46 protein-coding genes and 1 other RNA gene (2 of these 47 running past the window's edge) are annotated in these 57,671 nt (G+C 67.4%); 31 read left to right on the plus strand and 16 right to left on the minus strand.

Annotated features, from left to right (window positions below):
- The 5 genes from betT to ABQY74_RS04145 form a co-directional block, all read right to left on the minus strand.
- A protein-coding gene (betT, locus tag ABQY74_RS04125; RefSeq protein WP_349794191.1) for a choline BCCT transporter BetT crosses the window boundary here: on the minus strand, nucleotides 1-1,866 show its 5' portion. The gene continues 114 nt to the left of window position 1, outside the view; 1,866 of the gene's 1,980 nt are visible here — the first part of the coding sequence; its start codon is at nucleotides 1,864-1,866; its stop codon lies off the left edge, out of view.
- A 136-nt stretch (nucleotides 1,867-2,002) separates the two neighbouring features.
- Nucleotides 2,003-2,740: an endonuclease/exonuclease/phosphatase family protein gene (locus tag ABQY74_RS04130; RefSeq protein ID WP_024940789.1), complete on the minus strand. Its 738-nt coding sequence runs from the start codon at nucleotides 2,738-2,740 to the stop codon at nucleotides 2,003-2,005.
- 49 nt (nucleotides 2,741-2,789) lie between these two features.
- Nucleotides 2,790-3,605: a thiol:disulfide interchange protein DsbA/DsbL gene (locus ABQY74_RS04135; RefSeq protein ID WP_016902612.1), complete on the minus strand. Its 816-nt coding sequence runs from the start codon at nucleotides 3,603-3,605 to the stop codon at nucleotides 2,790-2,792.
- A 91-nt stretch (nucleotides 3,606-3,696) separates the two neighbouring features.
- On the minus strand, nucleotides 3,697-4,347 hold the full coding sequence (locus ABQY74_RS04140; protein ID WP_024939456.1) for a thiol:disulfide interchange protein DsbA/DsbL: 651 nt from the start codon (nucleotides 4,345-4,347) through the stop codon (nucleotides 3,697-3,699).
- 96 nt (nucleotides 4,348-4,443) lie between these two features.
- On the minus strand, nucleotides 4,444-5,241 hold the full coding sequence (locus ABQY74_RS04145) for a c-type cytochrome (protein WP_024939455.1): 798 nt from the start codon (nucleotides 5,239-5,241) through the stop codon (nucleotides 4,444-4,446).
- A 144-nt stretch (nucleotides 5,242-5,385) separates the two neighbouring features.
- On the opposite strand from ABQY74_RS04145, the gene yihA reads away from it, so the two are divergent.
- Nucleotides 5,386-6,009 (plus strand): ribosome biogenesis GTP-binding protein YihA/YsxC, encoded by a 624-nt coding sequence (yihA, locus tag ABQY74_RS04150; RefSeq protein WP_024939454.1) that lies wholly within the window; start codon nucleotides 5,386-5,388, stop codon nucleotides 6,007-6,009.
- A 71-nt stretch (nucleotides 6,010-6,080) separates the two neighbouring features.
- On the opposite strand, the gene ABQY74_RS04155 is transcribed toward yihA, so the two are convergent.
- Nucleotides 6,081-7,058, minus strand: a complete 978-nt coding sequence (locus ABQY74_RS04155) for an MBL fold metallo-hydrolase (protein WP_349794192.1) — start codon at nucleotides 7,056-7,058, stop codon at nucleotides 6,081-6,083.
- A 104-nt stretch (nucleotides 7,059-7,162) separates the two neighbouring features.
- Nucleotides 7,163-7,999, minus strand: a complete 837-nt coding sequence (locus ABQY74_RS04160) for a helix-turn-helix transcriptional regulator (RefSeq protein ID WP_102254812.1) — start codon at nucleotides 7,997-7,999, stop codon at nucleotides 7,163-7,165.
- A gap of 291 nt (nucleotides 8,000-8,290) precedes the next feature.
- On the opposite strand from ABQY74_RS04160, the gene ABQY74_RS04165 reads away from it, so the two are divergent.
- Entirely contained in the window at nucleotides 8,291-9,655 is a 1,365-nt protein-coding gene (locus ABQY74_RS04165; RefSeq protein ID WP_349794193.1) for a glutamate--cysteine ligase, read from the plus strand.
- A 122-nt stretch (nucleotides 9,656-9,777) separates the two neighbouring features.
- Here the strand turns inward: ABQY74_RS04165 and ABQY74_RS04170 are convergent, their stop codons facing one another.
- Entirely contained in the window at nucleotides 9,778-11,301 is a 1,524-nt protein-coding gene (locus ABQY74_RS04170; protein WP_102583913.1) for an ATP-binding protein, read from the minus strand.
- Entirely contained in the window at nucleotides 11,298-12,017 is a 720-nt protein-coding gene (locus ABQY74_RS04175; protein WP_087962308.1) for a response regulator, read from the minus strand. The genes ABQY74_RS04170 and ABQY74_RS04175 overlap by 4 nt, the downstream gene beginning before the upstream one ends.
- A 137-nt stretch (nucleotides 12,018-12,154) precedes the next feature.
- Here ABQY74_RS04175 and ABQY74_RS04180 point away from each other — a divergent pair, with 137 nt between their 5' ends.
- The 6 genes from ABQY74_RS04180 (at nucleotide 12,155) to fghA (ending at nucleotide 21,249) form a co-directional block, all read left to right on the plus strand.
- Complete coding sequence (locus ABQY74_RS04180) at nucleotides 12,155-13,255, plus strand: glycosyltransferase (protein WP_039523515.1); 1,101 nt, start codon at nucleotides 12,155-12,157, stop codon at nucleotides 13,253-13,255.
- Between the two features lie 1,157 nt (nucleotides 13,256-14,412).
- A complete protein-coding gene (locus ABQY74_RS04185) occupies nucleotides 14,413-17,988 on the plus strand; it encodes a PAS domain S-box protein (protein ID WP_349794195.1) in 3,576 nt (1,191 codons plus the stop codon).
- A 279-nt stretch (nucleotides 17,989-18,267) separates the two neighbouring features.
- Entirely contained in the window at nucleotides 18,268-18,543 is a 276-nt protein-coding gene (gene frmR / locus ABQY74_RS04190) for a formaldehyde-responsive transcriptional repressor FrmR (RefSeq protein ID WP_016902624.1), read from the plus strand.
- Nucleotides 18,544-18,606: 63 nt separating this feature from the next.
- Nucleotides 18,607-19,716 (plus strand): S-(hydroxymethyl)glutathione dehydrogenase/class III alcohol dehydrogenase, encoded by a 1,110-nt coding sequence (locus ABQY74_RS04195; RefSeq protein WP_016902625.1) that lies wholly within the window; start codon nucleotides 18,607-18,609, stop codon nucleotides 19,714-19,716.
- Nucleotides 19,717-19,784: 68 nt separating this feature from the next.
- Nucleotides 19,785-20,360, plus strand: a complete 576-nt coding sequence (gfa, locus tag ABQY74_RS04200) for an S-(hydroxymethyl)glutathione synthase (protein ID WP_102255721.1) — start codon at nucleotides 19,785-19,787, stop codon at nucleotides 20,358-20,360.
- Between the two features lie 58 nt (nucleotides 20,361-20,418).
- Entirely contained in the window at nucleotides 20,419-21,249 is an 831-nt protein-coding gene (fghA, locus tag ABQY74_RS04205) for an S-formylglutathione hydrolase (RefSeq protein WP_024939445.1), read from the plus strand.
- 614 nt (nucleotides 21,250-21,863) lie between these two features.
- Here the strand turns inward: fghA and ABQY74_RS04210 are convergent.
- Complete coding sequence (locus ABQY74_RS04210) at nucleotides 21,864-23,273, minus strand: PLP-dependent aminotransferase family protein (RefSeq protein ID WP_349794197.1); 1,410 nt, start codon at nucleotides 23,271-23,273, stop codon at nucleotides 21,864-21,866.
- A 130-nt stretch (nucleotides 23,274-23,403) separates the two neighbouring features.
- On the opposite strand from ABQY74_RS04210, the gene ABQY74_RS04215 reads away from it, so the two are divergent.
- Nucleotides 23,404-24,195, plus strand: coding sequence for a PhzF family phenazine biosynthesis protein (locus ABQY74_RS04215; protein WP_024939443.1), 792 nt, complete (start codon nucleotides 23,404-23,406; stop codon nucleotides 24,193-24,195).
- Entirely contained in the window at nucleotides 24,192-25,118 is a 927-nt protein-coding gene (locus ABQY74_RS04220; RefSeq protein ID WP_024939442.1) for a DMT family transporter, read from the plus strand. The genes ABQY74_RS04215 and ABQY74_RS04220 overlap by 4 nt, the downstream gene beginning before the upstream one ends.
- Nucleotides 25,119-25,158: 40 nt before the next feature.
- On the opposite strand, the gene ABQY74_RS04225 is transcribed toward ABQY74_RS04220, so the two are convergent.
- Nucleotides 25,159-25,497 carry a hypothetical protein gene (locus ABQY74_RS04225; RefSeq protein WP_039509881.1) on the minus strand — a complete coding sequence of 113 codons (339 nt, stop codon included), beginning with the start codon at nucleotides 25,495-25,497 and terminating at the stop codon, nucleotides 25,159-25,161.
- Between the two features lie 1,207 nt (nucleotides 25,498-26,704).
- Here ABQY74_RS04225 and ABQY74_RS04230 point away from each other — a divergent pair.
- The 7 genes from ABQY74_RS04230 to ABQY74_RS04260 all read left to right on the plus strand — a co-directional run bounded on the left by ABQY74_RS04230 (nucleotide 26,705) and on the right by ABQY74_RS04260 (nucleotide 37,033).
- Nucleotides 26,705-26,797: a potassium-transporting ATPase subunit F gene (locus tag ABQY74_RS04230; protein WP_006452907.1), complete on the plus strand. Its 93-nt coding sequence runs from the start codon at nucleotides 26,705-26,707 to the stop codon at nucleotides 26,795-26,797.
- A 15-nt stretch (nucleotides 26,798-26,812) separates the two neighbouring features.
- Nucleotides 26,813-28,627, plus strand: coding sequence for a potassium-transporting ATPase subunit KdpA (gene kdpA, locus ABQY74_RS04235; protein WP_104575591.1), 1,815 nt, complete (start codon nucleotides 26,813-26,815; stop codon nucleotides 28,625-28,627).
- A gap of 11 nt (nucleotides 28,628-28,638) precedes the next feature.
- Nucleotides 28,639-30,687, plus strand: a complete 2,049-nt coding sequence (gene kdpB / locus ABQY74_RS04240) for a potassium-transporting ATPase subunit KdpB (protein ID WP_039515790.1) — start codon at nucleotides 28,639-28,641, stop codon at nucleotides 30,685-30,687.
- Between the two features lie 3 nt (nucleotides 30,688-30,690).
- The gene (gene kdpC, locus ABQY74_RS04245) at nucleotides 30,691-31,344 is read left to right on the plus strand and encodes a potassium-transporting ATPase subunit KdpC (RefSeq protein ID WP_104575593.1); all 654 of its coding nucleotides are present in this window, start codon (nucleotides 30,691-30,693) and stop codon (nucleotides 31,342-31,344) included.
- Between the two features lie 62 nt (nucleotides 31,345-31,406).
- Nucleotides 31,407-34,067 carry a sensor histidine kinase KdpD gene (locus ABQY74_RS04250; RefSeq protein ID WP_104575595.1) on the plus strand — a complete coding sequence of 887 codons (2,661 nt, stop codon included), beginning with the start codon at nucleotides 31,407-31,409 and terminating at the stop codon, nucleotides 34,065-34,067.
- Entirely contained in the window at nucleotides 34,057-34,773 is a 717-nt protein-coding gene (locus tag ABQY74_RS04255) for a response regulator (protein WP_016903095.1), read from the plus strand. Before ABQY74_RS04250 ends, ABQY74_RS04255 begins: the two co-directional genes overlap by 11 nt.
- A 289-nt stretch (nucleotides 34,774-35,062) precedes the next feature.
- The gene (locus ABQY74_RS04260; RefSeq protein WP_104575664.1) at nucleotides 35,063-37,033 is read left to right on the plus strand and encodes a S9 family peptidase; all 1,971 of its coding nucleotides are present in this window, start codon (nucleotides 35,063-35,065) and stop codon (nucleotides 37,031-37,033) included.
- Nucleotides 37,034-37,224: 191 nt separating this feature from the next.
- On the opposite strand, the gene ABQY74_RS04265 is transcribed toward ABQY74_RS04260, so the two are convergent.
- Genes ABQY74_RS04265 through ABQY74_RS04280 form a run of 4 tightly spaced genes read right to left on the minus strand, consistent with a single transcriptional unit; the run spans nucleotide 37,225 to nucleotide 41,270 of the window.
- Nucleotides 37,225-38,613, minus strand: coding sequence for an FAD-binding oxidoreductase (locus ABQY74_RS04265; RefSeq protein WP_039530715.1), 1,389 nt, complete (start codon nucleotides 38,611-38,613; stop codon nucleotides 37,225-37,227).
- Nucleotides 38,610-39,149, minus strand: a complete 540-nt coding sequence (locus tag ABQY74_RS04270; RefSeq protein WP_349794201.1) for a metal-dependent hydrolase — start codon at nucleotides 39,147-39,149, stop codon at nucleotides 38,610-38,612. Before ABQY74_RS04270 ends, ABQY74_RS04265 begins: the two co-directional genes overlap by 4 nt.
- Before the next feature lie 17 nt (nucleotides 39,150-39,166).
- On the minus strand, nucleotides 39,167-39,535 hold the full coding sequence (locus ABQY74_RS04275) for a YraN family protein (protein WP_039530708.1): 369 nt from the start codon (nucleotides 39,533-39,535) through the stop codon (nucleotides 39,167-39,169).
- A gap of 4 nt (nucleotides 39,536-39,539) precedes the next feature.
- Entirely contained in the window at nucleotides 39,540-41,270 is a 1,731-nt protein-coding gene (locus tag ABQY74_RS04280) for a penicillin-binding protein activator (protein WP_039530705.1), read from the minus strand.
- Between the two features lie 82 nt (nucleotides 41,271-41,352).
- Between ABQY74_RS04280 and rsmI the strand changes: the two genes are divergently transcribed.
- Nucleotides 41,353-42,174 carry a 16S rRNA (cytidine(1402)-2'-O)-methyltransferase gene (rsmI, locus tag ABQY74_RS04285; protein WP_349794204.1) on the plus strand — a complete coding sequence of 274 codons (822 nt, stop codon included), beginning with the start codon at nucleotides 41,353-41,355 and terminating at the stop codon, nucleotides 42,172-42,174.
- A gap of 163 nt (nucleotides 42,175-42,337) precedes the next feature.
- Nucleotides 42,338-42,765, plus strand: an RNA gene (rnpB, locus tag ABQY74_RS04290) — RNase P RNA component class A.
- Between the two features lie 309 nt (nucleotides 42,766-43,074).
- On the opposite strand, the gene ABQY74_RS04295 is transcribed toward rnpB, so the two are convergent.
- On the minus strand, nucleotides 43,075-43,848 hold the full coding sequence (locus tag ABQY74_RS04295; protein WP_039530702.1) for an NRDE family protein: 774 nt from the start codon (nucleotides 43,846-43,848) through the stop codon (nucleotides 43,075-43,077).
- Nucleotides 43,849-44,162: 314 nt separating this feature from the next.
- Here ABQY74_RS04295 and mraZ point away from each other — a divergent pair, with 314 nt between their 5' ends.
- From mraZ to ABQY74_RS04355, 12 genes are all read left to right on the plus strand, one after another.
- The gene (gene mraZ / locus ABQY74_RS04300; RefSeq protein WP_016903087.1) at nucleotides 44,163-44,618 is read left to right on the plus strand and encodes a division/cell wall cluster transcriptional repressor MraZ; all 456 of its coding nucleotides are present in this window, start codon (nucleotides 44,163-44,165) and stop codon (nucleotides 44,616-44,618) included.
- A gap of 14 nt (nucleotides 44,619-44,632) precedes the next feature.
- Nucleotides 44,633-45,676 (plus strand): 16S rRNA (cytosine(1402)-N(4))-methyltransferase RsmH, encoded by a 1,044-nt coding sequence (gene rsmH, locus ABQY74_RS04305; RefSeq protein WP_184230811.1) that lies wholly within the window; start codon nucleotides 44,633-44,635, stop codon nucleotides 45,674-45,676.
- A complete protein-coding gene (gene ftsL / locus ABQY74_RS04310) occupies nucleotides 45,673-45,936 on the plus strand; it encodes a cell division protein FtsL (protein WP_005991913.1) in 264 nt (87 codons plus the stop codon). The genes rsmH and ftsL overlap by 4 nt, the downstream gene beginning before the upstream one ends.
- A 67-nt stretch (nucleotides 45,937-46,003) precedes the next feature.
- Nucleotides 46,004-47,872: a penicillin-binding protein 2 gene (locus tag ABQY74_RS04315; protein ID WP_016903085.1), complete on the plus strand. Its 1,869-nt coding sequence runs from the start codon at nucleotides 46,004-46,006 to the stop codon at nucleotides 47,870-47,872.
- A gap of 8 nt (nucleotides 47,873-47,880) precedes the next feature.
- Entirely contained in the window at nucleotides 47,881-49,356 is a 1,476-nt protein-coding gene (locus ABQY74_RS04320) for a UDP-N-acetylmuramoyl-L-alanyl-D-glutamate--2,6-diaminopimelate ligase (protein WP_349794244.1), read from the plus strand.
- Nucleotides 49,353-50,846, plus strand: a complete 1,494-nt coding sequence (gene murF / locus ABQY74_RS04325; RefSeq protein ID WP_349794206.1) for a UDP-N-acetylmuramoyl-tripeptide--D-alanyl-D-alanine ligase — start codon at nucleotides 49,353-49,355, stop codon at nucleotides 50,844-50,846. The genes ABQY74_RS04320 and murF overlap by 4 nt, the downstream gene beginning before the upstream one ends.
- Nucleotides 50,836-51,921, plus strand: a complete 1,086-nt coding sequence (gene mraY, locus ABQY74_RS04330; protein WP_016903082.1) for a phospho-N-acetylmuramoyl-pentapeptide-transferase — start codon at nucleotides 50,836-50,838, stop codon at nucleotides 51,919-51,921. The genes murF and mraY overlap by 11 nt, the downstream gene beginning before the upstream one ends.
- Nucleotides 51,921-53,300, plus strand: a complete 1,380-nt coding sequence (gene ftsW / locus ABQY74_RS04335; RefSeq protein WP_104560695.1) for a putative lipid II flippase FtsW — start codon at nucleotides 51,921-51,923, stop codon at nucleotides 53,298-53,300. Before mraY ends, ftsW begins: the two co-directional genes overlap by 1 nt.
- Complete coding sequence (murG, locus tag ABQY74_RS04340; RefSeq protein ID WP_349794208.1) at nucleotides 53,297-54,595, plus strand: undecaprenyldiphospho-muramoylpentapeptide beta-N-acetylglucosaminyltransferase; 1,299 nt, start codon at nucleotides 53,297-53,299, stop codon at nucleotides 54,593-54,595. Before ftsW ends, murG begins: the two co-directional genes overlap by 4 nt.
- Nucleotides 54,592-56,025, plus strand: coding sequence for a UDP-N-acetylmuramate--L-alanine ligase (gene murC, locus ABQY74_RS04345; RefSeq protein ID WP_016902185.1), 1,434 nt, complete (start codon nucleotides 54,592-54,594; stop codon nucleotides 56,023-56,025). The genes murG and murC overlap by 4 nt, the downstream gene beginning before the upstream one ends.
- Complete coding sequence (locus ABQY74_RS04350) at nucleotides 56,022-56,978, plus strand: D-alanine--D-alanine ligase (protein ID WP_184230134.1); 957 nt, start codon at nucleotides 56,022-56,024, stop codon at nucleotides 56,976-56,978. The genes murC and ABQY74_RS04350 overlap by 4 nt, the downstream gene beginning before the upstream one ends.
- 112 nt (nucleotides 56,979-57,090) lie before the next feature.
- Nucleotides 57,091-57,671: the 5' portion of a cell division protein FtsQ/DivIB gene (locus ABQY74_RS04355; protein WP_039530677.1), read on the plus strand. Its footprint extends 256 nt past the window's final position; only the first 581 of its 837 coding nucleotides appear in the window; its start codon is at nucleotides 57,091-57,093; its stop codon lies beyond the right edge, outside the window.

Raw genomic sequence — 57,671 nt, forward strand, 5'->3', positions numbered from 1 at the left:
ATACACTTCGGCGCGGTAATAGCGTTGGTTGCGCAGGCGTTGCGCGGCGAAAGACGGCGTCAGGTAGCCGCGCATCACCACTTGGTAGCGGAAACCCTGCTGCTCGCCGTGGTCGACGCTGATTTCCATGTCGTCGTCGTCCAGCCGGCTGCTGACCTGCCAGCCTTCTTCCTGCAGCTGCGCGGTGACCGCTTCGATCGCCGGGCGCACCTGGTCGTGCATGAAGCGATAGACCTCATCGCGCGCCGGGAAATGCATCGCCTGGCCCAGGCGCTGACGCCAGCCGCGGTGATGCCGCGATTGCCCGATCAGCGGGCTGGGGCTGTAGAGCTGCGCACGCTTGCGTTGCGATTCTTCGCTGAGCGCGCGCGACAAGCCCCAGGCCATCAGCAGCAACACCGCAGAGAACGGCAGCGAGGCCAGCACCACGGCCGATTTCAATGCGTCCATGCTGCCGGCCAGCAGCAGGCCGCCGGTCACCACCGCGGTGAGCACACCCCAGAACACGCGCAGCCAGCGCGGGCCATCGTCGTGCGGCTCGCCGCCGTGCGAGGACAGCGTGGACAACACCACCGTGCCGGAATCGGCGGAGGTGACGAAGAACACGAAGCTGATCGCCACCGTCACCGTAATCACCGTGCGGCTCCACGGATAGCCCTGCAACAGCGAATACAGCACCGTCTGCGGCGCATCGATGGCCTGCTGCGCCAGCACGCCCTGGCCGTGATGCAGCAGCTGGTCCAGCGCGCTGTTGCCGAAGATCGACAGCCACGCCAGGGTGAAACCGAGCGGTATCAGCAACACGCCGAGCACGAATTCGCGAATGGTGCGGCCGCGCGAAATGCGCGCGATGAACAGGCCCACGAATGGCGCCCAGCCGATCCACCACGCCCAGTAGAACACCGTCCAGTTGCCGAGCCACTCGCTGCGGCCGCCGTAGGCATACACATCGAAACTCTTGTTGACTACGCTGCCCAGGTAGTCGCCCAGGTTCTGGATCAGCGCGTTGAGCAGATACTGCGTGGGACCGGCGAACAGCATGAACAGCAGCAGCGCGATCGCCAGCAGCATGTTGATGTCCGACATCCAGCGCACGCCTTTCTCGACGCCGGACACCGCCACCACGATCGCCGCGCCCATCATCGCCACGATCAGCGCGACCTGCACCCAATGGGTGTGCGGCACATCCATCAAGGTGCTCAGGCCGGCGTTGAGATGCAGCACGCCAAAGCCCATGTCCGCGCCCAGGCCGAACACGGTGGCCACGATGCCCAGCGCATCCACCGTATAGCCGATCGGCCCGTTGATGCGCTTGCCGATCAGCGGATACAGCGCCGAGCGCAGGGCCAGCGGCAGGTTGTGGCGGAATGCGAAATACGCCAGCGCCATCGCTGCCAGCGCGAACACGCCCCAGCCATGCAGCCCCCAATGCAGGAACAGCAACTGCATCGCCTGCCGGGCAGAGGCTTCACCGCTGCCGGTGCCGCCCTGCGGCGGTTGCAGATAATGGGTGAGTGGTTCGGAGACGCAGAAGAAGAACAGCGTGATGCTGATGCCTGCGGCGAACAACATGCCGGCCCAGGACAGATAGCTGAATTCCGGTTCGTCGTGATCGGCGCCGAGCTTGATGTTGCCGTAGCTGGACAAGGCCACGCCAAGCACGAACACCAGATACACCGTCATCGCCAGCAGGTAGTACCAGCCGACATTGCGCGAGGCCCAGGTCTGCGCGTCCAGCAGCACGCGGCCCGCTTCAAGCGGAAACAACGACACCAACAACGCAAACGTACACACCACGGTTGCCGCCAGCACGAACACCGGGCGCAGGGTGCGCACCGGCAACAGCTGCGGCTCAACCGCACTCATGCCGACACACTCATATGACGCGTATCACGTGCTGTGCTCCCAACGAAAAACCGCCTGCGTTATCGCACAGGCGGTGTCGAGGGGGTGTCATCGGTCGAGTCCGCCAGTGCGAACCCGTAGCCACTTTGCACGGTGGCTAGCGCAGCAGCTGCAGCGGCACGCGGATATCCATGCCCACCGCAAGATGGTCGGAGAACGCTGCGGGAATCGCTTCGATATGCTCGATGGTCAGGCTGTCGCTGACCAGGATATGGTCGATCGCCCGGTCCGGACGCCAGCTCGGAAACGTATGCACTTCGCAGCTCGGCGGCTGCAGCCGTGTGTGCCGGTACAGCGCCTGCATTTCCGGCCGGTCGGCCATGCAGTTGAAATCGCCCATCAACATCGCGTTGGGATGCTCGGACAACAACTCGGCGATGAAGGCCAGCTGCGCCATGCGCGAATTGGCGCCCAGCGACAGATGCGCCACTGCCACCGCCAGGCCTTCGCGCCCCTGCCCGAACTTGGCCAGCAGGATGCCGCGCCCGCCGATCCGGCCGGGCAGGGCGTGGTCCTGCACTTCCAGCGGTTCCAGCTTGCTGAGCAGGCCATTGGCGCTGGAGGCGACCCCGCCCATGCGGCGGTTGGGCTGGTGGCTCCAGTAATGGAAGCCGGCGCGCTCGGCCAGATAGTGGGTCTGGTTGGTGAAGCCCGAGCGCAGGCTGCCCGGGTCGGCCTCCTGCAGGCCGACGATGTCGCGCTCGCCGGCCAGCTTGGCGATGCTGTCCAGGCTGGTGCGCTTGCTGCCCAGCGGCAACGCATGCGACCAGCTGCGCGTGACGTAATCGCTGTAACGGCGGGTGCTGGAGCCGGCCTGGATATTGGCCGTCAGCACCCGCAGGGTGCGCGAATCCGAAGCGTTCACAGGGCGGCGATCGACAGGATCACTTGGCCAGCGTGGCGCGTTCGCGCGCAATCAGGTGATCGGCGATGCGCAGCATGTCCGGGAAGCTCTGGCCCTTGACCAGGTACTTGCCGTTGACGATCAGCGACGGGGTGCCGGTGAGCTTGCTGCGGGTGGCGAACTGCTTGGCGCGGTTGGTCTTGGCCGACACGCCGAAGCTGCTCATGGTGTCGATGAAGGTCTTCTGGTCCACGCCGTACTTGGCGTAGAACGCGGCGATGTCCTGCACCGAATCCTTGCCGCGCTCGCCCTTGAGGGTCTGCTCGGTGTGGATGGCCTTGTACAGCGCTTCGTGGGTCTTTTCCTGCACGCCCAGGGTTTCGGCGGCGTAGAACGCACGGCCGTAGTCGTCCCACGGGCCGCCGAACATCGCCGGCACGTAGACGAAGTGCACGTCCGACGGCAGGCCGGCCTTCCACGGCCCGATCAGCGGCTGGAACGCGTTGCAGGCGGGGCAGACATAGCCGAAGACCTCGGCCACTTCGATCTTGCCGGCGGCCTGCTGGTACGGCTGGCCGCCTTCGATATCCAGATAGTCGGTGCCGGCGACCGGCTCGGGGCCGTTCGGCGCGCGCGGTGCGGCGCTGGGGGCGGCGGCTGGCGGGGTGCTGGCGCTCTCGCCAACTGCAGGCGGTGCGGCGGGGTCGGCGGCCGGCGTGGCAGCGGCCGGAGCAGGCGCCGTTTCGGCAGCCGGCGTGGTGGCGGCAGGTGCGGTATCGGACGAGCCGTCCTGGGCCTTGCAGGCGACCAGGATCGGCAGCAGCGCCATCAGCGTCAGGGCGAAGCGGGTCTTCATCGGATTGGATCTCCAGCGTGGGGCGAGGAAAGGGCCGGGCGGCCGCGGGGCGCATGATGCCACGGGCGGCCGTCGGTGGCGGTTACGCGGTTCAGCGCTTGGCAGGCGCAGCGTGTTCGCGGGCGATCAGGTAGTCCGCCACGCGCAGCATGTCCGGGTAGTTGCGCGCGCCGATCAGATAGCGCCCGTTGACGATGATCGCCGGGGTGCCGGGCAGCTTGCTGCGCTTGGCGAACTCGCGCGCGGCATCGAGCCTGGCATCGACCGCCTGGCTCTTGTAGGTCTCGATGAAGCGCTGCTGCGGCACGCCGTAGCCGGCATAGAAGGCGGCCAGTTCCTCCGGGGCGACGTTCTGGGTCGGCACGGTCTGCTTCTCGTGGATCGCCTCGAACATGGCGCGATGGCTGCGCTTGGCCACGCCCAGGATGTCGGCGGCGAAGTAGGCACGCGCGAAGGCATCCCAGAACCCGCCGAAGGCCGCCGGCACCGGGGTGAAGCGCACATACGACGGCTGCTTAGCCACCCAGGCCTCCAGGGTCGGCTCGAAGTGCGCGCAGTGCGGGCAGGTGTAGCCGAACACCTCGACCACTTCCACCTTGCCGGCCAGCGGCGCGTACGGCTGGCCGCCGTCGATGACGATGTAGTCGTCGCCCTCGACCGGCGGGGCGTTCTTGTCGGCGGCACAGGCCGCCAGCGGCATCAACAGCAACAACAGCAGGGACAGGCGGGAAAACAGATTCATGCAGGCTCCGTGGGGTGGGAAGGGGGAGGACGGGAAACGACGACGCCGGTCGCGGGACCGGCGTCGTGACACGCTGTGGCGGTTGCGGCGGTCAGCTCATGAGCGTGCGGGCGTTGCTGCGGGCAGTTGCGCGGCGGCGGCATCGTCGGCGCGGTCGTGCAGACCCTGCAGATAGCTGGCCAGCGCCTGGATCTCCTGCTCGGTCAGCGGGTGCGCCACCTGCGCCATGATATTGAACAGCGCCGGGTTGCGCTCCTGGGTGGTGCCGGCCTGGTATTCCTTCAGGCGCCGCGCCACGTACTCGGCATGCTGGCCGCCCAGGCGCGGATACGCAGGGCCCGGATTGCCGCTGCCGGACGGGCCATGGCAGGCCATGCAGGCCGGCACGCCGCGCGCGACATCGCCGCTGCGGTAGAGCTTTTCGCCGACTTGGTAGAACTTCAGGCCCTGGTACGGCCCCTCGTTGACCACCGCATCGTCGGCCACCCCGGCAGCGGCTTTTTGCGTGGCGAAGTAGGCGCCCAGGTCGCGCATGTCCTGCGCGGTGAGGTCCTTGACGAACGGCACCATCACCGCCGACATGCCGGTATTGCGCTCGCCGCTGGCGATCAAGGCGACCTGGTGCGCCACGTAGCGCTCGGTCTGGCCGGCGATGCGCGGGTACATGGCCACCGCCGGATTGCCGTCCGGGCCATGGCAGGCCGCGCAGGCCGCGGCCTTGGTCTGGCCAGCCTTGGCATCGCCCCAGGTGGTCTTGGACAGGTCCACCTCCAGCGGGGCAATGCGCACCGGCGGCGGATCGGGGATCGGCGTGACCGCCGACTGCGCAAACGCCACGGCGGCGATGACCGGCACGGCGAGGGCTGCGAGGACTAGCACACGAGCATGGCGCATCAGCTAAAGCTCCGTATGGACCCGGCCCGCGCGCGTTGGGTGCTGGCTGTGGCAGGCGTGCTTCGATTATCGACACGCCTTTGCGCCAGGGTCAACGAACAGTGCAGCAAAACCGTCAGGCCCCGAACGTGCGATCCTAGGGAGATGTCGCTCCTTATCGAACAAGCCCGCTACCACCTGTCCGCCCATAACGCCCGGCAATTGCCCGACGATGGCGGCTACGAGGTCGCCTTCGCCGGCCGCTCCAACGCCGGAAAATCCAGCGCGCTCAATGCGCTGACCCGCCAGAACGCACTGGCGCGCGTGTCCAAGACCCCCGGCCGCACCCAGCAGCTGGTGTTCTTCCAGATCCAGCCCGAGCGCTATCTGGTGGATCTGCCCGGTTACGGCTACGCCAAGGTGCCGCAGGACCTGCAGGCGCACTGGCAGGCCTTCATCGACCGCTATTTCCGCACCCGCGAAGCCTTGCGCGGGCTGGTGGTGGTGATGGACATCCGCCATCCGCTCAAGGATTACGACCTGCAGATGCTCGGTTATGCGGCCGAGCGCGGCCTGCCCGCGCACGGTTTGCTGACCAAGGCCGACAAGCTCGGCCGTGGCCAGCAGATGCAGACGCTGCAGAAGGTCAAGAAGGAAGTGACCTCGCGCTTTGGCGACAGCGTGACCGTGCAGACCTACTCCGGCGAGTCGCGCCAGGGCGTGGACGAGTTGCGCGGCATCGTCGGCGGCTGGCTGGGCCTGGACGTCGCGGCGCCTGCCGCGGAGTGAGCCGAGGCGGGCCTGGCGCATGACGCCTGGCCCTTCAGACCATCAGGACGGCGAGCCAGGGCTCGCCGTTTTCATTGCGGCACGGCGCCGAATTCGGTCGGCACCCAGGCGAACGCCTTGCCCTCGCGGCGCACATGACCCAGGCCCGGGAACGGCAGATGCGCGCCGGCCACCCACCAGCGGCCGTCGGCGGCCTGCGCCAGCAGACGACGCCGTGAGGCGATCGCCTTGCTGCGATCGCTGTCGGCCTCGAACGAGGCGTCCGGCCGGGCAAACTGCACGGCGTGGTAGTGCAGCACATCGCCCCACACCAGCACGGTGTTGCCGGTGCCGCCGTCGAAGCGATAGGAGACGTGGCCGGGCGTGTGGCCCTGGCTGTCCAGCGCGGTGATGCCGGCCGGCAATGCGCTGATGCCGGGCTGGAAGCGGCGCAGCCGACCCTGGGCCTGATACGGCGCCACCGCCGCGCGTGCCAGCGGGAAGGCGAACTGCAGCATCGGCACGGCACCGGCCTCCGAGGCCGGGTCCAGCCAGTACGCGGCATCGGCCTCGGACAGCCACACCGTGGCGTTGGGAAAGGCCGGCCTGCCCTGCGCATCGAGCAGGCCGCACAGGTGGTCCGGATGCGCGTGGGTGAGCAGTACATCGTCGACCTGGGCGGGGTCGTAACCGGCGGCGCGCAGGTTGCTCAGCACCTGACCCAGGCCGGGCCCCAGGCACTGCGCGGTGCCGGTATCGACCAGGCTGAGGTGGCTGCCGTCCTGGATCAGATAGGCGTTGACTGCCGTCTGCAGCCCCTTGCCGTCTTCGGGCACGTAGCCCTGCGCGAGCAGGCGGTCGCGCTCTGCCGGGGCCACATTGGACAGCTGTTGCCGCGTCAACGCCACGCTGCCGTCGAACAAGGCGGTGACGCGCAGCGTGCCGATGTGCTGCAGATAGAAGCCGGGGACCTGTGCGTGGGTGGATGCGGGCGCAGCGGCGTGCGCCAGCGTGGCGCTTGCGGCGAGCAACAGCGGCGCCAGCGGACGCAGCGCGGAAAAAACAGACATGAGCAACTCCAGGACAGGCGGCAACCGCCGCGGTGTCGCCATGCTGGCCGCGGCGACCTGCGCGATTCGCTCATTGCGCTGCGCGAAGCGCTCGCGTCGGCGATCTAGCGGCTATTGCCGATGCTGGCCGGATCCAGCCCGTAGCGCTGCTGGAAGCGCTGACTGAAGCTGCGGGTAGAGCGATAGCCGGCCCGCGCGGCCACGGTCTTGAGCGGCCAGCGCGTGCTGTAGAGCAAGGCCATGGCGTGCGCCAGCCGCGCGTCGGTGATCAGTTCGCGCAGCGAGCGGTGTTCGGCAGCCAGATGCCGGCGCAAGGTGGCGCCGCTGATGCCCAGACTGTCTTCGATATCGCGCGAGCGCCACGCCCGCTGCGGTTGCGCGGTGATCAGCGTACGCACCTGCTCGGCAACGCTTGGCGCCGGCGGCAGCAACAGGCCGCCGTGGCCGCGGCGGCAGAGGGTGACGACCAGTGCGGCCAGCGCCAGGCGTGCTTCGGTATATAGGCCGTGCTGCAGCGCATCGCGCCATTGCCGCAGCGTCAGCGCGAAATCGATCGCCGGCAGTTGTGCGATGTCGGCGCCGGCCTCGGGCAGCGGCTCGTTCCACAATGCGCGTGCAGCGGCCAGCGCCTCTTCGCAGAGGGGGACCACCACGCTCAGGTAGAGCCCGGTCTGCGGGTCGGGCGTGTTGATCACATCGATGCGGCAACGGCGCGTCACCAGGAACAGGTCGCCCGGCACGAACTGCAGCGATTGGGTCGCGCTGCGCACCTGCTTGCGGCCCTGCAGCACAATTGCGAACTGCGCCTGGGTCAGATCCACCGAGCGCGCCCCGTGTTCGCGCCGCGCACTCACGCAGGCAAACCCCTCGGCGCGCTCGCAGTGCAGCAGGCTGGCCATCTGCGCGAGCAGGGCGTCGGTGGGTGTGGGCGCAACAGTCATGGCCGGGCGATGCTACAGGATCGCGGCTGCGCGGCTGAGGACGATCAAACGCCGTGCATCCGCGCCTGCGGGAATTAGCAGGGGTCCAGTTTCAGCCTGGACGGTTGCGACCCACTGCGCCTCCGTCACGCCCGGCCTCGGCTACCGCGGCCACGCCGTGCGCATGGATGGAAATCTCAGGCCCGGTCGATGGCAGCAATTCTTTCCATGCCCTGCGGTTATAGTGCGGGCCTTGCGGTGGCAGGGGAGGACCCCCACATCGTTCCCCTAAATTTTCCTGCGAGCCTGCCCTTGTCGAGTCCCAGCCACGTTGCCGAAACGCCGATCACCGAACGCGCGGAGCTGGTCCAGGTGCTGGCCTCCGGCGAGAAGCCCAGCGCTGACTGGCGGATCGGCACCGAGCACGAAAAGTTCGGCTTCCAGCTCGACGACCTGCGCGCGCCCACGTTCGAAGGTGAGCGCGGCATCCAGGCGCTGCTGACCGGGTTGACCCGCTTCGGCTGGGAGCCGGTGCAGGAAAACGGCCACACCATCGCGCTGCTGCGCGACGGCGCCTCGGTGACGCTGGAGCCGGCCGGCCAGCTGGAACTGTCGGGTGCGGCGGTGGAAACCCTGCATCACACCTGCGTGGAAACCGGCACCCATCTGGACGAAGTGGCGCAGGTGGCCGGTGAGTTGCAGCTGGGGTTCCTAGGCATGGGCTTCCAGCCGAAGTGGCGACGCGATGAAATGCCGTGGATGCCCAAGGGCCGCTACCAGATCATGAAGAACTACATGCCCAAGGTCGGCTCGCTCGGCCTGGACATGATGACCCGCACCTGCACGGTGCAGGTCAACCTGGATTACGCCACCGAAGCGGACATGGTGAAGAAGTTCCGCGTGTCGCTGGCGTTGCAGCCGATCGCCACCGCGTTGTTCGCCGATTCGCCGTTCACCGAAGGCAAGCCGAACGGCTACCTGAGCTACCGCTCGCACATCTGGACCGATACCGACGCCGACCGCACCGGCATGCTGGACTTCGTGTTCGAGGACGGCTTCGGCTACGAGCGCTATGTCGATTATCTGCTCGATGTGCCGATGTATTTCTCCTACCGCGACGGCGTCTACGTCGATGCCAGCGGGCAGAGCTTCCGCGACTTCATGCAAGGCAAGTTGCCGGCACTGCCGGGCGCGCTGCCGACGCTGCGCGACTGGTCGGACCACATGACCACCGCATTCCCGGAAGTGCGCCTGAAGAAGTACCTGGAAATGCGCGGCGCCGACGCCGGCCCGTGGGACCGCCTGTGCGCGCTGTCGGCGTTCTGGGTCGGGCTGCTGTACGACGACACCGCGCTGGATGCGGCCTGGGATCTGGTCAAGGATTTCAGCACCACCGAGCGCCACGCGCTGCGCGACGGCGTGCCCAAGCATGCACTCGGCCTGCCGTTCCGCAATGGCACGGTGCGCGATTTGGCAGTGGAAGCGGTCAAGATCGCCCGCGAGGGCCTGCTTCGGCGTGCGCGCCTGAATGCCGACGGTCAGGACGAAACCGGCTTTGTGGATGTGATCGCCGAGATCGCCGAGAGCGGCGTGACTGCTGCCGAGCGCAAGCTGGCGCTGTATCACGGCGCATGGAATGGCGACATCGATCGCGTGTTCCGCGAGTTTGCGTACTGATCGCAACAGTGGTCGCGCGGCTGATCCGGCGCGTGGAGCGTTGCTTGCAGGCGTGAATTCTCGGATGTGCGCCGGCCGGCATCGCCGAGCTCGCGGGCGGGATAACGTGCTCCAATCCGGCCTTAGCGCCGCTCCGGCATGCACGGCAGGCGCACCGTCACCCGCAGGCCGCCACCTGCTGCACGGTTGTCCAGGCGCAGGTCGCCGCCGTGCGCGAGCACGATGCTGTGCGCCACCGACAAGCCCAGCCCGATGCCGCCGGTATCGCGATTGCGCGAGGACTCGCCACGCACGAACGGCAACAGCAGCTGTTCGCGCTGGGTCGGGTCGATGCCGGGGCCGTCGTCATCGATCCACAGCACACCGTCTTCGCCGTCGCGCTGCAGTTGCAGGCGCGCGCGCTTGCCGTATTTCAGCGCGTTCTCCAGCAGGTTCATCACTGCGCGCCGCAAGGCCAGCGGATCGCCATCCAGGGTGATCGCCGGGCCGGGCAGCAGTTCGGCATCGGCGCCGATGTCGGTGGCGTTGTCGACCACGCTTTCCACCAGCAGGCGCAGATCCAGCGGCGCGCGTTTGCCGCGGTGGCGATCGTTCTGGATGAAATCCAGCGCGGCGGAAATCATCGCCTTCATCTCGTCGATGTCGGCCAGCGCCTTGTCGCGCAATGGCGGCTGCAGGCCGTCCAGGCGGAACGACAGGCGCGCCAGCGGCGTGCGCAGGTCGTGCGCGATCGCCGCCACCATGTGGGTGCGTTCGTTGATCAGGCGGTTCAGGCGGGCCTGCATCGCATTGAACGAATCGGCCGCGCGCACGATCTCCGGCGGGCCGCTGCGTTGCAGTGCTGCAGCATCCGGGTTGCGGCCCAGCCGGTCGGCGGCTTCGGCAAAGCGCTTGATCGGTGCCGACAGCGCACGCGAGAACCACCACGCCAGCGGCACGTTGGCCAGCAGGCCGGCCAGGAACAGCAGCACCACATGGGTCTTGAACTCTGCCGACAGCCGCCGCGGTGGCGATTCGACCGTGCGCCAGCGGCCATCGGGCTGTTGCAGCGCGGCGGTGAAGCCGTCCAGCAAGGGCACGCCGGGGGTCAGGCGCTCGCTTTCCCAGGCGCCGGGGCTGTCGTCCGGACGCAGCCCATTGCCGAACGGCGGGGCACCAGGGTGGCGATCGCGCGGCCAGTCGCCTGGCGCCGGCGGCGAACGCTGCAAGGCCTCGTGGCGATCGCCGGCGGGACCGGCATCGCCATCATCGGCCCCGAATGCCTGCGCTTGGCCGGGCATGCGCGGCGGTGGAGACATGCCGATGCGCGGGCCCTGGCGATCGTCGGCGCTGCGGTAGAAGCGCACGCGCTGCTCGGGGACATCCAGCCAATGGGCCAGCAGCATTTCGGCGAACCCGTCGCGCACCTGGCCTGCCGGCGGCAGCGGGGCCTGGGCCGATTCGTGCACCGTCAGGGTCTGGGTGCCGGCCGGCATGCGCGTGGACAGCAGCGCCACCACCTCCGGCGGATGCACCGGCGGCTCGTAGACCGGGGTGCGCATCACCAGCAGGGCGATGCCGACCGCCTGGGCGGTGAGCAGTGCCACCGCCAGCAGCACGAAGGTACGGGCAAAGATCGACAGCCCGCGACGTGCCGGTTTACTCACAGACGCGAAACGCCCGGCAGCAGCATGTAACCCTCGTTGCGCACGGTGCGGATCAACTCGGTATGCACGCGCTCGTTGATCTTGCGGCGCAGGCGGCTGATCTGGCTGTCGATGGCGCGGTCGTAGACGTCGGTGTCGCGGCCACGGGCGTAGTCCAGCAACTGGTCGCGGCTGAGCACCCGCTGCGGATGCTCGACGAAGGTACGCAGCAGCGCGAACTCGCCGTCGGACAGGTTGATGAAGATGCCGGTGGGGTCACGCAGGTCGCGCCGCACCACGTCCAGCCGCCAACCGGCGAACTCGTAGACATTGCCACGGTGGTCGGCCTGCTCGCTGCTGGCCTGGCTGCGGCGCAGCAGGGCGCGTACCCGCGCCAGTAGTTCGCGCGGATTGCAGGGTTTGGCCAGGTAATCGTCGGCGCCCACTTCCAGGCCGATGATGCGGTCGGTGTCGTTGCCCAGCGCGCTGAGCATGATGACCGCAGGTGAACCGCGCTCGCTGGCCAGCGCCCGCGCCGCGCTCAGGCCGTCTTCTCCAGGCATCATCACGTCGAGTACGATGAGGTCCGGGCGGCGCTGGGCGATACTCTTGCGCATCTCCGCCACGTTTTCGGCAACGTCCACCTGGTAGCCGTGGGCGCTGAGGAACTCGCCGATCAGCTTGCGCAGGTCCGGGTCGTCGTCGACCACAAGAACGCAGGGTTGTTGCATGTCCATGGAGATCATCGTCGGTGGCGCGGAGCTTGGCCCGCGCAGGGTGGTGGCTACCGGATACATGGTGCTCGCAGTTGCAGGGCTGGAGCACGTATCATAATGACTGAATTTGTCAACCTTTGGCACACGTGTGACGCAACATGACAGAACGGGACATCGCGCAGGAAACCGGGCCATCGACACTGTGCCGCAGCAATGGCGAGTGTACGCATGACAAGGCGTTTCCGATGATGCGGGTGATCAGCCGCGACAACGGCGTGGGCCTGACCCGGGACATGGTGCTGATGGCGCAGACGCTGCGTGCTGGCGGCATACCGGTGCAGGAGGTGGGTTTCACCAGTCAGCGGCTGCACGACACTGCGCGCGAAGCCCGTCTGTGGGCCAGTCGCGCGCTGTTCGGGCGGGTGCCGGTACAGATCTTTTCCGAGCGCGTGTATGCGCGCTGCCTGCCGCTGGGCCAGACCAACCTGCTGGTGCCCAATCCCGAATGGTTGCTGCCCAAGTGGCTGCCGCGGCTGCCGCAGTTCGACGCGGTGCTGTGCAAGACCCATCACGCGGAGCGGATTTTCCGCAGTCTGGGCTGCACCACGCGGTTCATCGGCTTCACCAGCCCGGATCGCTACGACATGCAGGTCGCGCGCCAACGTGCGTTCTTCCATCTGGCGGGGCGCAGTACCGCCAAGGGGACCCGCGTGCTGCTGGAGACATGGCAACGGCACCCGGAGTGGCCGCTGCTGACGGTGGTGCAAAGCCCGCGTACGGCTGGCAAGCCGGTGGTGGCGCCGAACATCGACCACCGCGTCCGCTATGTCGATGACGCCGAACTGCGCCGCCTGCAGAACGCGCACCTGTTCCATCTGTGTCCATCCGAGGCCGAGGGCTTCGGGCATTACCTGATGGAAGCGCTGAGCGTGGGCGCGGTGACCCTGGCCACCGACGGTGAACCGATGAACGAACTGGTCAGGCCCGAGCATGGCGTGCTAATTCCGGTGGCCCAGGTGCGCCAGCGGCGTCTGGCGTCGTATTACTACGTGGACGCGGCCGGCATTGCGCAGGCAGTGGAAACCGCGCTGGCATTGCCGCAGGCACAGCTGGATCAGTTGTCGGCCAACGCGCGAGCGTTCTACCAGGCCAACGATGCCGCATTCGCCGCGCGCTTTCGCAATGCGGTGTTGGCGTCGTTGCCCGCACATGCGGCGGACGTCGCTGCAGATGTGGCCCCGGCGGTCGTCGAAAATTGATGCGTTAGCCCCTGGCTTGGCCGGGACACCGCTCTGACAACGCCCCTGCGTGTTGGATACAGCACGGTGATGGCGTGGTTTCAGGTCTTGCACGCTGCATGACGGCGCACGCCAGCGATCGGCGCGCAGCGGCAAATGCACGACATATCACGATGCAACGCTCTCCCTGACCAAGCGGGTATAGCCCGCCATTGCCATGTGCGTGCGGTACGCGCATGCGCCATCCAGCCAGGGAGATCGACGATGGTCCAGACACGCTCCACAGCCGTTGCCATCAGTGCATTGCTAGCAGTGCTCGGCCTGGGCGGCTGCGCCAGTTTCTGCGGCGCGCCTTCCGGCGGGCCACCTCCGCCGCCCGCGCCACCGCAGGCGCAGCGTGGCCCGCCACCACCACCGAGTGCGAGCGATCTGGCCGCGATGCAGGCCTGTGCTCGTGAGCAGGGGATGGTGTTGTCCGCGCCAGCTGCGGCCACGCCGCATCCCGATGCGCCCGCGCAGGGCATGGACCGCAGTGCGTTTGAGCGCTGTCTGGCCAGCAAAGGCGTGAGGTGGCCAACGCCGATGCCCGGCGGGCCCTGGCGCGACGGCCCTGCGCCCGATGGCCCGCACGGGCCTGGCGAACCACATGGTCCGCCACCCCATGATCCCGACTTCGACGCCGCGTTGCAGGCCTGTGCCACCGCGCAAGGCATCGCGTTGCCTGCGCCTGACGCGCCGCCCCTCGGCCCGCCCCCGCCCGCGCTGTCGCAATGCCTGGAGGCCGAAGGTTTAGCGCCACCACCGCGGCACGGCTGATCGTGCTGATCACGCCGACCGTCGGCTCCAGCTGCTGGCGGCGACGCTGCAGCTGGAGTGAGTTGCGCACGAGCGGCGGTCGCCCTGCGCGACGCACTGCTGGGTCCGGACGAAGCGGACGCTGGCCGCGCTTGGCGGCCTCTACCTGGGTTCTCTGACAATCGCCAGGCAGTCGCGAGTCCGATTAAAGCGATTTCCCTCCGTGATGCTTCAGCCCGGTCTTATCCGTACGCAAGGCGCTCAGCGAAACTCCGCAGTGTCGAGCACGCTACTGACAAGCTCTTCGCCATCGATTGCGCACTGTGTGGGCTCACCCGGTACGAATGATCGATGACGATGCGCGCAGGCAAGAGCCGGACACGATGAGTGCCGTGCCCGACGACACCATGCAGGACAATGCGGCGCTGCGGGACGAGCTTTCCGGCATGCGTCGCCTGCATGCCCTACAGGTCAGCCTGGCGGCACAGGCCGATGCCCGCATCGCGCTACAGGAAATCACCGCGCTTGCCTGTGCCTTCGCGCGTACCGATTGCGGCTGCGTGCAACTGGTCAGCGCACACAACAGCGAGATGGAGTTGCGTGTCTACCGCGGACATGACGAACGCAGTGCATTCGTGCAGCAGTTCCTGAAGGACGGCTTTCAGGCGACCTGCGACACCGTGCGGCGCGAACGCCGGCAGTTGGTGATCGAGGACATCGAAACCTTCACCCCGTTGAAGGGAACCCCCGATTACGAGGCAGCGCTGTGCAGCGGCATCCGTGCTGCCCAGTTCACTCCGTTGTTCAATCGTGCCGGTGGCTTGCTGGGATTGCTCGGGACCCAGTTCACCGTGCCGTATCGGCCTGCGGAGCATGAACTCAGATTGCTCGAACTGCTCGCATGGACGGCTGCCGACTACATCGAGCGCCACCGTGCCGAGCTGGCACTGCGCACCAGCGAATCGCGGCTGGCCGCGCTGTCGGCGGCGAGTTCCGAGGTGCATTACCGCATGAGCGCCGACTGGGACGAGATGCACCAGCTTACTGCCGGCGAACGCGCTGCCGATGCGATGGCGACCAGCCGTTCCTGGATCATGGATTACATCCCTGCAGAGGATCAGGCGCTGGTGCGGAGCAGGATCGATGCAGGCATCCGTTCGCGCAGCGCGATCGTGTTCGAGCATCGGGTACGACGCGCCGATGGCAGCATTGCGTGGATGGCGACCAAGGCGGTACCGGCACTGGATGCGGATGGACGCATCACCGAGTGGTTTGGTGCCGGCGCCGATGTCACCGCGCGCAAGCAGGCCGAGGAACATCTACGCGAGAGCGAGGCGCGGCTGACCTATGTGCTCGATCAGGTTCCGATCGGGATCGGCCTGTTCGATACGCAAGGCCGTTTCACCTACCGCAATCCACAATTGCGTGACCAGTTGGCAGAGCGGGTTCCTTCGCGCGAATCAGTGCAGGAGCAACCGCGGGCCGGCGTCGACCAGCAGGGGCAGGCGGTCGCGATCCAGGAATTTCCCTGCGCCCTCGCGCTGCGCGGCGAAGACACGACCGTGCCGGTGGATTTCATCGATCCCCGTAATGCGCAGCGCTGGTTGCGCATCACTGCGGTGGCGCTGCGCGAAGAGGACCGTGTGACCGGTGGCGTTGCGGTGGTGCAGGACGTCACGGTGCAGCGCCAGGTGCAGACGGAAGTGGGCGCGCTTGCCGAGCGCAATCGCGACATCCTCGAAAGTATTTCCGATGCCTTCTATGGCGTCGACGCGCAGGGGCGCTTCACCTACATCAACCAGAAAGCCGAGTTGCTGTGGGGGCGTGCACGCGACCAACTGCTGGGAAACCTGCTGTGGGAGCAGTTTCCCGACTCGATCGGGTCGCTTCCGTATCAGGCGCATGTGCGCGCGGCACAGACACGCCAGGTGGTCAGACTGGAAGCCTTGTCGCCGGCATTGGGGTACTGGGTGGATATCAGCATCTATCCCACCAACGACGGCGGCATGTCGGTGTACTTCCGCGACATCTCCGACAAGAAGCGCGCCGACGCGCGGCTGCGTGCCAGCGAAGAACGCTTCCGCACCGCATTGACGATCGAAACCGTCGGCGCGACCTACTTCGACATGGGTGGCCGCCTCACCGATGCCAATGACACCTTCCTGAAAATGAGCGGCTACAGCCGTGCCGACGTGGAAGCGGGCACGCTCTCCTGGCAGGCGCTGACCCCACCCGAAGCCAGGGACCTGTGCGAGCGGGCGTTCGAGGAACTCAGGACCAAGGGCAGCGCCACACCGTATGAGCGCCAATACCTGTGCAAGGACGGAACCCGGCGCTGTGCCCTGTTTGCGTCCAAGCGCTTGCCCGACGGCACCGGCTTCGAGTTCGTGCTGGACATCACCGACCGCAAGCTCACCGAAGCGGCGCTACGCGAAGTGCAGGACCGCAATGCTTTCCTGCTGAAACTCTCCGACGCCTTGCGGCCACTGCCCGATCCGGCCGCAATCCAGGGCGAGGCCGCACGCGTGCTGGGCGAGCATCTGAACGCCGGCCGCACCTACTACGTGGAAGTGGATGCCAGGGCGCAGCAGTACGTGGTCGAACGCGACTGGCATCAGCCCGATGAAACCAGTCATGCACGTCGCTTCGCGTTGACCGACTGGCCGATGCCCTGGCTGCTCGACGCGCAGACCTGGGTGGTGCGCGATGCCGCCACCGATCCTGCATTGCCCGACGATCAGCGCGCGGCCTACCTGGACAACCAGATCGCTGCGCTGATCGTGGTGCCGCTGATCAAGGGCGGCCGACTGGTGGCGACCTTCGTGGTTAATCAACGCAGCGCACGCAACTGGAATGCCGCCGAGATCCGTCTGGCAGAGGAAACCGCCGAGCGCACCTGGGCGGCGCTGGAGCGTGCGCGTGCACAGAGCGCGCTGCTCGAAAGCGAGGAGCGATACCGGGTGATCCTGGAGAGCGCGCTCGACTATGCAATCTTTACCACCGATACGCGCGGACACATCCAGACCTGGCCGCCGGGTGCGGAGGCTGTGTTCGGCTGGACCGCGGAAGAGGCGATCGGCCAGCACATCGCGATGACCTTCGTTGCCGAAGACCGGCTGACCGGCGTGCCGCAGCGTGAGATCGAACAGGCCCACTACACCGGCGGCGCGCCGAATGTGCGCTGGCATCAATGCAAGGACGGCCGGCGCGTGTTCATCGAGGGCGCGACGCGGCCGCTGCGCGATGGCAGTGCCGAGCCGCTGGGCTATCTCAAGATCGGCCAGGACGTGACCCGGCGACGGCAATGGGAAGATCGCCAGCAGGTGTTGCTGGCCGAGCTGCAGCACCGCACGCGTAATTTGATGGGTGTGGTGCGTGTGGTCTTCAATCGCACACAACGCAGCAGCAAGACCATCGCCGAGTTGGCGCTGATCTACAACGATCGCCTGGACGCCCTGGCGCGCGTGCAGGGCTTGCTGTCGCGCCTGAACGAGGGCGATCGCATCCTGTTCGACGAATTGATCCGGGTCGAGTTGTCGGCCATGGGCGCGATCGATGCGCAAGGCCAAGGCGACCGCGTGACACTGGACGGCCCCGCTGGCGTGCGTCTGCGCTCCAGCACCGTGCAGACCTTTGCGCTGGCCCTGCATGAGCTGGCGACCAATGCCAACAAGTACGGCGCGCTTGCACAGGCCGGCGGCCAGTTGCGGGTGCGCTGGCGCCTGCTGGGTACCGCCAAGGGCACCCGCCTGCGCATCGAGTGGAGCGAGACCGGTGTGCACATGCCGGCGCCTGGCGAAGCGGCACAAGGCTCCGGCTATGGGCGCGAGCTGATCGAACGCGCGCTGCCGTACCAGCTGCAGGCCGAGACGACCTACGTGCTGGGGCCGGACGGCGTGCGCTGCACCATCGAGCTGCCGGTGTCGGAGAGCATGCGTCTGGAAAGCGACGACAGCTGAAGATGCGTGCTGCGCCTGCACACGCCTGCCAGTGGCGTGCTGCAGTGCGACGACAGCGGCGGCCGGCACGCCGAATCCGCAGCAGCGCAGCAGCACGGGTCGACGAGCGGCAGGTGCCTGGATGGACGGTCAGCGCCATGGCTGGCGCGGATGTTGTCGCAGCTGGGCGCCGATCCAGGCCGCAGCGGTCTGTCGCCTTTTTCGAGTGGCCTTCCTCGCGGGCATGGATTTTTTCGGGCGAATCCATATACTGCCCCCCAGTATTTAGCCGGAGCCGTCATGCCGCATTCGCCGCAGGAGAAAAAGCGGGCGCTAGCACGCGTACGGCGCCTGCGCGGGCAGTGCGACGCGCTTGAGCGCGCGCTGGAGGCGGGCGCAGACTGTGCGCCTGTGCTGCAGCAGATCGCCGCGATCCGGGGTGCCGTCAATGGGCTGATGTCGCAGGTGCTCGAAGCGCATATTCGCGAAGACTTCGGCCACGCCGCCGCCTCCGACGCGCAGCGCGCCGAGCGGGTGCAGGAGCTGCTCGGGCTGGTCCGGTCCTATCTCAAATGAACTCCCACCGGGCCGGCGCCTGCCGTGCCCGTCCTTGAACCCCATCGTCAGGAGCGCCACCACATGAAATCCCGTGCAGCAGTTGCATTCGGACCCGGCAAGCCGCTGGAAATCGTCGAGATCGACGTCGCACCGCCACAGGCCGGCGAAGTGCTGGTCCGCATCACCCACACCGGTGTGTGCCACACCGACGCGTTCACGCTGTCCGGCGACGACCCGGAAGGCATCTTCCCGTCCGTGCTGGGCCACGAGGGCGGCGGCATCGTCGAGCAGGTCGGCGAGGGCGTGACCAGCGTCAAGGTCGGCGACCACGTGATCCCGCTGTACACGGCCGAATGCCGCAAGTGCAAGTTCTGCCTGTCGGGCAAGACCAACCTGTGCCAGGCCGTGCGCGCCACCCAGGGCAAGGGCCTGATGCCGGACGGCACCACGCGCTTCTCCTACAACGGCGAGCCGATCTACCACTACATGGGCTGCAGCACCTTCAGCGAGTACACCGTGGTGCCGGAGATCTCGCTGGCGGTGGTGAACCCGGAAGCGCCGCTGGAAAAGGTCTGCCTGCTCGGTTGCGGCGTCACCACCGGCATCGGCGCGGTGCACAACACCGCCAAGGTCAAGCCGGGCGAAAGCGTGGCGGTGTTCGGCCTGGGCGGCATCGGGCTGGCGGTGATCCAGGGCGCGGTGCAGGCCAAGGCCGGGCGCATCCTGGCCATCGACACCAACCCGGGCAAGTTCGATCTGGCGCGCAGCATGGGCGCCACCGATTGCATCAACCCCAAGGACTACGACAAGCCGATCCAGGAGGTCATCGTCGAGCTGACCGATGGCGGCGTGGACTTCAGCTTCGAGTGCATCGGCAACGTCAACGTGATGCGTTCGGCGCTCGAGTGTTGCCACAAGGGCTGGGGCGAGAGCGTCATCATCGGCGTGGCCGGCGCCGGCCAGGAAATCAGCACCCGTCCGTTCCAGCTGGTGACCGGCCGCGTGTGGCGCGGGTCGGCCTTCGGCGGTGTCAAGGGACGGACCCAGTTGCCGGGCATGGTGGAGCAATCGATGAAGGGCGAGATCGATCTCGATCCGTTCATCACCCACACCATGCCGCTGGAAGAGATCAACGAGGCCTTCCACCTGATGCACGAAGGCAAGTCGATCCGCACCGTGATCCATTTCTGACCGTACGGCCAGGAGCGGCGCGCGGCCGCTTCCGCGCACGTGGTACCCGATACTCCGGGAGGGGCATGATGACCAGCGTCTCGATTCATCCTTCGGTAGACAGTGGTATAGCGCGTGGCGGTGCAGAAAGCTTTCAGGGCGGAACCCTTGAATGCCACTGCGCCAGCGACAAGGTGACCGTGGACGTGGCTGCGCAGACCGCGCACAACCACGCCTGCGGCTGCAGTAAATGCTGGAAGCCGGAAGGCGCGACCTTTTCAGTGATTGCGGTGGTGCCGCGCGACAAGGTCACGGTGACCGCGCATGCGGAGAAGCTCAAGATCGTCGACGAAAGCGCGGCGATCCAGCGGCATGCGTGCACCGGCTGCGGCGTACATATGTTCGGTCGCATCGAAGACAAGGGTCACGCGTTTTACGGGCTGGACTTCATCCATACCGAGTTGTCGCAGCAGTCGGGCTGGTCGCCGCCGGGCTTTGCGGCGTTCGTGTCCTCCATCATCGAAACCGGCACGCCGCCGGCGGACATGGACGGCGTGCGCGCGCGTCTCAACGAGCTCGGGCTGACCCCGTACGATTGCCTGTCGCCGGGATTGATGGATGCGCTGGCCGCCAATGTGGCACGCAAGAAGGGCTTGCTGCACTGATCGTCCAACCCCGCGGCCGGCGCTCGTGCCGGCCGCAGGTTTTTATCGAAGGAATCTCATGGAACGTATCGAACACCATGCCTGCTTCGGCGGCTGGCAAGACGTCTACCGGCATCAGTCGCAGAGCTTGAACTGCAGCATGCAGGTCGGCGTCTATCTGCCCCCGCAGGCCGCCGATGGCCCGTTACCGGTGCTGTACTGGCTGAGCGGGCTGACCTGCACCGAACAGAATTTCATCAACAAGGCCGGCGCGCAGCGGTATGCGGCCGAGCATGGCGTGATCCTCGTCGCGCCCGACACCAGCCCGCGTGGCGACGATGTGGCCGACGCGGATGGCTACGACATCGGCAAGGGCGCCGGCTTCTATGTCGATGCCACCGAGCAGCCGTGGGCGGCGCACTACCGCATGTACGACTATGTGGTGAACGAATTGCCGGCGTTGATCGAAGCGAACTTCGCCACCACCGGCGCGCGCGCGATCAGCGGCCACTCGATGGGCGGCCATGGCGCCTTGACCATCGCGTTGAAGAATCCGGGCCGCTATCGCAGCGTGTCGGCATTCTCGCCGATCGTGGCGCCCAGCCAGGTGCCGTGGGGCGAGAAGGCATTCGGCCAGTATCTGGGTCAGGACCGCGCAGCGTGGCAAGCGTACGACGCCACTGCGTTGATCGCACAGGCGCAGGAACGCCTGCCGCTGTTGATCGATCAGGGCGATGGCGACGAATTTCTGGAAAACCAGCTGAAGACGTCGCTGTTTGAACAGGCTGCCAAGGCTGCCGATTATCCGGTTACGGTGCGGCTGCAGCCCGGTTACGACCATAGCTACTACTTCATCGCCAGCTTTATCGGCGAACACATCGCACACCATGCCGCGGCATTGCGTGGTTGATCGTTTGGTCGAGTGCGCAGTAAATGCGTGGTGTGAGATGGTGGATGGTGGTGCGCATTGCGTTACGTTGCATTGCCGCGCTGCCGCGCTGCCGTGTTGCGTGGGCGGTGGCGTGAGTAAAGCATCGAATTGACCTCCCTTCTCCCCCTCGGGAGAAGGTGCCCCCGCAGGGGTGGATGAGGGTGCGGGCTCACGGGCGGATGAGGGGACGGCGAAGCTTGGTGGAGCGCGTAGGTTGGCCGTTAGAGCGGCTGATCTGTGGCGTGGCTGCAGGGCCCTTGCCCGCCCACCATCGCGGGACACGCCGCAAGTACGTCCGTGTAGGCTCTTACGCGGCATCCATGCCGCGTAAGGTCCCGCGACGGTGGGCGGGCAAGGACCAGGCGAGATGGTCGGTGTGCTGGCGCAAGCAGAGCATGGCATGCCGTTGTTTGGATAACGGCGTCCTGTCAGCTTTTCAATACAGCGCATTCAACAGGCAGGCTTCAACACAACGCCCTGCAAACTTCCTGGTAAGGCGCGCAAGCAGCCTTCTCGAATCTGAAGTCTGCATCGACCAGCTGCGTCACATCATTATCTTGTCGGCTATAGCCATTGCCACAAACCAAGAACGGCTAACGCACTACCTGCGCCGCAAGCTTGCCCAATCGGCGCATGGCGCGCTCCAGCGTGTGGCTCCATGGCTGGCCGCAGGTCAGCCGCAGGTGATCTGCGTAGTCGCCACGGCTGGAGTACAGATGACCGGGCGAGGTGCCGATGCGTTCTGCCAGTGCGGCCTCGAACACGGCCTGGCCGCTACCGCTGTCGGGCAGTTGCAGCCATAGCGATAATCCGCCTGCCGGGTCGCCCACGCGCGTGCCTTCCGGCCAATGCCGCACGATGGCATCGCGCAGCCGCTGCCCGTTGTCGGCCAGGGTGCGGCGCAGCTTGCGCAGATGCCGTTCCAGATCGTGTTGCGCCAGGTAGTCGGCCAGTGCCAGTTGCGGCAGGCTGGCGCTGCCGACGGTGGAAAAGTACTTGGCGCGCACCAGGGCGTCGGTCCAGTCGCCACCCAGCAACCACCCCACCCGCAGGCCGGGCGAGAGCACCTTGGAGAACGAGCCGCAGGTGATCACGTTGGCATGGGTATCGAAATGGCGCAGCGGACGTGGACGTTGCCCCGACCAATCCAGTTCGCCGTAGATATCGTCCTCGATCACCACGGTGCCATGGCGTGCGCAGCTGTCGAGCAATGCGCGCTTGGCGCTGTCGGGCGTGAGGCTGCCGCTTGGATTGTTGAAGTTGGGAATCAGCACCGCCGCACGCACCGGCGTGCGCTGCAGCAGCGTATCCAGACGCGCGACATCGATACCCTGGCCGGGAAGGTTGGGTACTTCCAGCACCTTCAGGCGCAGTGCCGCCACCGCCTGCAGGATGCCGTGATACGTGGGCGTTTCCACCAGCACCACATCGCCTGGCGCGGTGAGCGTGCGCAGCGCCAGGCTGATCGCTTCCATTGCGCCGGCGGTGATCACCACTTCTTCCGCATCTACCGTAGTTGCGCAGTGTGCATAACGTTGTGCGATCTGCCGGCGCAGTGCGGGGTGGCCTTGCGGCGGTGCGTAATCCAACGCCGCCGAGCGCTGGCGACGCAGCTGCCGCGACAGGGCCGCGGCCAGTTGTGCGGTGGGCAATAACTCAGGCGCGGGGGTGGCAGTGTGCAGTGGCACCAGGTCGGTACGTGCCAAGGTGTCGAGCACGCGCTGCAAGGCCGGGTTGTCGACCATGCCCGGTTTGCGCCGACGTGTGACGGGTGCTGCGGCCGGCAACGCAGGCGTCGTGCTGCGCACGAAGTAGCCCGAACGCGGGCGCGCTTGCACGCGCCCCTCGCGTTCCAGTTGCAGGCAGGCCTGCACGGCGGTGGCAGTGCTGATGCCATGGTTGGCGGCCAGTTGCCGGATCGAGGGTAGGCGCTCGCCGGCACGCAAGGTGCCGCCTTCGATCTGCTGCCGCAGCTGCGTGGCCAGCGATTCGTACAGCAGCATCTGCGGGCGCCTTCCATCTGTATTGGTCGATTTGCAGCGTATCTGAATCTGTGATGGTCGGGTAGCACGTTGCAGACTGGCCGTGCCCGGTGAGTACGCCAGGTATGGATTTCCTTCAGTGAGGTTGGCCGTGCTGCTTCCTGTGTTTATCGTCGATGCGTTCACCACGGTGCGTTTCAAGGGCAATCCGGCAGCCGTGGTGCCGTTGCAGGCCTGGTTGCCGGAGCCGGTGATGCAGGCCATCGCCAGCGAACACAATCTTTCGGAGACCGCCTTCTTCGTTCGCGACGACAGCGGGGTGTTCGACATCCGCTGGTTTTCTCCGCTCAAGGAGGTCGGCTTCTGCGGGCATGCGACCTTGGCCAGCGCGTTCGTGATCGCGACGCACCAGCTGGCGGCGTTTCCGCTGCGCTTGCGTGCGCCGGCTGTCGGTGAGATCGCCGTTGCCAGGATAGATGAGCACAGCTTCGAACTGCGCTTCCCCAACCAGGAGCCGTCGCTGCTGCAGGTGGTGCCGCACGCGTTGTCTGAGTCGTTATCGATCGCGCCCCAAGCTGTCTATGCGAATGCGCAGGCGTATATCGCCGTCTACGCCGACCAAGCACAGGTGCGTGCGGTGACGCCGGATCTGGGCCGGATGCTGGCGCTGGCGCCGCGCGATGTGGCGGTCACCGCACCAGGCCTTGAGCATGATTTTGTCTCCCGCTATTTCTGGCCGTCCAACGGCGGCAGCGAAGATCCGGTCACCGGATCGATTCATGCCGCGCTTGCGCCGCTGTGGGCGCAGCGGCTAGGCAAGACGCAGCTCACCGCGCTGCAGGCCTCCGCGCGTGGCGGCGAACTGCAGTGTCGGGTCGAGCCGCAGCATGTCTACGTGCGTGGCAGCGCTGTCCAGTATCTGCAGGGAACCATTGCGCTATGAGCACTCCACTATCCGTGCACGCGGTATCGGCCGGCGTTGGGCGACGGGCGGTCTGGCAATTGCTGGTTGCCGAAGTCCTGATCGGTTCGGTCGGCGTGTTCGTCCACGAAAGCGGGCAGGATCCGGTGACGGCGGTGTTCTATCGCTGCCTGTTCGGGGCGCTGTTTCTTACCGTATGTGGCTTGGTCGGTGGACAGCTACGAGGGCTATGGCGCGAGCGCGCGCTGTTGCGCGATGCCATCGTCAGCGGTGTGCTGCTGGTGTTGAATTGGGTGGCGTTGTTCGCCGGCATGGCGCGCTCGTCGATCGGCGTGGCGACCATGGTCTACCACGTGTTTCCGTTCGTGATGTTGCTGCTGGCCGCGTTGTTGCAGGGCGAGCGCACGCGGCGTGCCGATCTGGGCTGGACGTTGCTGGCATTCGTCGGCGTGGCCTGCTCGGCAAACCCGGCGCGGTTGTGGCAGGCGGCCGACCGTGGCTATCTGATCGGCATTGCACTCACGCTGCTGGCGGCGTTGCTATGCGGTGCGTCGCTGCTGATGTCGCGCCGTATCAGCCGCGAGCGGCCGCTGGCGGTGGTGACAGTGCAGTGTTGGGTCGGCACGTTCCTGCTGGCCGGGTTTTCCAGCAGTGCGGCGTTGCATCCGGGCCTGCACTGGCTGTGGTTGGTGGGCCTGGGCGTGATCCACAGCGGCATCGTCTATGTGCTGTTCTATTCGTCCTATCGCCATCTGCATGTGGCCACGATTGCGGTGCTGGCGTTCGTGTATCCGCTGGTGACGCTACTGCTGGACTATCTGCTCTATGGCCACGCATTGGTGCCGGTGCAGTGGCTGGGCCTAGCGCTGATCGTGGTGGGCACGCTGGCGGTGAATCTGAAATGGCGCTGGCCGCGGCGTGTGGCAGACAGCGCACCGGCCTGAGCAAAGTGCCGCCGCGCAGTGCACGCGGCGGCCGTGGAACTTAACGCACGTCGCGCAGTTCCCAGTGGTGCCCAGCCAGGGCCTGCATGCGCTGCTTGAGCAGGTCGCCGGGGATGCTGGTGGTGGCGACCAGGTCCACACGCAGATCGCCCTGCTTGCCGGTAACCGTGGCCGACGGATCGGTCACGCCCAGGCTGGGGTCCACCGCGTCCGGGTCGGCCTGCAGCTGGCGCCAGCGATCGAACCAGGCCGGATCGCGCAAGGCGGCCTGCAACTGTTCGGCAAAGGCCTCGGCACCATGGGCACTAAAGCTCACGCTCGCATCGCCGCCGCGGGCGAGCTTGGGGTCGGGCAGGCTGATCGAGTAGCTGACAGGCATGTGCAAGGACTCTGATGGATGACGCCGGTACGTTAGTGCAGCGGCGGTGAGCGCTCCGTCGACAGGTGTGGACACGTGGGAGCCTCCAGGTGCGGAGTCACGGCTTGTTCCGCGAGCGGGGGAGGGCGCTGTGTGCGCGCCTCGCCAGGTTTTGACGGCATCTGGTGAGCGAGGCTGCGACTCGGAACCCCGGTTGTCTTTGTGTCTTTGTGTATTAGGGATGAGGTCGCGCGGCTAGATCAGTTGTAGAGCGGCTGATCTGCGGCTCCACTGCAGGGCCCTTGCCCGCCCACCGTCGCAGGACACGCCGCAAGTACGTCCGTGTAGGCTCTTACGCGGCATCCATGCCGCGTAAGGTCCCGCGACGGTGGGCGGGCAAGGACCAGTCCAGATGGTCGGTGTGCATGGTTTTTCAAAACAGCCGGTAACGGGTGCGGTGTCCTCGCCGCGCCCTCGACGCTGTGAGTTTGCTGCAGGGCCCTTGCCCGCCCACCCTCGCAGGACACGCCGCAAGTACGTCCATGTAGGCTCTTACGCGGCATCCATGCCGCGTAAGGTCCCGCGACGGTGAGCGGGCAAGGACCAGTCCAGATGGTCGGTGCGCACGGGTAAGCAAGGCGCGGCATGCATCGTTTGCAGCATGGCTAATCAGTTGCCAAGACGAGCCGAGCAGTTAGTAGGCTTTCAATGAAGCAACCTCAAAACGTCCTGGTGCGGTGACCTTGCCGGTTCCGGGACCCTTGGCGGCATGGATGCCGCCAAGGAGCCTCCATGGACGGATTCACGGCGTGTCCCGAAAGTGGTGAGGGCAACGCGCCCTCGACCAACGAGGCTCTGCTCCAACCTCATAACGCCCTGACTCAAAACCTGGTCGTCCTGAGTTGGGACTAGAGGCAGAAGTTACCCGGAAACGACTGCATAGCGTGGAGACGTGACTGCAGACCGTCGCCACGCAGCATTTATGCGGAATTTACGCGGCGGCTGTCGCAGGTCCATAGCGACTTTACGCAACCCGGGCAGACACTGCGCGGGTTGGCGGAGCGGTTCCGCCGTGGACGATCCCGATGCATCCCTTGACCTGTCTGCTCCATCGCCGCTGCGCGCGCGGTGCGGCAGCGCTTTGCCTTGTCGGCCTGCAGACGCTGCATGCGCCGTCGCATCTCGCATCCATCGCGCCGCGTTGCGCGCGTCTCGGGGAGTAGCCGATATGCCTGCCTGGTTGTCCCTGTTGTGCGGCGTGGCCGTACTCGTTGCCGCCGCGTACCTGCTGTACGTGGTCCTGCGCCCCGAAGACTTCTGATGCGAGTGCGCTCCAATGATTGAAACTCTCCTTGTCTACGCGCTGGCCATCGTGCTGGCCTGGCCCCTGGGCCGCTACCTGGCAGCGGTGATGCGCGGCGCCCCGATGCGTGGCGACTTGCTGTTCGGCTGGATCGAACGGCCGTTGTATGCGTTGCTCGGTACCCGCCCGCAGCAGGGCATGTCGTGGCGTGGGTATGCGATGGCGTTCCTGCTGAGCAACCTGGTTGTCGGCCTGCTCACCTGGGCAGTGTTCATGACCCAGGCGTGGCTGCCGTTCAACCCGGACGCCATTCCGAATATGCGTTGGGACACCGCGCTGCACACCATGGTGTCGTTCGTCACCAACACCAATCAGCAGCACTACTCGGGCCAGGCGCAGTTGTCGTATCTGGCGCAGATGACCGGCATCGTCGGCCTGCAGGTGGTGACGCCGATGATGGGCCTGGCATTGGCGGTGGCGACCTTGCGCGCATTGTTCGGTGGGCGAGCGGTCGCAACTGTGTCCGACGCCTTGCCGGCATCCAATGCGACCGCGAGCGCTAAACAGCGGGTGGCCGGACTGGAGGAGCCGGAGATCGTCATGCCGCGCCCGGGGCGGCAGCAGTCGGCTTCCGGATTGGAGGCATTGCCGGAGGCAGACGTCGGCAATTACTGGGCGGATGTGATCCGCGCCAGCGTGCGTGTGTTGCTGCCGCTATGCCTGCTGTGGACCGTGCTGCTCGGCTGGCAGGGCGTGCCCTCCACGCTGCAGGGTGCGGCCACCGCCGCGCCGCTGGATAGTAGCGCCGGCATGCCCAAGCAGACCATTCCGGTCGGGCCGGTTGCGGCGATGGTCGCGGTCAAGCAGCTCGGCACCAACGGTGGCGGCTGGTACGGCCCCAACAGTTCGGTGGCGCTGGAAAATCCCACGCCGCTGAGCAACCTGCTGGAGACCTTGGCGCTGGTGCTGTTGCCGATGAGCGTGGTGTTCATGGTCGGCTACCTGACCGGGCGCAAGCGTCTCACCGCATTGGTATTCGGCACCATGCTGACGATGTCGGTCGCGTCCACCGCGCTGTTGCTGTGGTCCGAAGCGCATTCGGCCAGCGCCAGCTCGGCTGCCTTGATGGAAGGCAAGGAGGTGCGTGTCGGCGCAGATGCGTCTGCGTTGTGGGCGGCCTTGACCACGCAGACCTCCAACGGCTCGGTCAATGCGATGCACGATTCGCTGGCGCCATTGAGCGGCCTGGTCACGCTGGTGGACATGCTGATCAACGCAATCTGGGGCGGCATCGGCTGCGGTCTGCAGCAGTTCGTGGTGTATCTGCTGCTGAGCGTGTTCCTGGCCGGTTTGATGACCGGGCGCACGCCGGAGTTGTTCGGCCGCAAGATCGAGGCGCGCGAGGTGCAGTTGCTTGCGCTGCTGATCCTGCTGCAGCCGTTGGTGGTGCTGGGCTTCACCGCAGTGGCGCTGGCGGTGCCGGCATTTACCGCCAATTCCAATCCCGGCTTCCATGGCATCAGCCAGGTGTTCTACGAGTACACCTCGGCCTTTGCCAACAACGGCTCGGGCTTCGAAGGCCTGGGCGATGCGACGTACTGGTGGAACCTGAGTTGCTCGGCGGTGCTGGCACTGGGCCGCTATCCCGCGCTGATCCTGCCGCTGATGGTGGCCGCGCGCATGGCGGTGAAGCGGCGCGCGCCGGAATCGGCCGGCAGCCTGCAAATCGAAACGCCAACCTTCGCGCTGACCCTGATGGCGATCGTGCTGGTGCTCACCGTGCTGCAGTTCATGCCGGCACTGGTGCTGGGTCCTATCGCTGAACACCTCGCCCTGGCGGCGTCCTGAGAGTTTGAGCAATGTCTACGATCGATACGACTGAAAAACGCGCGCGCGGTGACGCGGCGTTGTTCGACGCCGCCGTGCTGGTGGCGGCGATGCGCGCGGCCTTCCTCAAGTTGGCGCCGCGGCATCTGCTGCGCAGCCCGGTGATGGCGGTGGTGATGGGTGGCACGCTGCTGGCGGCGGTGATCACCGCCAGCGGGTATGGCAATGCCGGGTTCGGCTGGGCGGTGACGGCGATCCTGTTCGTCACCGTGCTGTTCGGCAATTTCGCCGAGGCCATCGCCGAGGCGCGCGGGCGTGGGCAGGCCGCATCGCTGCGGCGTGCGCGCAAGGATCTGGTCGCCCGCCGGGTGGAAACCGCACTCGGCGGCCGCGAGACCCGCGTGCCGGCGGCGGAACTGCGCCCGGGCGACTACGTGATGGTGTCCGAAGGCGAATTCGTCCCGGCCGATGGCGAGATCGTGCGCGGCGTTGCAACGATCAACGAAGCGGCGGTCACCGGCGAATCGGCACCGGTACTGCGCGAGGCCGGCACCGATCGCAGTGGCGTGATCGGCGGAACGCGCGTGCTCTCCGATGAGATCGTGTTCAAGGTCACCGCCGAGCCGGGGCATAGTTTCCTGGATCGCATGATCGCCTTGGTGGAAGGCGCCAACCGGCAGAAGACGCCGAACGAAATTGCGCTGACCTTGCTGCTGGCGGCGATGACGCTGACCTTCCTGATCGTGGTGGCCTCGCTGCCGGCGATCGCCGGCTTCGTCGGCGTCACGCTGGACCCGCTGCTGCTGATCGCGCTGCTGGTGTGCCTGATCCCGACCACCATCGGCGGGCTGTTGCCGGCGATCGGCATTGCCGGCATGAACCGCGCGCTGTCTGCCAATGTGCTGGCCAAATCCGGCAAGGCGGTGGAAGTGGCCGGCGACGTGGACGTGCTGTTGCTCGACAAGACCGGCACCATCACCTACGGCGACCGGCAGGCCACCGCGTTCCATCCGCTGGCCGGTATCGACCGTGCGCAGCTGCGCGATGCGGCAATGCTGGCCTCGCTGGCCGACCCGACGCCGGAAGGCAAGTCCATCGTCAAGCTGGCACGCCAGCAGGGCGCGGTGGCGGTCGAGCCGGAGGGCGCGCATTTCATCGGCTTCACCGCGCAAACCCGCATGTCCGGCGTGGATCTGGCCGGGCGCAGCATCCGCAAGGGTGCCGGCGATGCGATCGTGGCCTATGTGCAGGCGCAGGGCGCCACGGTGTCGCCGGAGTTGAACGGCCGCATCGAAGAAGTCGCGCGTGGCGGCGCCACCCCGCTGGTGGTGGCCGAAGGCCGGCATGTGCTGGGCGTGGTCGAGCTGAGCGATGTGGTCAAGCAAGGCATCAAGGAAAAGTTTGCGCAGCTGCGTGCGATGGGCATCAAGACGGTGATGATCACCGGCGACAACCCGCTCACGGCCGCCGCGATTGCCGCCGAAGCCGGCGTGGACGACTACATCGCCCAGGCGCGCCCGGAAGACAAGCTGGCCCGCATCCGCGCCGAGCAGGCCGGCGGGCGGCTGGTGGCGATGGTCGGCGACGGTACCAACGATGCGCCGGCGCTTGCCCAGGCCGACGTGGGCCTGGCGATGAACTCCGGCACGCAGGCGGCCAAGGAGGCCGGCAACATGGTCGATCTGGATTCGGATCCGGCCAAACTGCTGGCGGTGGTCGAGGTGGGCAAGCAGCAGCTGATCACGCGCGGTGCGTTGACCACGTTCTCGTTGGCCAACGATGTGTCCAAGTACTTCGCGATCCTGCCGGCGCTGTTTGCCGCGGCGATTCCGTCGATGGCCGCGCTCAACGTGATGCAGTTGTCCAACCCGCGGCATGCGGTGCTGGCGGCGTTGATCTTCAATGCGCTGATCATCCCGGCATTGATTCCGCTGGCGTTGCGCGGCGTGCGCTTTCGCCCGTCCAGCGCCACGGCCCTGCTGCGCCGGAACATGCTGATGTACGGCGTGGGTGGCGTGTTGCTGCCGTTTGCCGCCATCAAGTTGATCGACCTGGCGCTTGTCGCCACTTTGGGGAACTGAGTCATGACGATTTCTTCGAAAACCGGTACGTCCACGGCGCAGCCGTTGCGCGACGACGGCGCCCTGCGCGGGGCGGTGATGCTGGCGTTGTTCATCCTGCTGGGCCTGGGCCTGAGCTATTCGCTGGTCGCCACCGGCATCACCGGCGCGCTGTTCCCCGAACAGGCGCACGGCTCGTTGCTGCGCGATGACGCGCGCGTGGTGGGCTCGGCCCTGGTGGCGCAGCCGTTTGCCAATGCGCGCTATTTCCAGCCACGCCCCTCGGCGGCCAAGTACGACCCGAGCGCGGCGGCCGGCAGCAACCAGGCGCGCTCCAATCCCGACCTGCAGAGCCGCATCGCCGCCACGCGCGCCGAGGTGGCTGCACGCGACGGCATCGCACCGGAGGCGGTCCCCGCCGAGCTGATCACCCAGTCCGGCAGTGGCCTGGATCCACACCTGAGCCCGGCCGGTGCCCAGGTCCAGGTGCGCCGGGTCGCCGCCGCGCGCGGCTGGCCGGAACAGCGCGTGGCCGCGCTGGTACAGGCCGCCACCGAACAGCCACAGTTCGGCCTGCTCGGGCAGCCGCGGGTGAATGTGCTGGCACTGAACCTGGCGCTGGAGCGTGCGGGGAATGGGGAGTCGGGAATCGGGAATGGGGTGAAGCAAAAGCACTAGGATCATCGGGCAGCTGTAGGCTTTGCGATTCCCCATTCCCCATTCCCCATTCCCCATTCCTGATGATTGACGCCCGCACCCAACAAGCCGACGCGCTGATCGGCGAACTGCAGCGCGAACATGGCGGGCGCCTGACCGTGTTTCTGGGCGCAGCGCCCGGGGTGGGCAAGACCTACGCCATGCTGTCGCGGGCGCGCGAGCGCCTGCGCCAGGGCATGGACGTGGTGGCCGGGGTAGTGGAAACCCATGGCCGCAGCGAAACCGCGGCACTGCTGGATGGTCTGCCGCTGCTGCCGCGCACCCGCATCAACTATCAGGGCCGGGAGCTGGAAGAACTCGACCTGGACGCGTTGCTGGCGCGCAAGCCGAAGCTGGCGCTGATCGACGAGCTGGCCCATCGCAACGTGCCGGGCAGCCGGCACGAGCGGCGCTGGCAGGATATCGTGGAACTGCTCGATGCCGGCATCGATGTCTACACCACGGTCAACATCCAGCACCTGGAAAGCCTCAACGACATCGTGCTGCGCATCACCGGCGTGCGCGTGTCCGAAACCGTGCCCGATGCGGTGTTCGACCGCCTGCGCGACATCGTGCTGGTGGACCTGCCGCCGCGCGAACTGATCGAGCGCCTGCAGCAGGGCAAGGTGTATCTGCCCGAGCAGGCGACGCAGGCCTTGCAGGCGTTCTTTTCGCCTTCCAACCTTACCGCGCTGCGCGAGCTGGCGATGCAGACCGCGGCCGACCGCGTCGACAGCGATCTGCGCGACACCCAGGCCGCACGCGGTTTGCCGGGCACTGCCGCCTTGCGCCGCCGCGTGGTGGTGGCCATCGATGGGCGTGGCAGCTCGGATTATCTGGTGCGGGTGGCGCGGCGGTTGTCCGAACGACGCGATGCCCCGTGGACGGTGGTCACCGTGCAGACGCGCACCGTGGCCGACTCCGCCTGGCAGCTGGAGATCGACCGCGCGTTCGCACTGACACGCCGCCTAGGAGGCGATACCGCGCTGCTGCACGGCGCCAACGTCGCCGAGGCGTTGCTGGATTTCGCCGCGCAAAACGGCGTGTCCACGCTGGTGCTGGGGCGCACGCGCGAGCGCCCGCTGGCGCGCATGTTCAACCGCACGCTGACCCAGCAACTGCTGCAGCGAGGCGCGCATTACGAACTGGTCATCGTCAGTTCCGCCGATGCGCGCGCACGCGCACGCCAGCGTTGGCGCAATCCGCGCCAGTGGCTGCAGCGTTACGACCTGGCCTTCGCGGCGATCGCCGCCGCTGCCGCGGTCGCGGTGGCGTGGGTGATCCAGCGCTGGACCGACATCGACGATCTGTCGATGGTGTTCATCGTCGCGGTGGTGCTGGTGGCCTCGCGCACGCGCATGGCTGCCGCGGTGATCGCCGCGCTGCTGAGTTTTGTCGCCTACAACTTCTTCTTCATCGAACCGCGCTTCACCCTGCACATCAGCGCGCGCCAGGGCGTGGTGACGGTGTGCCTGTTCCTGATCGCCGCCCTGGTCGCCGGCCGCCTGGCCTCGCGCCTGCGCAGCCAGGTGCTGGCCTTGCGCGCTGCCAATGCGCATGCCAATGCGCTGCAGACGCTGGCCCGCGAGCTCAGCACCGCCGCCGACCTGGGGCAGGTGCTGGAAGCCGGCCGTCGCGCGCTGGCCACGGCACTGGATGCCGAGGCCTGGCTGCGTCTGGAGCAGCGCGAAAGCGATGCGCCGGCCAGCTTCGGCGCACTCGATCGCAGCGCGGCGGACTGGACCCAGCGCCACGGTCAACCGGCCGGCCGCTTCACCGATACGCTGGCCGGTGCGCAGTGGTGGTGCCTGCCGGTGCGGCACGAACGCGGCAGCCTGGGGGTGGCCGCGCTGCGCTTCCGTCAGAGCGTGCAGCGGCCCGGCCTGGAGGAGCGTCGGCTGGCCGAAGCGATGGTGGAGGACATCGGCCAGGCGGCGCTGCGCACGCGCCTGGTCGCCGATCTGGAAGGCGCGCGTGTCAGTGGCGAAACCGAGCGCCTGCGCTCGGCCTTGCTGTCCTCGGTTTCGCACGATCTGCGCTCGCCGCTGGCCTCGATGATCGGCTCGGCCAGCAGCCTGGCCAGCTACGGCGATGCGATGGACGCGCAGGACCGCCACAGCCTGCTCGACACCATCCAGCTCGAAGGCGAGCGGCTGGATCGCTACATCCAGAACCTGCTCGACATGACCCGGCTCGGCCACACCGGGCTGACCTTGAAGCGCGACTGGATCGGTGTGGACGAGCTGATCGGCTCGGCCACGCGGCGGCTGCAGCGCTACCAGCCGGCGGTGCGCCTGCAACTGGATCTGGCCGCCGACCTGCCGGCGATCTGGGTGCACCCGGCGCTGGTGGAACAGGCCATCTTCAACGTGCTGGAGAATGCGGCGAAATTTTCGCCGCCAGGAGTTGCGGTGACCGTGCAAGCGCGGCTGCAGGCCGGCGCGCTGCAGATCGATATCGGCGACCAGGGTCCCGGCATTCCCGAGGACGAGCGCGCGCGCATTTTCGACATGTTCTACAGCGTGGAGCGTGGCGACCGCGGCCGTCACGGCACCGGGCTGGGCCTGACCATCTGCCAGGGCATGATCGGCGCGCATGGCGGCAGCGTGGAGGCGCTGGCCGGCGCCGATGGTCACGGCACCACGATCCGCATTACGCTGCCGTTGCTCGTTCCCGCTGCGCCACCCCGCCCCGATGCCGACTGACCCCACTGCCATCCCGCCTGCCCGCGTGCTGATCGTCGACGACGAGCCGCAGATCCGCCGCTTTCTCGACATCAGCCTGCGTGCGCAGGGTTACCGCGTGCTGCAGGCCGGCACCGCTGAGGAGGGCTTGGCCACGCTGGCCGGGCAGGGCGCCGAACTGGTGGTGCTGGACATCGGCCTGCCCGATCGCGATGGCCACGAGGTGCTGCGCGAGATACGCCAGTGGTCCAACGTGCCGGTGATCATGCTCACCGTGCGCGCCGGCGAAACCGAAAAGGTCGCCGCGCTCGATGCCGGCGCCAACGACTACGTCACCAAGCCGTTCGGCGTGCAGGAACTGATGGCGCGCATCCGCGCGCTGCTGCGCCAGGCCGGCGCCGGCAGCACGGTGGAAGAGAGCGTGTTCGACGACGGCCGCTTGCACATCCACCTGGGCCTGCGCGAGGTCACCCTCGATGGCGAGGCGGTGCCCTTGAGCCGCAAGGAATACGCTTTGCTCGCGCTGCTGCTCAAGCACGCCGGCCGCGTGGTCACCCAGCCGCAACTGCTGCGCGAGGTGTGGGGCCCCACCCACGAGGAAGACACCCATTACCTGCGCATCCTGGTCGGCAAGCTGCGCCAGAAACTGCACGACGATGCCGCCGACCCGCATTACATCGTCACCGAACCGGGCGTGGGTTTGCGCTTTATCGGGGTGACGCGCTGACCGGCGCAGCGCAGCTGTTTTGTGGCGACGGCGCGGACAGCTTGAGCGAGATCCGGTTGTCCCGAACGGTGCAAAACCTGTCGGGCATTCGGTCGCGCGATGCGGGAGTCCGCAAGCACATGGGTGCAATGCGGCCAGGACCGCGCCCTGATGGAGGTGCCCTGGAACGAGACCAGGGGCGGGCCAAGGACATGGTCTGGAACGCGTTGCAGGTGCTTTCACGCCGCCGCTAATGGCATGCCAACATGCGCGGCGCAGCATGCGTCGGCATTTGGAAGAGGTGGGTGACATGCGGTATCGCTTCGGTGTGTTGTGGCTGTTGTCGGCTTGGCTGTTGTTGAGCGGCTGCGCGTTTGCACAGACCGTGCCGACGCCTGCGCAGATCATGCAGCTGCGCAGCGTGGGCGACCCCCAGATCAGTCCGGATGGTCGCCGCATTGCCTACACCGTCGCCATCCCGCAGGCGCAAGGCAAGCCGCCGCTCAGCAAGATTTGGCAGATACCCGCACGCGGTACCGCTGCCGCGGTGCCGATGCCCTCAACCGATGAGGCCAACGACCAGCATCCACGCTGGTCTGCGGATGGCCGAAGGCTGCTCTTCCTGTCGACGCGGCCGTTGCCGGACGACGCCACCCGCGAGCAACTGGCGCCAGCTCAGGTCTGGCAACAGATCGGAGGGGCGGCACCGCAGCTGCTGACGCGTTCGGCTGGCGAGGTCAGTGAGTTCTCGTTGTCGCCCGATGCGCGCCAGATCGCGTACCTGGCGCTGGATCCGCCCACCGCGCAGGCAACGGCCGATGCGGACGCAAAGCGCGATGCCGTGCAGATCGAACGGCCAACCCGGTTTTCACGGGTGTGGGTGCGTGATCTGCAGAGCGGCCTGACGCGTGTGCTGACGCCGCCCGGCCTGCAGGTGCACGACCTGGCCTGGTCACCGGACGGCCGGCAACTGGCGCTGCGCGTGTCCGACGGCACCACGCTCAACGACTACTGGTACGCATCGCGCGTGCAGCTGTTGGCGCTGCAGGACGGCGTGCTTGGTGCGGTGCTGGAGCCGCATGCCTCGGCATTGCCATTGCAATGGTCACCGGATGGCAGCCGGCTGCTGTATGGGCAACTTGGCGAGCACGGCATGGTGGCGCATCTGGTGGTGCAGCAGCTGCGCAGTCAGCGGCGTGTGGTGCTGGCACAGGACTGGCCCGGCACCTTGTGGCTGGCGCGCTGGCAAAACGACGGCAGCTTGATCGGCGAAGGGTTGCAAGGCGTACGTGGCGCCTTTCTGCGCATCGATGCCGACAGCGGGCGCTGGAAGCCGCTTGCCCGGCCGCAGATTCCGTATCAGGCATTCACCGTTGCGCGCAATGGCGATATCGCCTATCTCGGTCTGCGTGATGACCAGCCTGCCGAGGTCTGGACGCTGCGCGCGGGTCAACTCGCGCAGCGCAGTAACACCAATCCACAGGTCGCCACCTGGGCGCACGGCCAGCTGCGCGAATTGCGCTGGACTTCATCGCGCGATGGGCGATCGATCGCGGGCGTGTTGGTCACGCCGCCCGGCTGGAAGGCGGGAACGCCGTTGCCGACCTTGGTGCAGATCCACGGGGGACCGGGAGCTGCCTGGGCATCCGGCTGGTTGGGGTCCTGGCATGACTGGGCGCAACTGCTGTCCACCCATGGTTACGCGGTGCTGTTGCCCAACCCGCGCGGTTCCGAAGGGCAGGGTGCGGCGTTTACCGAGCTGGCGCGCCACGACTGGGGCGGTGCGGATTTTCAGGATGTGCTCGACGGCGTGGACCAACTCGAACGCGAGGGCGTGATCGATCCTGCGCGTCTGGCCATCGGCGGCTGGAGCTATGGCGGTTATCTGTCTGCATGGGCGGTGACGCAGTCATCGCGCTTCAGGACCGCCATCGTCGGTGCAGGCGTGGTCGATATCGGCGCCATGGCATTGACCACCGATGTGCCCGATTACCTGCCAGGCTATTTCGGCGACCCGGTGCGCAACCGTGTCGAATACGACGCACACTCGCCGATACGCTACGCCGACAAGGTGCAGGTGCCGGTGCTGATCTTGCATGGGCAGGCCGACCGACGCGTACCGCCATCGCAGGGCGACATGTTGTACCGCGCGCTGAAACTGCAGGGCACAGCGGTCGAGCAGGTGACCTATCCGCGTGGCCCGCACTGGTTTTACGAAACCGAGCATGGCGTGGATGTGCAGCGGCGCGTGCTGGATTGGCTGGATGCGCAGTTGCGTTGAGTTGCGGCGGTGCTGATCCGCAGCTCATCGTTGCTGCGGCGGACACTCTGTCGACTTCGACTTCGACTTCGACTTCGACGCCGATGATCGTGCCATCGGCGCACAGCGCTCTCCGACGCCGGAAACGAGCCAGGCCAATGCAGCGTTCACCGGATCACGTTCGGCAATCCAGCTGCAACGCTGCAAGCGGGTCACTCAACGGGTGGCAACACCTTGCCCGGGTTGAGAATCCCGTCCGGATCCAGTGCGGCCTTGATCGCGCGCATCGCCGCCAGCGTTGGTGCGCTGAAGGCCTGGGCCATGAAGTCGCGCTTGGCCACGCCGATGCCATGCTCGCCGGAGAGCGTGCCTTCCAGCGCCAGCACCAGCGCAAACAGGCGTGGCAATGCGGCATGCGCGCGTGCGTCTTCGTCGGCATCGGCCGGGTCGTACATGATGTTGACGTGCAGGTTGCCGTTGCCGGCATGGCCGAAGGCGACGATGGGCAACGCGAATTCGGCGGCAAGCGCTTCCACGCCGGCCACCAGTTCGGGGATGCGCGAGACCGGCACCACCACGTCCTCGTTGATTTTGCCCGGCTTGATCGTGCGCAGTGCCGGCGACAGCGCACGCCGCGCGGCCCACAACCTGTCGCGCGCGCTGCCATCGGCGGCCACGTCCAGGCTCACCACGCCCTCGCCATCGGCGGCATCGTGCAAGGCCTGCAATGCGTAGGGCAGGGTGTCGTGATCGCCATCGGCTTCGATCAGCAGCATCGCACCGGCCTCGGGCACATCGCTGCCGTTGCGGCGCAGTAATGCGATCGCACTGGCATCCATGAATTCCAGCATCGTCGGCGTGGTCGGTTGCGCCATGATGCGCGAGACCGCCGCCGCGGCGCTGGAAGCATCGCGATACAGCGCGCGCACGCCGGCTTGCGCGACCGCGCGCGGCGTCAGCTTCAAGGTCGCTTCGACGATGATCGCCAGGGTGCCTTCGCTGCCGACCAGCAGATGCGTCAGGTCGTAGCCGGTGGAATTTTTCGTATACGCGCCGCCGCAGCGGATCACCTCGCCGGTGCCGGTCACAGCGACCAGACCGAGCACGTTGTCGCGGGTGGCGCCGTATTTCACCGCGCGCGGGCCGCCGGCATTGGTGGCCAGATTGCCGCCGACGCTGCAGATGTCCGCGCTGGACGGATCCGGCGGCCAGAACAGGCCATGCGGCTGCAAGGCCTGCTGCAATTGGCCGTTGAGCAGGCCTGGTTGCACGATGGCGCAGCGATCGGCCGGACGCAGCGCAAGGATGCGATCCATGCGTGCCATCGACACCACCACGCCGCCGGAAAACGGCACCGCCGCACCGGTGGTGCCGGTGCCGGCGCCGCGCGCCACGATCGGCACGCCATGCGCACGGCAGGCCTGCACGATCGCCACCACATCCTCGGTATCGCCCGGCAAGGCGACGGCGGCGGGCAATGCCCAGCGGCGCGAATCGTCCTCGCCATAGCGGCGCCGTGCGTCGTCGCCGGTCAACCAGCCATCGGGGCCAAGCCGCGCGGCCAGCAACGCGGCCAGGGCAGTGGGAAGCACATCGGTCATGAAGTGTGATCCTGTGGTGCCGCGCGCTGGATGCATTTCCATCCCAGCACCGCGACGGTGAACGGCAACCAGACCCAGCGCAGCTCGGAGAGCAGCGTGGCAAGGCCGCGCGCATTGAAGAAACCGTTGGCGAAGGGCGACACGCCAATCGGCCGCCATGGCGCGAACCAGCGCGCCTCGCTCCAGGGCCAGGTCAACGCAACGCCAAGTCCGCCGGAGGTCATCGCATCCAGCAACGGATGCGATGCGGCGCAGACGAACAAGAACGCTGCTGCCTGCAGCGCGTCCGCGCGCAACAGGCGATGTGCAACACCACCGAGTAGCGCGATCAGCCCGGCAAACAGCAACGAGTGGCTGGCACCGCGATGGCCGAACGCATCTGCATACGGAACATGCAACGCGAACGCCAGCACATCGGCGTCGGGCAACATCGCCGCGACGATGCCGGCACCGAGCAGGCGCGGCGACAGGCGGCCGCGTTCACTGGCGCACCAGAGCGCCAGCGGCACCGCGGCATGGCTGATGATGGTCGGCATCGCGCGTGAGTCGTTCGTCAGCAATCGTCGGCGCGGAAGGCGTCGCGGATCCAGTTCAGCACCGGCGGCTCGCCGCTGGCTTCCACCACATCGAAGCGGCACGGCAAGGTCGCCAGCGCCGGGTGATAGGCAAGGAACAACTGCGCGGCCAGCACCAGCTTGCGGCGCTTGCGCGCATCCACCGATGCCGCGCCGCCGCCGAAGCGGTTGTCGCGGCGATAGCGCACTTCCACGAACACCAGTGCCTGGCCGTCGCGCATCACCAGATCCAGTTCGCCGCCGCGGTAGTTGGCATTGCCCACCACCAGCTGCAACCCGGCCTGCTCCAGCAGCGTGCGTGCGGCCGCCTCCACCGCCGCACCCCGCTGCTGGCGCGCTGCCGGCATGGCGTCAACGGCCGTCGGCGATCGGCACCGGGCGGCCACCGTTGAAGGTGGACCAGGCCGGGGTGCGCAGCACGTTGCCGAAGCCATCCAGATGCAGCGTGCCGGTGGCGCCGCGCAGGCCGCCGTCGGTGCCGGTGGCGAGTTTTTCCAGATATGCGCTGATCTTCCAGGCGTCGTAGCCGAACGCGAACAGGCGCGCGCCGGGTCCGCGTGCGCTGGGCAGCGTGCTGGCAACCTGGGTGGAGGCCGGCAGCCCGGACACGCCCAGCGCGGTCCAGGTCTCGCTTGGGTAGATGATGCCGTCCAGGGCCAGGTCGTCTTCGACCTTGCCGGTGCCGGCCACCAGCTGCGAGGTGCCCACGCGCGACTTGCCGGCGAATCCGCTCAAGGCCAGTTGCGGCGCCAGCGCGCGCGCGGTGTTGCCGCGCACTGCCAGGAACACTGCATCGGCAGCACCGTAGTTACGCAGCTGCGCACCGATATCGCCCGGTACCTCGGCCACGCTGATGCTGCCGGCGACGCTGCCGCCGCGTTCGGTGAAGCGGTCGCGGAAGGCCTTGATGGTGCGCTTGCCGTTGTCGTCGCTGGTGCCGACGATCAGCACGTTGCGGCGCTCGCGCGAAAGCAGGTATTCGGCGGCCATGATGCCGTCGTCTTCCGGCGCCAGCGAGAAGCCGGCGCTGCCGCTGGGTGGTGCCTTGTTGTCGGTGGGGCGGTTGAGCGCCAGCACCGGCACTGCCAGCTGGCCACGTGCGAACACGGCGCTGACTTCGTCGCGACCCAGCGGGCCGACCACGTAGTCGACCCCGGCGCTCACCGCCTTGTCGTAGGCGGCATTGGCGCCGGCGGCGGTGCCGGCGGTATCGAAGAAGCGCAGTTCCGGGCGGCGGCGGGTTTCGGCGTAGTAACCGGCCAGCAGGCCGTCGCGCACCGGCGCCGAGGCGGTGGCCAGGCTGCCGCTGAGCGGCAGCAGCACGCCCAGCTTGACCGGCGGGCGATAGCCGTCGCGTTCGGCCGGCGGGCGCTTGCTGGTGTCAAAGCCCCATTGCGCGTCGCGATCGAACGCGCGTGGCAGCGCCAGCCCGCGGCTGATCAAGGCGCGGCCGGCAAAGTTGTACAGCGGGTCGCCCGCCGGCAGCGCCGCGGTGCGGCCCTTCAGCGTGGCGTCGTCGAGTGCGGCGAGCAGGCGCACGATCGCGCGCTGGTTCTCGCTGCGCGGGGTGCCGGTCAGGCTGGCGTCGGCGCGTGCGCGGTCGGCGGCGGCCCCGAACAGGTCGCCGGTGCCTTCCAGTGCGGCGGCGCGTGCCAGCAGCCAGCGGGTCTGCAGCGGCTGCGGCAGGCCTTGCGGGCTGTCGCCCAGGGCCTGCAGCGCCTGCGCGGCCTGCTTGTCGATCACCGCCAGCTCGCCGGTCAATAGCGCGAAGCGGGCGCGGTCTTCGCCGCTGAGATGGCGCGGGGTCACCTGCGCCAGCAGCGTGCGCGCACGTGCGTCATCGCCGGCGTCGTGCCAGCCGAATGCAGACGCGGCCAGCAGGCGGCTGCGCTGCGCACCGCTGGCGCTGGCCGCCTCGGCTTCCAGTTGCTGCGCCGCCTCGCGCGGCTTGCCCTGGTCCAGCAACGCCAGCGCCGCGCTCTGGGTCGGCGAGGCGGTCTGGGTCACGCTGCTGGTGGCGCAGCCGGCGGCCAGCATCACCATCAGCGACAGGGCGGAGATCCTTGCAACACGCTTGTTCATTTCAGATCCATTGGACGGGGCCCGCCGGGGCGGACCGTTAAAAACGCTACGATTCTACCCTTTGCCCTACGGAATACCGTTGATGACCTCCCCCGGAACCCTGCACGTGGTCGCCACGCCGATCGGCAACCTGGCCGACCTGTCGCCGCGTGCGCAGGAGGTGCTGCGTGGCGTGGCCGCGATCTGCGCCGAAGACACCCGCCATACCCGCCAGCTGCTCGGCCATTTCGGCATCGACCGCCCGTTGCTGGCCCTGCACGACCACAACGAAGAGGCCATGTCCGAGCGCATCGTCGCGCGCCTGCGCGAGGGCGAGTCGCTGGCCATCGTCAGCGACGCCGGCACCCCGCTGGTCAGCGACCCCGGCTTCAAGCTGGTGCGCGCCGCCCGCGCGGCCGGGATCCGGGTCAGCCCGGTGCCAGGTGCCTGCGCCGCCATCGCCGCGCTCAGCGTGGCCGGCCTGCCCAGCGACCGTTTCGGCTTCGAGGGCTTTCTGCCGGCCAAGAGCGCCGCCCGCCGCGAGCGCCTGGCGCACCTGGCCGGGGAAACCCGCACCCTGGTGTTCTACGAGTCCTCGCACCGCATCGTCGAGTCGCTGGCCGACCTGCGCGGGGCCTTCGGCGACGAGCGCCCGGCGGTGATCGCCCGCGAGCTGACCAAGCTGTTCGAAACCGTGCTCGACGGCACCCTGGCCGAGCTGCAGGCCAGAGTCGAAGCCGACGACAACCAGCGCAAGGGCGAGTTCGTGGTGATGGTGCAGGGCGCCGCCGACGCCGCCGAAGGCCAGCTGGGCGAAGGCCGCCGCGTCTACGCCAAGCTGGCCGAACACCTGCCGCCGTCTACCGCCGCCAAGCTGGCCGCCGAGCTGACCGGTGCGCCGCGCAAGGCCTTGTATGGCGGCTAGGTGTGCTGTTGCAGGAGCGCGTTGACCTGTAGTGGGATTTTTCTCGGTAAGGCCTCTCGCGCCCGGGTGCGCTCCTACGGGCAATTGCGGGCCTGCCGGCGATGGCGGGGCCGGCTCGCGGCGCCGTTCTGAAAGGTGGCGATAGCGTATAGTGCGCCCCGGCGGAGTCGGCCAGACAGTCGCGTCACTCGCAAGAGTGCCGAGGAAAGTCCGGGCTCCATAGGGCAAGGTGCCAGGTAACGCCTGGGCGGCGCAAGCCGACGGAAAGTGCAACAGAAAGATACCGCCTACGTCCCTCGTCACCCCTCTGCCGCCACTGAAACGTGTCGGCGATGCATCAGCATCGCCAAGTGCGTTCGGAGGCCGCAGAGGGGTGGCGAGGGGCCGGTAAGGGTGAAATGGTGCGGTAAGAGCGCACCGCGAGTCCGGTAACGGACCGGCACGGCAAACCCCACCTGGAGCAAGACCAAATAGGGATCCATTGGCGTGGCCCGCGCTGGATCCGGGTAGGTTGCTTGAGCGCTGCGGTGACGTAGCGCCTAGACGAATGACTGTCCACGACAGAACCCGGCTTACCGGCCGGCTCCGCCACCTTACTTTCGGGCGTTCGCCCTTCTCGAAGGTGCCCACGCTTGGTGCCGCCTTCGGCAGTACAAAACGCGGGCCCCGCTCAGGGCATGCCAGAACCCCCGCGGCTGTGTCGCTGCCTTCTTTGGGCGTTCGCCCCAAGAAGCCACCCACGCTTCGTACCGCCTTCGGCAGTACAAAACGCGGGCCCCGCTCCGGGCATGCCAGAACCCCCGCGGCTGTCGCCGCGCCCCCTTGACTCAAGGGGGCTTGCAATCGGGTGCTTGCTGGGCGCTTGCCTTGGCTGCGATCAATGTGCGCTGGTTGCGTTAGTCATTGTCGACGCGTCCCGACGATGTCCAGCCGCGTTTCGCCCTGGAAGATCCCGGCGGGGCCGAAGCGGCGTTCGTGGATGAAGCCGCTGCCCTGGTGGTCCACCGCGACGATGGTGCTGGCGCGGGTGCCGTAGCTGGAGCCGTTGATGAAGGCGGCCGAGAGCAGGCGTTCGGTGGGCAGGTCCACGCCGGTGTGGGGCAGGGCGGCGTCGGGCGCGATGGCGGGGTTGCCCAGGGCGCTCCACAGCGGTTGCAGGTCGTCGAGGCCTTCCGCGCACCAGTCGTGCAGGACTGCAGTCAGCGCGGCGGTCTTGGGCCAGTGCGCGTCCAGCGGGCCGTTGGACATGCCGTGGATGCCCGGCGCCAGCGTGCGTGCCAACGGCGGGTGGTTGCTGAGGTGTTCGCAGCGCTCGGCGTCGCACAGCAATAGATTGAATGGCGGGAATTCGTGCGCGGCCGCTGCCAGTTCGCCGGCGTACACGGCCGCGTCCAGGCTGCCGGCCAGGTAGTCGGCAATGAGATGTCCGCGCGAGCGGCCTGACGCAGTGGCGAGCGGGTCGCGCACGTTGGTCACCACCGCGGCGCGGCCGTCGCTGCCCAACCCCACCCAACTGCCGCCCGAGCGCAGGTCGCGGCCCGCCAGCACGCCGTCGGCGGGTGCCGGCCAGCGCGCCAGCGCAGCGGTCGGCCGGTCGTGGAATTCATCGCGGTTGCCCGCCAGCAGCAGACGCCAACGCGGGTGGGTTTTCCAGGCAAGGGCGACCAGGCACATGGCGCCGATTGTCGCCTGTTTGCGCAACGACCATGTGCAGCTGGCGCAGCGTGAAGTGAGACTGCGGTCGGGTTTACATGGCCTTCACGCCCCTGAATTTTTGTTCAATCTCAAAATCTGAGATGAAACAGCAACTTGTGGATAACCTTTGAACAAGTCTCTAAAGAGTGCTGCAACTCATTGATGCGACTGGCGATTTGTGACCTTCAAAGTTGTTGACAACCTTTGACGCGCTGCTAAGGTGGGCAACGGAGGGAAAACCAGGTGTTTTGTGGTTTTTCGTGGTTCAATGATCCCCCAGCGGGTATTCGAGGTTGTATTCGGTGTTTCAGGGCGAGACTGCCATCACGGTGGACGACAAGGGGCGTATGGCGGTGCCAACCGCATACCGCGACCTGGTCACGCGCGTGAGCGGCAATCGCCTGGTGCTCACCTACAACCCGTTCGAAGCCGGATGCCTGTGGCTGTATGCGGAAAAGGAGTGGGAGCGGGTGCGTGACGATGTGATGTCCAAGCCCAATACCCAGCGCGTGGTCCGCACGCTGCAGCAGAAACTGGTGGGTTCTTCCGCAGTGCTGGAGCTGGACGCCAACGGGCGTCTGAGCATCCCGGCCAGCCACCGCAATGCGGTCGGTATCGAGAAGAAGGCCGTGCTGCTGGGCATGGGCGACAAATTCGAACTCTGGAGCGAGCAGGCACATCGCGCACTGATCCAGCAGACATTGTCTGACGGGGATCTGGGCGATGAATTGCTCGATCTCAGGTTGTGAGCCGGGGTGCCCGGATGCGCGGTGAAGCGCAGCCCGGTCACCCGGTGTCGCAGCCACCGGCGGCCCATGTGCCGGTGCTGTACACGCAGGTTCTGGACGGCCTGCAGGTGATCGAAAACGGAACCTATCTCGATGGCACGTTCGGGCGTGGCGGACACGCCCGTGGCGTGCTGCAACATCTTGGCCCGGGAGGTCGACTGCTGGTGATGGACAAGGACCCCGACGCGATCGCCGTGGCCGAACAGTCGTTCGGTGACGATGCGCGCGTGTCCATCCATCGCGGCAGCTTCGCCGGTCTCGGCCAGGTGGTCGCTGCGGCAACCGTCGACGGCATCCTGCTGGATCTGGGCGTGTCCTCGCCGCAGCTGGACGTGGCCGGGCGCGGTTTCAGTTTCGGCAAGGACGGCCCGCTGGACATGCGCATGGATCCGGACGCCGGCCAGAGCGCGGCCGAGTGGCTGGCGCATGCCAGCGACCGCGACATCGCCGACGTGCTGTGGACCTATGGCGAAGAGCGCCAGAGCCGCCGCATCGCGCGCGCCATCGTGGCCCGCCGCGCCGAACAGCCGCTGCTGCGTACCGCGCAACTGGCCGAGCTGATCGCCTCGGTGATGCCGCGCGGCGACAGCAAGACCCATCCGGCCACGCGCAGCTTCCAGGCGATCCGCATCTACATCAACCGCGAGCTGGACGATCTGGAAGCCGGCCTGGACGCCGCCCTGGGCGCGCTCAAGCCCGGCGGCCGCCTGGCGGTGATCAGCTTCCACTCGCTGGAAGACCGCATCGTCAAGCAGTTCATGGCCCGCTACGCCAAGGCCCCGCCGAGCAATCGCCGCCTGCCCGAAGCGCAGCCGTTCGTACCGACGCTGCAGCTGATCAGCGGCGCCATCAAGGCCGACGACGCCGAACTGAGCGTCAACCCGCGCGCCCGCAGCGCGGTGTTGCGGGTGGCCGAGAAGCTGGGATTTGGGAGTAGGGATTCGGGATTGGAAAAGCGCTCTGAGCGAATCCCGAATCCCGAATCCCGACTCCCGGCGTCTCAAGGAGACGCCGCATGAGCCGCCTGCTGCTCATCGTGCTGCTTGCCTGCAGCATCGCCTCGGCGATCGGGGTCGTGTACATGCGCCACATGCATCGCAAGCTGTTCGTGCAGCTGTCCAAGCTCGAGCACACGCGCGATGAATTGAATATCGAATTCGGCCGGCTGCAGCTGGAGCAGGCCACCTGGGCGGAAAGCAATCGCGTGGATCAGGTTGCGCGTGCGCGCATCGGGATGAAGTTCCCGGAGACCAACGACATCGTGGTGGTACGCCCATGAGCGGACGCCAGGACAGCCGTTTTGCACGGCACAGCCGCCCGCAGGGTGGCGCACACGGAGGTGCGGAATGAAGGCCGGCCGCAACCGCGCGCGCAGCAACTTCAATCTGCGTGGCCGCCTGACGCTGGTCGGCATCGCGCTGGGCCTGTGCTCGGTGACGCTGATCGGCCGTGCAGCGTTCGTGCAGCTGGTCAACCGCGATTTCTACCAGCGCCAGGGCGAAGCGCGCTATCTGCGCGAACTGCCGATCGCCACCTCGCGCGGCATGATCACCGACCGCAACGGCGAGCCGCTGGCGGTGTCCACGCCGGTGGAATCGATCTGGGTCAATCCGCAGGAACTGTTGCGCAACCCGGACCGCATCCCCGAGCTGGCCAAGGCGCTCGGCCAGCCGCTGGACGAGTTGAACGCCAAGCTGGCGCAGAAGGCCGGCAAGGAATTCATGTACCTGCAGCGCCGGATCAACCCGGACAAGGCACATGCGATCGTCGATCTGAAGATTCCCGGTGTGTTCTCGCAGCGCGAGTTCCGTCGCTTCTATCCGCAAGGCGAGGCGATGGCCCACGTGCTGGGCTTCACCAATATCGACGACCGCGGCCAGGAAGGCCTGGAGCTGGCTTTCGACGAATGGCTGCGCGGCAAGCCGGGCTCCAAGAAGGTGGTGCGCGATGCGCGCGGCGCGATCGTGGAGAGCGTGGATCTGGTACGTCCGGCCCAGCCAGGCAAGGACCTGACGCTGAGCATCGACCGCCGCATCCAGTTCCTGGCCTACAAGGAACTGCGCAACGCGCTGGTCGAAAACAATGCTGCCGGCGGTTCGATGGTGGTGATGGATGTGGCCACCGGCGAAGTGCTGGCGATGGTCAACTTGCCCACCTACAACCCTAATGCGGTCACCGGCATCAACCCGTCGGCGCGCCGCAACCGTGCGGTCACCGATCTGGTCGAGCCGGGCTCGACGATGAAGCCGCTGACCGTGGCCACCGCGCTGACCGCCGGTGTGGTGACCAAGGACACGGTCATCGACACCAACCCCGGCTACATGTCGGTGGGGCGCTTCACCATCCGCGATGTGCCGCGCAACAACGGCGTGCTCAACGTCACCGGCGTGATCACCCGCAGCTCCAACATCGGCGCGGCCAAGATCGCCGCCAAGGTGCCGGACCAGACCTTCTATCAGTCGATCCGCAACTTCGGCTACGGCGCTGCCCCGCACAGCGGTTTTCCCGGCGAATCGGCCGGCGTGGTGCTGCAGCCGGCGCGCTGGAGCGGCCCGTCCAAGACCACCATGTCCTACGGCTACGGCCTGTCGGTGACGCCGCTGCAGATCGCGCAGGCCTACGCCACGCTGGGCAACGGCGGCAAGCTGACCCCGCCGACCTTCGTGCGCGGCCAGCACAACGAAACCCGCCAGGTGGTCACCCCCGAAGTGGCGCGCCAGGTCATCGACATGATGGAAACCGTGGTCACCCAGGGCGGCGCCAAGGGCGCGGCGATCCTGGGCTATCACGTGGCCGGCAAGACCGGTACCGCGCGCAAGAACGGCGCCAACGGGTACGAGCGCGGGCATTACAACGCGCTGTTTGCCGGCCTGGTCCCGGCCACGCGGCCGCGCTTTGCCACCGTCATCGTGATCAACGATCCGCAGGGCAAGGTGTATTACGGCGGCCTGGTGTCGGCGCCGGTGTTCCACAAGGTGATGGAAGGCGCGCTGCGGCTGATGGACGTGCCGCCGGACGACATCCAGTCGTGGCTGGCCGCGCAGGCGGCCGGCAAGACCGGGCAGCCGGTGGTCAAGCCGCAGCCGGCCGATCTGGATCCGGCGTTGGTGCCGGACCCGGTGGATGAAGTGTCTGCGGGTATTCCCACCGCACTCGCACCGGCTGCATTGCCCGCACCCGCCCAGCCTGCACCGTTGCAGGAGAGCCGCCAGTGAGCCGCAGCATGCCGCTGTCGCAGTTGTTGCCGGACGTGCCGCTTGCGCACGAGGTGCAGGTGTCGGGCCTGGTGATGGACAGCCGTACGGTGCGTGCGGGCGATGCCTTCGTGGCGATCGCCGGGTTTGGTGCGCATGGCCTGCGCTTCGTCGACCAGGCGCGCGCCAATGGCGCGGCGGCGGTGTTGTTCGAGCCGCCGGCACCGGCCGATCTGCCGGCACCGGCCGACGCGATCGCGGTGCCGGGCCTGCGTGCGCGCCTGGGCGCGATGGCCGATCAGTTCCACGGCCAGCCCTCGCGGGCGATGCGCATGGTCGGCGTCACTGGTACCAACGGCAAGACCTCCACCGTGCAATTGCTGGCGCAGGCCCTGACGCTGCTCGGCACCCCTGCCGGCACGCTCGGCACCCTGGGTGTCGGCCTGTACGGCAGCGCCGTGCCGACCGGTTTCACCACGCCGCTGGTGCTGCAGACGCATTCCTTGCTGGCGCAGTTGCGCGACGCGGGCGCGCAGGCAGTGGCGATGGAAGTCAGCTCGCATGCGCTGGACCAGGGCCGCGTGGATGCGGTGCATTTCGACGTGGCGGTGTTCACCAATCTCACCCGCGACCATCTCGATTACCACGGCGACATGGCGCAGTACGGCGCGGCCAAGGCCAGGCTATTCACGCGCGCCGGATTGAAGGCCGCCGTGGTGAACCTGGACGATGACTTCGGCCGCACGCTGCTGGCCTCGCTCGACCCCGCGCTGCGCGCGATCGGCGTGAGCTCGCGCGCGCAGGCCCAGGCAAGCGTGCGTGCGCAGGCACTGCAGCTGGATCACAACGGCATCAATTTCGCGCTGCATCTCGACGGCCAGGTGCATCCGGTGCACTCGCCGCTGCTGGGCCGCTTCAACGTGGACAACCTGCTGGCCGTGGCCGGTGCGTTGTTTGCGCTGGAGATCGCGCCGGCGCAGATCGCCGAAGTACTCGGTCGGTTGCAGCCGATCCACGGCCGCATGAATCGCCTCGGTGGCGCGCATGGCGCACCGCTGGTGGTCGTCGACTACGCACACACGCCCGATGCGCTGGAACAGGCATTGGCCAGCCTGCGCTCGCATGCACAGGACCGGCTGATCTGCGTGTTCGGCTGCGGTGGCGAGCGCGATACCGGCAAGCGCCCGCAGATGGCGGCCATTGCCGAGGTCAATGCCGACGTGGCGATCGTCACCGACGACAACCCGCGTGGCGAAGATGGCGATGTGATCGTGGCCGATATCCTGCGCGGCTTCGCACGCCCGGATGCGGCCATCGTGCAGCGCGACCGCGCCGCGGCGATCCATCAGGCCATCAGCATGGCCAGCCCCTCCGACATCGTGCTGATCGCCGGCAAGGGCCACGAGCCGTACCAGGAAATCGCCGGCGTGCGGCATGCCTTCGACGACGCCATCGTGGCGGCGCAGGCCCTGTTGCCGCGCACCGTACTGGGAGTGCGCGCATGAAGCTCACGCCGCTGTCGTTGATCGCCCACTGGGCCGGTGGCGAGCTGCATGGCGACGACGCCATGATCGATACCGTCGGCAACGACACCCGCACGCTGGCCAACGGCAGCCTGTACGTGGCGCTGCGCGGCGAGCGTTTCGACGGGCACGACTTTGCCGCAGACGCGGTGGCGCACGGCGCCAGCGGTGTGCTGGTCGATCGCCTGCTGCCGGCGCTGAGCGTGCCGCAGGTGCTGGTGGAAAATACCGAACTGGCGCTTGCGCGTATTGCTGCCGGCATGCAGCGCGACCGCGCCACGCGGGTGATCGCCTTGACCGGCTCCAACGGCAAGACCAGCGTCAAGGCCCTGCTGCTGGCCATCCTGACCGAGGCCGGGCGTGTCGACGGCACCACCGTCTACGCCACGCCGGGCAATCGCAACAACGAGATCGGCCTGCCGCTGGCGGTGATCGCCGCCCCCGACGATGCGGACCTGGCGATCTACGAAATGGGCGCCGGCAAGCCGGGAGATATCGCCTATCTCACCGAGATCGCCCAGCCGCACGTGGCCCTGGTCAACAACATCGCCCCCGCCCATCTGGAACGCCTGGGCAGCCTGCTGGGCGTCGCCCGCACCAAGGGTGCCATCTACGCCGCATTGCCGGCCGATGGCGTGGCGGTGATCAATGCCGACGATGCCTTCGGTGCCTGGTTCGAGCAGCAACTGCATGCGCAGCCGGTGCAGGGCCGCCGCGTGTTGCGCTACGGCCTGCAGGCCAGTGCCGACATCACCGCGCATGGCTTGCGGCTGCAGGCCAGTGGCGCGCAATTCACCCTGGTGACCCCGCAAGGCCAGGCGCAGATCGCGCTGCCGTTGCCGGGCCGCCACAACGTGCTCAACGCGCTGGCCGCGGCCGGCCTGGCCTTGGGTGCGGGCATCGCCCTGCCGATCATCGCCGCCGGCCTGGCGCAGGTGCGCCCGGTGGCCGGCCGTCAGATCACCCACGCCCTGCCTGGCGGCGCGGTGCTGATCGACGACAGCTACAACGCCAACCCCGGCTCGCTGGATGCCGCCATCGACACCCTGGCTGCTGCGCCTGGCGAAGGCTGGCTGGTGCTCGGCGACATGCGCGAACTCGGCCCGGAAGGCGCGGCCCTGCATGCCGCCGCCGGACGTCGCGCGCGCGCGGCCAAGCTGCAGCGCCTGTACGCGCTGGGCGAGCTCAGTGCCGCCGCCGCACAGGCGTTCGGCGAGGGCGGCCGCGTGTTCGCCACCCATGCCGCGTTGATCGCGGCCTTGCAGGCGGATCTGGCGCAGCTCGCCGTTTCGCCGACCCAAACGCAGGAATCTTCTTCGATGCACGAACACACCGGTGCGGCGGCGCAGACTGCCGCCACCACGGCGCAAACCCCGCCCACGCTGCTGGTGAAAGGCTCCCGTGGCAGCGCCATGGACCGCATCGTCGCCGCGCTGCTCGCACCGGTGGAGGACGCATCCCATGCTGCTTGAGCTGGCGCGTTGGCTGCAGCAACTGGAGAGCCTGTTCGGGCTGTTCAACTATCTGACCTTCCGCGGCATCCTGGCCGCGCTGACCGCGTTGTTCCTGTCGTTGTGGATGGGCCCGGCGGTGATCCGCAAGCTGGCCCAGTTCAAGGGTGGCCAGCCGATCCGCCAGGACGGCCCGCAGACGCATTTCTCCAAGGCCGGCACCCCGACCATGGGCGGCTCGCTGATCCTGCTGACGGTGACCTTGTCGGTGCTGCTGTGGGGCGATTTGCGCAACCGTTACGTATGGTTGGTGCTGGCGGTGATGGTCTGTTTCGGTGCGATCGGCTGGTACGACGACTGGATCAAGATCGTGCGCCGCGATCCCAACGGCCTGAAGTCGCGCTGGAAGTATCTGCTGCAGTCGATCTTCGGCCTGGCCGCGGGCCTGTTCCTGTACTACACCGCCGATGTGCCGGCGGCGATCACCTTCTACATCCCGATGTTCAAGTCGATCGCGCTGCCGCTGGCCGGCGTGAGCTTTGTGGTGATCGCCTATTTCTGGATCGTCGGCTTCTCCAACGCGGTCAACCTGACCGACGGCCTGGACGGCCTGGCGATCATGCCGACCGTGCTGGTGGCCTGTGCGCTAGGCGTGTTCGCCTACGCCTCGGGCAACGTGGTGTTTGCCGAATACCTGAAGATCCCGCTGATTCCCGGGGCCGGCGAGCTGATCATCATCTGCTCGGCGATCGCCGGCGCAGGCCTGGGCTTTCTGTGGTTCAACACCTATCCGGCCATGGTGTTCATGGGTGATATCGGCGCGCTGTCGCTGGGCGCGGTGCTCGGCACCATCGCGGTGATCGTGCGCCAGGAGCTGGTGCTGGTGATCATGGGCGGGGTGTTCGTGATCGAAACGCTGTCGGTGATGATCCAGGTCGCCAGCTTCAAGCTGACCGGCAAGCGCGTGTTCCGCATGGCGCCGATCCACCACCACTTCGAACTCAAGGGCTGGCCGGAGCCGCGCGTGATCGTGCGCTTCTGGATCATTTCGGTGGTGCTGGTGCTGATCGGCCTTGCCACGTTGAAGGTGCGCTGATGAACGACATGTCCCGCCAGGCCACGCGACTGGACGCCATCGGCGGCCGCTACGACCCGTGGCTGCTCGGGGCCGCGGCCACGCTCGCCTCGCTGGGCGTGGTGATGGTGGCGTCCAGCTCGATCGAGCTGTCAGACAACCCGTTCTATTACCTGACCCGCCATCTGCTGTTCCTGGGCATCGGCGTGGGTCTGGCGTTCTGGGCGATGCGTACCGAGCTCAAGACCATCGAGCAGTACAACCAGGTGTTGCTGCTGGCCTGCTTCGGCCTGCTGATGGTGGTGTTCGTGCCCGGCCTGGGCAGCAGCGTCAACGGCGCCAAGCGCTGGATCAACCTGGGCGTGTCGAAATTCCAGACCGTCGAAGCGGTCAAGGTGCTCTACATCGTGTGGCTGTCCAGCTACCTGGTGCGCTTTCGCGACGAGGTCAATGCGACCTGGCCGGCGATGCTCAAGCCGCTGGGGGTGGCGATCGCACTGGTCGGCCTGCTGCTGATGCAGCCGGACTTCGGCTCGTCCACGCTGCTGCTGGCGATCACCGCCGGCATGCTGGTGCTGGGCGGGGTGAACCTGCCGCGCATGTCGATGCCGATCGTGTTCGGCCTGCCGGTGTTCGCCTTCATCGCGATCCTGGAGCCGTACCGGCTGCGTCGCATCACCTCGTTCCTGGACCCGTGGGCCGACCAGCTCGGCTCCGGCTATCAGCTGTCCAACGCCTTGATGGCGGTCGGCCGCGGCCAGTGGACCGGCGTGGGCCTGGGCGCCTCGGTGCAGAAGCTCAACTACCTGCCCGAAGCGCATACCGACTTCATCTTCTCGGTCATCGCCGAAGAGCTCGGCTTTGTCGGCGTGTGCGGGGTGATTTCGCTGTACGCGCTGCTGGTCGGCCGCGCGTTCTGGCTGGGCATGCGCTGCGTGGAAATGAAGCGTCACTTCTCCGGCTACATCGCCTTCGGCATCGGCTTGTGGATCAGCCTGCAGAGCTTCGTCTCGGTAGGCGTGAACCTGGGCATCCTGCCGACCAAGGGCCTGACCCTGCCGCTGATTTCCTCCGGCGGTTCGTCGGTGCTGATGACCTGCGTGGCGATGGGCCTGCTGCTGCGCGTGTCCTACGAAATGGATCGTGCCGAGCGCCTGCGCAGCAAGTTGTCGCCGCAGGGTGCGGGCGCACCGTCGGCCGAGCCGGCCGAACCGGTGGTCGAGTCGGCCACGCCGGCCTACGCGCCCGCGCGCAAACCGCAGCGCGAGCCGGTTGCCGCCGCACCCGCGCCGGCACCGGTTGCTGCAGTCTCGGCCACGTCTGCGCATGCGTCCGAGTTCCTGCGCGGCACCAGCCGCATGCAGCCACGTGTGGAACCGACCTTCGGGAGGATTGCATGAGCACTCATGCGAATCCCGCGCAAACGCCTGCATATCCAGGTGCGGGGATCCGACCGGTGATGATTCTGGCTGGCGGCACCGGCGGGCATATCTTCCCGGGTCTGGCCGTGGCCAAGGTGCTGCGCGCGCGTGGCGTGCCGGTGACCTGGCTGGGCGCCGCCAGCGCAATGGAAACCCGGCTGGTGCCGCAGCACGATATTCAACTCGACACGCTGGCCATCAGCGGCCTGCGCGGCAAGGGCCTGGTGAAATTGCTCGGTGCACCGGTGCGGGTGATGCGCGCAGTGCGCGCCGCCGGCTTCGTGCTGCGCAAGCGCCAGCCGCGTGCGGTGATCAGTTTCGGCGGCTTTGCGGCCGGCCCGGGCGGCCTGGCAGCGCGGCTGCTCGGCGTGCCCTTGCTGGTGCATGAGCAGAACCGCGCGCCCGGCATGACCAACAAGGTGTTGTCGCGGTTTGCGCGCCGTGTGCTGACCGGTTTCCCGGGCAGCTTCGCCGGCGAAGAAGCGGTGGGCAATCCGGTGCGTGCGGAAATCGCAGCGCTTCCCGCGCCGGCCACGCGCCTGCTCGGCCGTGGCACTGCCGTACGCGTGCTGGTGCTCGGTGGCAGCCAGGGCGCACGCGCATTGAACCAGGCGGTGCCGGCGGCACTGGCGGCGCTCGGTCACCCGGATGTGGACGTGCGCCACCAGTGCGGCGAAAAACTGCGTGCCGAAGCCGAGGCCGCGTACGCACAGGCGGGCGTCAACGCCAGCGTCGAACCCTTCATCGCCGACATGGCCGCCGCTTACGCCTGGGCCGATCTGGTCGTGTGCCGCGCCGGTGCCTCCACGCTGGCCGAACTGTGCGCCGCCGGCATCGGCAGCGTGCTGGTGCCCTTCGCCGCCGCAGTGGACGACCACCAGACCCGCAATGCCGAATACCTGGTCGGCGCCGATGCCGCGGTGCTGCTCAAGCAGGACGACACCCTGGCCGCGCGCCTGCAGCAGGTCTTGCAGACCCTGCTCGCCGACCCCGCCCGCCGCCTGGCGATGGCGCAGGCCGCCCGCACCCTGGCCAAGCCGGACGCCGCCGAACGCATCGCCGACATCATTCTGCAGGAAGCCGGGAGTGGGGATGGCCGGCCTCCGGCCGTCAAAGAGCGAGCGGGATTGGGGATTCGTAAAGAGCAACAGCACAAGCAGGAAAGCATGCAGAAATCCGTTAATGGTCAATTTTCGGCGCGATCGATTGCCGCCGTTGCCAATCTCCAATCCCTAATCTCCAATCCCGGCACCTTCACCGGAGGTGCCGCGTGATCCGCCGCCTGCAGGACAGTGGCGATCTGGTGCGGGCGTTTCCGCGCGTGCATTTCGTCGGTATCGGCGGCACCGGCATGAGCGGCATTGCCGAGGTGATGCTGACGCTGGGCTATGAAGTCTCCGGCTCGGACAACTCCGATAACGTGGCGACGCGGCGGCTGGCCAAGCTGGGTGCGCGGGTGATGCGCGGGCATTCGGCGGCCAACGTGCTCGGCACCGATTGCGTGGTGGTGTCCAGCGCGATCCGCGAAGACAACCCCGAGCTGATGGAAGCGCGCAGCCAGCGCATTCCGATCATGCCGCGTGCGGCGATGCTGGCCGAGCTGATGCGGTTCCGTCGCGGCATCGCGGTGGCCGGCACGCATGGCAAGACCACCACCACCAGCCTGGCCGCAGCGGTGCTGAGCGAGGGCGGGCTGGATCCGACCTTCGTCATCGGCGGGCAGTTGCTGGCCGCGGGCGCCAACGCCAAGCTCGGCGGCGGCCAGTGGCTGGTGGCCGAGGCCGACGAGAGCGACGGCAGCTTCCTGCGCCTGAATCCGCTGATGGCGGTGATCACCAACATCGATTCGGATCACCTGGAAAACTACGGCAACGATTTCGCACGCATCCAGGCCGCCTTCGCCGAGTTCCTGCAGCGCCTGCCGTTCTACGGCCTGGCGTTGCTGTGCATCGACGACCCGGAAGTGGCCGCGCTGGCCGGCAAGACGCCGCGCCACGTGATGAGCTACGGCATGAGCGAAAACGCCGACGTACGCGCCGAAGACGTGGTGCAGGACGGCCCGCGCATGCGCTTCACGCTGCGCCTGCCCGAAGGCACCACCACCCCGGTGACGCTGGCCTTGCCGGGCCGCCACAACGTGCTCAACGCACTGGCGGCCGCTGCGATCGGCTGGCAGCTGGGCGTGGCGCCGGAGACCATCGCGCGTGCGCTGGAAAACTTCGCCGGCATCGGCCGCCGCTTCAACGACCTGGGCGAAGTCACCACGAGTACCGGTGCGCGCGTGCGCGTGGTCGACGACTACGGCCACCATCCGCGCGAGCTGGAAGCGGTGTTCGCCGCCGCCCGTGGCGGCTGGCCGGACAAGCGCCTGGTCGTCGCCTTCCAGCCGCATCGCTACAGCCGTACTCGCGATCAATTCGATGCCTTCGCCGCGGTGCTGAGCACCGTCGATGCGCTTGTGCTGAGCGAGGTCTACCCGGCCGGCGAAGCGCCGATTCCGGGCGCCGATGCGCGCGCGCTGGCGCGTGCGATCCGTGCGCGCGGCCGCAGCGAACCGGTGGTGGTCGGGCAGATTTCCGGGCTGGCCGAAGTGCTGCCGGACGTGCTGCAGGACGGCGATCTGCTGCTGATGATGGGCGCCGGCGATATCGGCTATGTCGCGCAGCACATCATCAACAACGGTTTCACCGGAGCAAGCGCATGAGCGCGGTGATTCCCAACGCACGTACCAGCGATCCGGCCGCGTTCGGCCGCGTTGCCGTGCTGCTCGGCGGTACCTCGTCCGAGCGCGAAGTGTCGTTGAACTCCGGCAGTAACGTGCTCGACGCACTGCGCGCGCGCGGTGTCGACGCGCAGCCGGTCGATGGCATTCCGGCCCTTGCGCAGGCCCTGGTCGAAAAACGCTTCGATCGCGTCTTCAACGTGCTGCACGGCCATAACGGCGGCGGCGAAGACGGCATCGTGCAAGGCCTGATGGAAGCCTTCAAGGTGCCGTACACCGGTTCCAACGTGCTGGGCTCGGCGTTGAGCATGGACAAGATCCGCACCAAGCAGGTGTGGCTGTCACTGGGCCTGTCCACGCCGCGCTATGCGCGCCTGGCCGCCGGTGCCAGCGCCGACGACATCCATGCCGCCGCCCGGCAGATCGGCTTGCCGGTGATCGTCAAGCCGGCCAACGAAGGCTCCAGCGTCGGCATCAGCCGCGTGTTCGACCAGGCCCAGCTCGAACAAGCCGTGCTGCTGGCGGCGCGCTACGACGGCGCGCTGCTGATGGAGCAGCTGATCGAAGGCGACGAACTCACCGTGGCCGTGCTCGGCGATGTCGCGCTGCCGTCCATCCGCATCGTGCCCAAGGGCCAGTGGTACGACTACAACGCCAAGTATCTGGCCGACGACACCCAGTACCTGTGCCCGGGCCTGGACGGCGATGCCGAGACGCAACTGCGCCAGCTCGCCCTGGACGCCTTCCGCGCCGCCGGTGCCCGCGGCTGGGGCCGCGTCGACGTGATGCGCGACCGTGCCAGCGGCCAGCTGTATCTGCTGGAGGTCAACACCGCCCCCGGCATGACCAGCCACTCGCTGGTGCCCAAGGCCGCGCGCCAGCTCGGCATCGATTTCGAAGAACTGGTCTGGCGCGTGCTGGAGCAGACGCTATGACGCCGGGAATGGGGAATCGGGAATCGGGAATCGCAAAAGCGACAGCCGGCAGTGCGCCGCTGTTGACGATTCCCTATTCCCGATTCCCCATTCCCGCGCGCGGAGCGCGCGCATGAACGCCACCCTGCGCATCCTGGCGTGGTTGCTCGCGGTGGCGCTGGTCGCGTTGCCGGTGGTGGCCGTGCTCAATGGCTGGGTCGGTGCCGAGCGTTGGCCATTGGCGCGCTTGCGGGTGTCGGGCGACTTCAAGCGGGTGCCGGCCGAAGAGTTGCGCGCGGTGGTCCTGCCATATGCGCGCGCGGGCTTTTTCGCGGTGAAGCTGCAGAACGCGCAGGACGCCATCGCGCGCTTGCCGTGGGTGGAAAGTGCGCAGGTGCGCAAGCGCTGGCCGGATGTGCTGGAAGTGCACGTCACCGAGCACAAGCCGTTCGCGCGCTGGGGCACCGACCGTATGTTGTCCGAGCAGGGCCGCTTGTTCCGCACCCCGCCGTTGCTGAAGGATTTCAAGTTGCCGCAACTCGGTGGCCCGGACAGCAAGACCCAGGACGTGGTAGCGCTCTACAACGAATCGCGCGCGCTGTTCGCGCCGACCGGGCTGGATGTGGAGCGGCTGGAAATGGACGCGCGCGGCAGCTGGTCGCTGGGCCTGAGCAACGGCGTGCAGATCGTGATCGGCCGCGACGACGCCCGCGC

The sequence above is a fragment of the Xanthomonas sp. WHRI 7064 genome, assembly GCF_040202355.2.
GTDB lineage: Bacteria > Pseudomonadota > Gammaproteobacteria > Xanthomonadales > Xanthomonadaceae > Xanthomonas > Xanthomonas arboricola.

Excerpts from the sequence above, each read along its gene's own strand:
- ABQY74_RS04135 (WP_016902612.1), bottom strand. The coding sequence starts at position 3,605 with ATGAAGACCCGCTTCGCCCTGACGCTGATGGCGCTGCTGCCGATCCTG.
- ABQY74_RS04140 (WP_024939456.1), bottom strand. The coding sequence starts at position 4,347 with ATGAATCTGTTTTCCCGCCTGTCCCTGCTGTTGTTGCTGTTGATGCCG.
- ABQY74_RS04145 (WP_024939455.1), bottom strand. The coding sequence starts at position 5,241 with ATGCGCCATGCTCGTGTGCTAGTCCTCGCAGCCCTCGCCGTGCCGGTC.
- yihA (WP_024939454.1), top strand. The coding sequence starts at position 5,386 with ATGTCGCTCCTTATCGAACAAGCCCGCTACCACCTGTCCGCCCATAAC.
- ABQY74_RS04155 (WP_349794192.1), bottom strand. The coding sequence starts at position 7,058 with ATGTCTGTTTTTTCCGCGCTGCGTCCGCTGGCGCCGCTGTTGCTCGCC.
- ABQY74_RS04160 (WP_102254812.1), bottom strand. The coding sequence starts at position 7,999 with ATGACTGTTGCGCCCACACCCACCGACGCCCTGCTCGCGCAGATGGCC.
- ABQY74_RS04175 (WP_087962308.1), bottom strand. The coding sequence starts at position 12,017 with ATGGACATGCAACAACCCTGCGTTCTTGTGGTCGACGACGACCCGGAC.
- ABQY74_RS04180 (WP_039523515.1), top strand. The coding sequence starts at position 12,155 with ATGACAGAACGGGACATCGCGCAGGAAACCGGGCCATCGACACTGTGC.
- ABQY74_RS04185 (WP_349794195.1), top strand. The coding sequence starts at position 14,413 with ATGAGTGCCGTGCCCGACGACACCATGCAGGACAATGCGGCGCTGCGG.
- frmR (WP_016902624.1), top strand. The coding sequence starts at position 18,268 with ATGCCGCATTCGCCGCAGGAGAAAAAGCGGGCGCTAGCACGCGTACGG.
- ABQY74_RS04195 (WP_016902625.1), top strand. The coding sequence starts at position 18,607 with ATGAAATCCCGTGCAGCAGTTGCATTCGGACCCGGCAAGCCGCTGGAA.
- gfa (WP_102255721.1), top strand. The coding sequence starts at position 19,785 with ATGACCAGCGTCTCGATTCATCCTTCGGTAGACAGTGGTATAGCGCGT.
- fghA (WP_024939445.1), top strand. The coding sequence starts at position 20,419 with ATGGAACGTATCGAACACCATGCCTGCTTCGGCGGCTGGCAAGACGTC.
- ABQY74_RS04210 (WP_349794197.1), bottom strand. The coding sequence starts at position 23,273 with ATGCTGCTGTACGAATCGCTGGCCACGCAGCTGCGGCAGCAGATCGAA.
- ABQY74_RS04220 (WP_024939442.1), top strand. The coding sequence starts at position 24,192 with ATGAGCACTCCACTATCCGTGCACGCGGTATCGGCCGGCGTTGGGCGA.
- ABQY74_RS04225 (WP_039509881.1), bottom strand. The coding sequence starts at position 25,497 with ATGCCTGTCAGCTACTCGATCAGCCTGCCCGACCCCAAGCTCGCCCGC.
- ABQY74_RS04230 (WP_006452907.1), top strand. The coding sequence starts at position 26,705 with ATGCCTGCCTGGTTGTCCCTGTTGTGCGGCGTGGCCGTACTCGTTGCC.
- kdpA (WP_104575591.1), top strand. The coding sequence starts at position 26,813 with ATGATTGAAACTCTCCTTGTCTACGCGCTGGCCATCGTGCTGGCCTGG.
- kdpB (WP_039515790.1), top strand. The coding sequence starts at position 28,639 with ATGTCTACGATCGATACGACTGAAAAACGCGCGCGCGGTGACGCGGCG.
- kdpC (WP_104575593.1), top strand. The coding sequence starts at position 30,691 with ATGACGATTTCTTCGAAAACCGGTACGTCCACGGCGCAGCCGTTGCGC.
- ABQY74_RS04250 (WP_104575595.1), top strand. The coding sequence starts at position 31,407 with ATGATTGACGCCCGCACCCAACAAGCCGACGCGCTGATCGGCGAACTG.
- ABQY74_RS04255 (WP_016903095.1), top strand. The coding sequence starts at position 34,057 with ATGCCGACTGACCCCACTGCCATCCCGCCTGCCCGCGTGCTGATCGTC.
- ABQY74_RS04260 (WP_104575664.1), top strand. The coding sequence starts at position 35,063 with ATGCGGTATCGCTTCGGTGTGTTGTGGCTGTTGTCGGCTTGGCTGTTG.
- ABQY74_RS04265 (WP_039530715.1), bottom strand. The coding sequence starts at position 38,613 with ATGACCGATGTGCTTCCCACTGCCCTGGCCGCGTTGCTGGCCGCGCGG.
- ABQY74_RS04270 (WP_349794201.1), bottom strand. The coding sequence starts at position 39,149 with ATGCCGACCATCATCAGCCATGCCGCGGTGCCGCTGGCGCTCTGGTGC.
- ABQY74_RS04275 (WP_039530708.1), bottom strand. The coding sequence starts at position 39,535 with ATGCCGGCAGCGCGCCAGCAGCGGGGTGCGGCGGTGGAGGCGGCCGCA.
- ABQY74_RS04280 (WP_039530705.1), bottom strand. The coding sequence starts at position 41,270 with ATGAACAAGCGTGTTGCAAGGATCTCCGCCCTGTCGCTGATGGTGATG.
- rsmI (WP_349794204.1), top strand. The coding sequence starts at position 41,353 with ATGACCTCCCCCGGAACCCTGCACGTGGTCGCCACGCCGATCGGCAAC.
- ABQY74_RS04295 (WP_039530702.1), bottom strand. The coding sequence starts at position 43,848 with ATGTGCCTGGTCGCCCTTGCCTGGAAAACCCACCCGCGTTGGCGTCTG.
- rsmH (WP_184230811.1), top strand. The coding sequence starts at position 44,633 with ATGCGCGGTGAAGCGCAGCCCGGTCACCCGGTGTCGCAGCCACCGGCG.
- ftsL (WP_005991913.1), top strand. The coding sequence starts at position 45,673 with ATGAGCCGCCTGCTGCTCATCGTGCTGCTTGCCTGCAGCATCGCCTCG.
- ABQY74_RS04315 (WP_016903085.1), top strand. The coding sequence starts at position 46,004 with ATGAAGGCCGGCCGCAACCGCGCGCGCAGCAACTTCAATCTGCGTGGC.
- ABQY74_RS04320 (WP_349794244.1), top strand. The coding sequence starts at position 47,881 with ATGCCGCTGTCGCAGTTGTTGCCGGACGTGCCGCTTGCGCACGAGGTG.
- murF (WP_349794206.1), top strand. The coding sequence starts at position 49,353 with ATGAAGCTCACGCCGCTGTCGTTGATCGCCCACTGGGCCGGTGGCGAG.
- mraY (WP_016903082.1), top strand. The coding sequence starts at position 50,836 with ATGCTGCTTGAGCTGGCGCGTTGGCTGCAGCAACTGGAGAGCCTGTTC.
- ftsW (WP_104560695.1), top strand. The coding sequence starts at position 51,921 with ATGAACGACATGTCCCGCCAGGCCACGCGACTGGACGCCATCGGCGGC.
- murG (WP_349794208.1), top strand. The coding sequence starts at position 53,297 with ATGAGCACTCATGCGAATCCCGCGCAAACGCCTGCATATCCAGGTGCG.
- ABQY74_RS04350 (WP_184230134.1), top strand. The coding sequence starts at position 56,022 with ATGAGCGCGGTGATTCCCAACGCACGTACCAGCGATCCGGCCGCGTTC.